Genomic DNA, 47,663 nt, shown 5'->3' on the forward strand with positions numbered 1-47,663 from the left:
AGTCTGCCTGCAGAAATAGGTCAATTGTCTCAACTGCAATGGCTTTACTTAGATCAAAACCATCTCACCGCTCTGCCTATAGAAATTGGGCGGCTGTCTCAGCTGGAATGGCTTCAATTAAACCAAAACCAGCTCACCAGCCTTCCGGCAGAAATAGGCCAGTTATCTCAGCTGACACGGTTTTTTTTAAATCAAAACCAGCTCACCGCTCTGCCTGCAGAAATCGGGCAACTGTCTCAGTTGCGATGGCTTTACTTAAATAATAATCGGCTTAGCTCCCTTCCAGTGGAAATAGCTTATCTGTCGGAATGGTTAGATCTTAATCTAGATGGAAATCCACTGGAGAGTAGTCCTGATGAAATAAAGTAATGTTTTACACGCTTTTAGGTTACTCCTTATGCAATTAGACATAGGAAATAGCACATAAGCTTTTTATCCTTGCTTCATTTAGACAAACCTTTTTCAAGAGTTTATTGCCATCTTTTCTAGCTTTTTGTACCCCCGGTAGATGCGCTTAGACCAAAAATGGCCACGCAAATAATGCCATAGGTTTTCAACAGGATTAAGCTTAAGGGCTATAAGGAGGCAGGAAGAAAAGGTGAATGTTAGGTGGAAGGTTAATGGCTTTGCTAACATGATAGCCGGCTCGGTCTAAAATCAATAAGGCATAGAAAGAAGCTGGCAGTGATTGACTAATTTACTTAAGAAGAATTTCTACTCCTTGGCTATTTAGGAAAGGAAGAATCATTCCCTCTGCTTTTCCAGAAGGTGGGCAAACTGCTGTAGCTACATACAAGTTTTTATATTCTGTCTGTTTAGGGGCTTTTGGCCTGGTTCCTCTTCTTGCCCATACTCTGGTAAAGCTACTTTGTTGTCCACGCCTTGCTTCATCTTCAAACCAGATCTCGATCTTTTGCTTGTGAAAATGTTCACTTAAATCGGTGATGACCTCAAGAATTTTTTTTAAAGGCTTCTTGTTTTTATGGGCTAGCTTTATAATGCTTAAAGATGGGCGACCAAGGGAGTATAGCTAAAGTGCCGTAAGAGTCCCACCCTCCAGCTACCCCCAAGCTTTTATCAAACTCTTCTTTTGGGATAAGTTGTAGACCACGTAAATGAAATACATTGATGTTCTCTTCAGCTTTAGATCCTTTTGCTACTCACTCTAGAAAAGCTTTTTCTTGCTCGAACGTTAAAGCTCTTTTTCTTCCAGCAATTACAGGTCTTCTATCTTTTAGTCCTTCCACCTGGTGCTGATTATAACGGCGTATCCATTTCTGGATGGCACTCATGCAATAGCCCAGTGCTTTCCCTATCTAATAAGCACTCTCTCCTTCCATCGCCATCGCTACTGCTCTTAGTTTAGCGCTATAACTAGCACATTCTTTCTTTTTTGCCAGAGCATTTAATTTCTCTATTGTATGATAACAAGCTACAAACATATCTTTCTCTCCTTAGTTTAAAGAATAAGAAACTAGCAAAAATTTAATTAAGAAAGAAGTCTATTGAGCTATAGCAGGATAAGCAAAGCTTTTCTAAGAACTGATTGTTGAGCATATAGGTATCCAATCCTGAGTAAAGGTTGAAGCAAAGCCTGGCTTTAATTTCCTATTGCCATAACTATCTGAGATGATTTTATCTTATTTCAACATTCTTTTGCCACCCTCATGGCACCAAAAAGCACTAAGAAGAATCTGCAAGTGGAGTATCGTTCTCTAATCCTAGCTTTTGAAGAACTTCCGAACTAGATAGTAGATACCTTAGCAGGAAAGATTGTTAGTTGGTTGTTCTTTAAGAAAAGTCCTTTTATCTTAGGGTCTTAGTACTGTTTTTGCAGGAGATGTAATCATGAATTAAGAGAGCTTTCGCTTCTATAAATCTTTAAAATGTCGTCAACTTGCAAAATATAACTAGCTCCTAACAAGCTAAACAAAAAAATGAAGGCTTGCAGGGCTAGTATGCCAAGTTGCTGGAATAAGCCTCTAGGCCCTAGAGGTGCTATGCCTTCCTTCCATAGCACCCATGAACTTTCAGCTAGCCAATAATAAGAAAAGGCTGCACTTGCCAGCATGGCAAGCAAGCTTACACAGCTGACTTTCCAAATGCTTGTTTTTAGCTTAGGGGATAAAGCATAGCGACTTTTCTCCTCTAACTTGGATAGGAGTAAAAACATATTCATCCATGCACTGATGCTTGTCGCTAAAGCTACGCTAGCAGCACCCTTTTCAAAAACAAAAACTAGCACAAAATTTAGTATCAAATTTAACAAAATAGAAGCAATGGAGATTTGCGTAGGAATTTTATAATTGCCTTGCGCATAGAAAGCAGGGACTAAAATCAGCACGATCGACATAGGAAATAATCCTAACCCATAAGCCCATAAGCATAAAGTGGTGTTAGCAACGGCTTGTTGATCAAAGCCTCCATGTCCATAGATTAGGGTAATGCTGCTAGCCCCTAAAGCAAAAATAGCTGCACTAATGGGTAGCATTAAAGCCACACTTTTACGGAGGGAAAAGTCTAAAAACTTGCTAAACTGCTTGTTATCTCCATTTTTAATGGCCCGAGCAAGAGGAGGGAGTGTAGCTGCTGCGATAGCTAGGCTAAATAGAGCTAAAGGAAGCTGTTGAAGGCGCATAGCATACCATAGATAAGCCGGCCCTGCAGCATCTGCATAGCGCGCAAAGACAGCATCTAAAGCATTGTTGATCTGCGAAGCTCCTACACCAATGATTCCCAGGCTCAAAGGAGCTAATAAGGAGGCTATATCGTGGGAAAAAATATTCTTCAAGGGATTTGCCAAATTTTTTCCTAAAGCTCTTAAGCATTTCTTAGTCTGATGAAGAGTAACAGCCCATTGAGCTATACAGGCTAGATTCACAAAAACTGTTAATCCACGCATAGCTTCTTTAGAAGGTAGATGCTTTAAAGATAAAATTCCTACAATCCATAAAAGATTAAAGGCTACAGGCGCTACGCTTGCTGTAAAAAAGCTTTTCTCACACTGCAGTAAAGAAGCATTAATACCGTACAGGCAGATGAAAATGAGACTTGGCATCATTAATAGGGTAAGCTGAATAATTTCAGCGTTTCCTTCTTCAAGGTTAGCCCACATAAGAACGCCCCATAGCAGGGTCATAGTTATGATACCAATGAAAGAAAGAAGGATACTTAAAGCAGCTGTTAAGCTGCGAAAAAATGCAGCGGCTCTTTGAGGCTCTTGATGACGTAGCTTCTCAAATTGAGGAATAAAAGCACTTTGCAGGGCTCCTTCGCCTAAAAGCCTACGCAGTAGATGAGAGAAGCGGAAAGCGACTAGAAAAGCTGCCACGGATGCTTGCGTGCCAAAAGCAAAAGCCATGCTTATATCTCTTACCATGCCCGTCATACGACTTAACATCGTTCCACTAAAAAAGCGGCTTGCTGAACGGATAATACTATGGGTGGAATCTGTCATGGCAATATTGTGTTGGGTTAAAGAAAAATATCATTGATAAAGAGACAAAAGAAAGCAAGGGTAGATTGAAGCATTAAGAATGCAGAGAAGCGCGCCCTTAATCAGGGCTTTTTTTCATCGCTTAAAAGAGCTTAAGCTCTTTTAGACGATAAGCTAGCTTTTCTTTAAAGTAGAGCCTTATATTTGATGCTACTTTTCTTGTCAACAACCGGCTAGGCTGTTATGATGGCGTGCTTATAAAATTGGAAAGAAGTGGGGATCAGATGACAATAAAAGCCGAAAATCTTCTCATAGGAGCTCATACCTCGGCAGCTGGGGGGCTACATCATGCCTTATATGAAGGGCGAGAGATAGGAGCGACTACTATTCAGCTTTTTACTACTAATCAAAGGCAATGGAGAGCAAAACCTTTAATGCCAGACATTATCGATGCTTGGCATGCGGCACTTAAAGAAACTCATTTGCAAAAAATTATGAGCCATGCTAGCTATATGATTAACTTGGGAGCACCGGATCCAGAAAATTTGAGAAAAAGTCGCGAAGCTTTTGGCCTTGAGATCGAGCGCTGTTTAAAGCTAAACATTTCTTTTTTAAATTTTCATCCAGGTGCAGCTATTGATAAAGACCCTCAAGAATGTTTAGACAGAATTGTGGAAAGCTTGTTAACCTACGAGCCTCTTCTTCAAGGGGATGGTACCCGCTTACTTTTAGAAAATACTGCAGGGCAAGGGTCGGCAGTTGGCTGGCGTTTTGAGGAGCTAGCCTATATCATAGGAAAAGTAGAGAATCGCCTGCCTATAGGGGTTTGCCTAGACACTTGTCACCTTTTTGCTGCCGGTTATGATTTGGGTTCAACTTTAGCTTGTGAGGAAACGTTAAAAAAATTTGATCAATTGGTGGGTTTTAAGCACCTATATGCCTTTCACCTTAACGATTCACTTAAAGGTTTAGGCTCTCGTGTAGATCGGCATCAATATCTGGGTAAAGGACTGATTGGCATAGATTGCTTTAAATTTTTAATGAATCATCCTCAAACTCAAGCGATGCCTAAATACCTTGAGACTCCCAAAGACCCCCTTATATGGAAAGTTGAAATTCAAATGCTACGAGACTTTGTAAAATCATGAGGCTATTATTATGCGCGTAAAAATTAAACAACTCAAATACCCGGCTCCTGGAGTTCCTTCATTATTAGGACAAGAGGTGACGATTAAAGGCTGGGTGCGAACGGTTCGCAATCAAAAAACTTTTTCCTTTGCTGAAGTTAACGATGGATCCACCCTCTCAAACTTTCAAGTTATTCTGAATCCAGATTTACCTGATTATGAGAAAATTCTTAGCCATCTATCTACCGGCGTATCAGTTGCCGTAGTTGGCAAGATTGTAGAAAATCCTGGTAAAGATCAAGCCTGGGAAATGCAAGCTAAATCTTTAACTATCATTGGCACATGCGATCCAGAAGTCTACCCTTTACAGAAAAAACGCCATTCGTTTGAATTTTTGCGATCGATTGCTCATCTTCGTCCCCGCACGAATACTTTAGGGGCTATCACTCGCTTAAGAAATAGCTTAGCCTTTGCTACCCATCTTTTTTATCAGCAAAAAGGCTTCTTATATTTACATACACCCGTTATTACGGCCTCTGATTGTGAAGGGGCAGGAAAAATGTTTCGGGTTACGACGCTGGATCCTAGTGCTACTCCGCATCTTCCTAACGGACAGGTAGACTATTCTCAAGATTTTTTCGGCAAGCCTGCTTATTTAACCGTTTCAGGTCAGCTGAACGGCGAAATTTATGCCAGTGCTTTGTCGGATGTTTATACCTTTGGGCCCACATTTCGCGCTGAAAATTCTAATACCTCCCGCCACTTAGCAGAGTTTTGGATGATTGAGCCAGAAATGGCCTTTGCCGATATTAATGACAACATGGATAATGCAGAAGAGTATCTTAAATTTGTTCTTAAGTATGCTTTAAATAATTGCGCGGAAGATATGGAGTTTTTTGACAAGCATGTTTCCACGGGATTAATTGAGCGTATGCAGCATGTCATTAATACACCTTTTGAACGGGCCACCTATTCCTATGCAGTACGCATCCTTGAGAAATCAGGCAAAAATTTTGAGTACCCTGTGAAATGGGGACTAGATTTGCAATCCGAGCATGAGCGCTATTTAGCGGAAGAATTTTTTGCTAAGCCTGTCATCCTAACGGATTATCCTAAGCAGATTAAAGCTTTCTATATGCGGGATAATAGCGACAACAAGACAGTGGCAGCTATGGATGTTCTTGTGCCTAAAATAGGGGAGATCATAGGTGGTAGCCAAAGAGAAGAACGTTTAGATGTGCTAGAGCACAAGCTCAAAGCAGGTGGCCTGTCGCCAGATGATTATTGGTGGTATCTTGAGCTACGTAAATATGGGACTGTCCCACATGCTGGGTATGGCGTAGGATTTGAACGTCTCATTCAGTTTGTGTCTGGGATGGAGAATATACGCGATGTTATTCCTTTTCCTCGTTATCCTGGTAAAGCTGAATTTTAAAGTTTTCTAAAACTGTTTACAAGGCTTTGAAATAATAAAAAAGTTTTGTAAACAGCTATAACATTAGAATAGAGTGTGTATAAAGTTTTTAGCTTTTTCTTTTTTCAAAAAAATTCTTAGGTTTATCATTAACAATTATGCCATGAAACATAAGGTCTCTGCTTAGTCTGAGCGACGTTGTTGCGTAAATAATAGGAAGCGTAGGCGATAAGAGGACTCTTTCACCCTTAAAAACTATAAAATGAACTTGCAACGACAAAAATATAGGCAGGTGATGGAAAAAAACTTACTTACCCCCTACGTAATTAGTCCGCGTATAACAACGCTTTAGTGCAAAGAGAAAGCATAACTTTATGGTTCTAAAGTTGAAGCCATTAAAGGATAGAGGGAAAATAAAAACATGGGTAAGAAGGGGCGCTCAAGAATCTCCTCCGCTGAATCTATCCTAGGCGTGTTGATGATTAAAGCCGTTTATCATTAGCTTCTAAGGATTTCTTTTGGTGCTGATTGCTTGCTAGCTTTCAAGGCTGCCTGTTCCTTGTTATACCTTTATTTGCAGGGGAGGCTAAAGAGCTTCAATAAGAACTTAAAAAGTTCCTACAAGCATGGATTTGAATTTAATTGCATAGCCCTTACAGGGAGATAGGCGTTTATTAATCTATGCACAAACGCCTTATCAGCTTGGCTAGAATTAGTGGTCCAAGTGATCTTATTGGCTGCTAAAGCATCAAGTCCGTATCCTTTTATTATTATTCCTAAAGACAGTGAAGGATAGGTAGACTATGGCCCCTGGGTAATTATTAAATCATATTAATTTATACAACTATTTGATGATCTCTCTATATAAAAGTTATTATTGTTTTCTTTTTTAAGAAACTTTTTGTATGATAGGGGGATTAAAAACTAACCAACAATAGAGGGTTCATGCTAGTAAATTCTTTATCTAAAGCTTGCTTATCTATTGATCGAGGCGCTGACTATATACCTATCGTCAGCACTGTGACTAATTTAGTCGATATCTTTCAAAAAGTTGTTGTTTTACCCTTTAAGCAAAAAGAGAATATATCCAAAAACGTCTATTACACTCACCTTGATCAAAAAAGCTTTAGGCGGTGCTTAACTTTGTTAATTCCTGTTCTAGGAAATGTATTTGTAGGAATTTATGATGTAGTACGCAATAAGAAAAAGAAAGCTTTGCTAGCTAATGTTCAAAAGAATGGCTTAGCTCTTAAGGATGGGAGTAGCACGCTTAAAAGCGATAGAGATGTCGTTCATGCCGCTGTTCAGGAAAACGGTTTGGCCCTTAAGTATGCTAGCAAACAGCTTCAAAACGATAAGAAAGTCGTGTTTGCCGCTATTCAGGAAAACGGTTCGGCGCTTAAGTATGCTAGCAAACAGCTTCGCAACGACAAGGAAGTCGTGCTTGCCGCTGTCCAGCGTAATCACTTGGCGCTTAAGTATGCTAGCAAACAACTCCGCAACGATAGGGAAGTCGTGCTTGCTGCCGTCCAGCGTAATCACTTGGCGCTTAAGTATGCTAGCGAAGAGCTGCAAAACCATTGGGAAGTTGTGCTTGCCGCTGATGATCGAAGATGGCTTGGTACTTATAGACTTTACCAACAGGCTTAAAAATGCTAGGAAATTGTTCGTGTCACTTTTCAGCAAAAAAGTGGGATGTTTGGTTATATTAGCGCAGCGCTTAACACCGTTCTACGTTTTTCAGCATTTAAGAGGCTTAAAGCTTTTTAGGCAAAAAGATGCAGTAAGAAACAGCTCACAAGTGGAAGTGTTGAAAGATAAAGAAGCTCGTATATTAACTATCGATGAGGCGGGATTTCTAAAGAAAGGATTTATTTAATAAGATATGCTTGGCAGGAATCTAGCCCTCTAGTAACAGAGACACAAATATCCCTATTAAGCCATTTTAGAAATGTTGGCTAAAATGGACTTGACTGGCGGTAAAAGCCTTAAGCGAGTGGGTGTGACTATTATTATCAAAGGCAAACCCTCCTTAAGAATATGCATGCCATCACCCCTGTAGCGTTAAGCTGAATTTAATGCATGTATAGCTAGTATGATAGGTATTTATGCAAGGCGAGGAAGATTCATGCTAAAGTTTATATTCCCCATGGATTTTTGCTCTTGCGATAAAATATTTTACTAACTAAATATTATTTATGAAACGCTTCATTTTTTATGCAGGGAATTGATGTTGCAGGAAAAAAAAGTTTGCACATAATCTAAGATATAAATTTTTTATGAAAAACTTATGAATTATATTTACCATAATGCACCCCTAATCGAGCATATTCTTGAATCTCATGATAGTATATTTTTCTTATCCAAAGGATTATCTTGTTTAAAGAAAAATCCCCCTCTCTTAGAAAAAAAAGCTTGTAGCAAGGAAGTTAGCTCTCAATCTACAAGAAATGTTGAATTAATCGAGCGTTTAAAAGCTCGCATTGCAATTCGTAAGAAAAACCTAGCCCCTACAAACAGCTTATTATCTACAGCGGCTTGTACGATTTGCAAAAAAGCTGTTGATATATTGCAACAGTATCAGGAAGAGCGTTTGTGTCCTTTATGTTTAAATAGAACCATTAAGAAAATGAGAATAAAAGATATCCTTAATTAAGAAACAAAAGGTGCATTTAGTTTTTTTAAGGCAGCAAAATCTTAGTTTATCCAACGCTCCACAATAGGAAAACAGCGGCCTGTTAAGAAGGCCTTCTCAGAGACACGTAAGGCAGGAGGTGCCTGACGACGTTTATATTCGTTTTGGTGAATTTTTCGGATAAGCTCTTCTGTTAATTTCAAAGGATAGCCAAAATTTTTAGCGATCCTTTCAGAGGATTGACCCTCTTCTACGTAAGCTTGTAGGATATGATCGATTGTTTCATAAGGAGGGAGTGAATCTTGATCGGTCTGGTTAGGTCTTAGCTCTGCAGAAGGGGGCTTATCAAGCGTGCTTTGCGGAATGATAACCTGGTGACGATTAATCCAGTGGGCTAGAGCATACACATCCCTTTTTAAGACATCGCCAAGGACTGCTAAAGCTCCGCACATATCCCCATAAAGGGTGGAATAGCCCATTGCCAGCTCACTTTTATTTCCTGTGTTCAAAACCATATGCCCAAATTTATTTGAAAGAGCCATGAGAATCATCCCTCGTACCCGTGCCTGTAAATTTTCTTCCGTATGATCGATCGGTAATGCTCTAAATTGGGGCTCTAGTAATTCCAGGTAGCTTTGAAAAGCTTTTTCAATACAGATTTGTCGATAATCGATGCCCAAGTTTTGTGCTAATATTTGGGCATCCTCTTTGCTGCCAGGAGAGGAATAACGGGAGGGCATGCTGACTCCCATCACATTTTTAGCGCCCAAGGCCTTTACAGCAATACAAGCCACTACGGCTGAGTCAATACCACCGGATAATCCTAAGCATGCTTTCTGAAAGCCTGATTTGTGAAAGTAGTCTTTTACTCCTAGAATAAGAGCTTTATAAAGCTCTTCAGTAGCTATTTTTTGCGGGTAAATAAGGGGAGATGAAGCGTTTAGATCTATTAACAGCCAATCTTCTTCAAACCCCTTGGCTAGGTGCACTAGCTCTCCTTTAGCATTTAGGTGTTGGCTGTAGCCATCAAAAATTAAGCTATCATTGGCTCCCACTTGATTACAGAAGATAAGGGGGCAACGTAATGCTCTAGCCGCTTCAGAACAGACTTTCATGCGAGTGGCAAACTTAGAGAGGCTAAAAGGGGAGGCAGAGAGATTGAGCAAAAGTTCAGGCTTAAAAGGAAGAAGCTCTTCCACAGGATTTTTATGATAGGAAGTTTCTGCAACAAGAGCGCTATGCTGCCAAATATCTTCACACACAGTAATACCAACCCTTTTACCCTTTAGATTCCATGTCTTTATGCTTGTCGCTGGTTCAAAATAGCGTCTTTCATCAAAAACATCATAGGTGGGTAAAAGAAACTTATCTTGAAAGCCTACAATTTTCTGATTTTGAATAATTGCTGCGCTATTAAACAAACCTTTTTCTCTACGATCAGGATTAGGACGAGGAAGGCCTACGATGGCGATAATGTCTATACAAGCTTCTCGGATTTTGTCCAGTTGCAACAAAACTTGTTCCATGAAATGCGGGAGTAAAAGCAAATCTTGAGGTGGATAACCAGTTAGCGCCAATTCAGGGAATAAGATAAGATCTGCCGCTAACTTTTTACCATGGGCTATAGCCTGCAAAATTTTGTCAGTATTTTCTTTTAAAGCACCGATGGTAGGATTAATTTGCGCAGCAAGAATTTTCATTATAATAGAATAGGGTGTTAGCTTCCAAAATCATCAAGAACAATGCTTTCACGAGGAACGCCATAATCCTCTAAAAGCTTAAGCACACTTTTATTATGTAAAGGAGGGCCACAAACGTAGAACAAGCACTCTTCGGGTGCTTCCATAAACTTTAGCTGGCCCATTTCAAAAGCTTTAAAAAGATAATTTGTTTTTGTAGGGTCATTAGCGGGCCAGCCAGCTTCAAGATCACTAGGAAGGGGCTCAGAAAGAACTAAATGATAATGAAAGTTGGAAAATTCTTTTTCTAGCTGTTCATAGTCAGCTTGATAAATGTTTTCTTTTAAAGAACGCGCTCCATACCATAGGGTTACCTTACGGTGCGTCTGTTCTGTCTTGAACAAATGCATGATGTGACTGCGTCCAAACGATGAGCCAGCGCCACCGATAAGAAAGATAAGTTCACGGCTATCTTGGATCATAAAGGATTCGCCATAAGGTCCTGAAAGCTTGATTTTATCACCTGCTTTTAAATTAAACGTATAGCTAGAGCAGATACCCCAAGGAATTTTTTCTGCTAGCTTTCCAGCGATAAAAGGTGGAGTGGCAATGCGAATATTAAATCGTAAAGTTCGGCCTTCTGCTGGGTAGGAGGCCATAGAATAGGCGCGAATAACCTCTTCAGAGCCTGTAGGTAGAGAGCTAAAGTCCAGAGAATGTCCTACTAATCCAAATTTTTCCCAGTCTTCATGGTATTGAGGATGCATGGTGTTTTTCCAGCTCTCCGTATTCGCTTGGAAAGGAGGAACATGAAATTGCAAATATCCTCCTGAGCGATAAGGCACTTCTTCTCCTTGAGGAAGTTCTACGATTAATTCTTTAATAAAGGTGGCCACATTTTGATTGCTTATTACCGTGGCAGACCATTCTTTGACGCCAAGTGCATCAGCCTCAACATGCAGATGCAGATCGTTTTTGACTTTAGCTTGGCATGATAAGCGCCAGCCCTCTTTCAATTGCTTTTTAGTAAAAGTGCCTTTGTCCGTTTCTAAAGGTTGATTAGCGCCCTCTAGAATTTGCACCCGGCATTGCTTGCAGGTTGCTTTGCCTCCGCAAGGAGAGGGAATCGGAATACCATTGGAGCTCAAAGCTAATAAAAGTGTACTTCCTCCGGCTACTGTCTTGGTAAGAGAAGGATCTTCGTTAACTTTAATGGTGCAAGCTTCACTGCTAACAAATTTAGCACGGGTAAATAAAATGATCCCGGCAAGGCCGGTGCCAATCATGACAAAAGCTACAATGGCATAGGCCACAAGAAAAATGTCGATGCCTCCTAGGGAAGCTATCGTAAAGTTAAATAATGAATCCATAAGGCTTACTCGCTTGGCTATTTTTAGGTATAGCTTGCATACTCATTTAACAGCAACTAATAAAACCTCACTCTGCAAGAAGAATAAAGAACTACTCTTCCCCTAAAAAAGGAAATTCTTTATGCTTTTCTTTTTTAAATCATACAATTTCATAGGGATTTAGACATGATCAAAAAGAATCTTGAAATTCATAGCGAAAATATTTTACCTATCATTAAAAAATGGCTCTACTCCGATAAAGATATTTTTGTTCGCGAGCTTGTCTCCAACGCTTGCGATGCTATTCGAAAAGTTAAAGTTTTACGCGACCAAGAACAGATACAAGCTAACGATGAAGACTTTAAAGTAGAAATTCAAATTGATAAGGATAATAAAACTATAAAATTCATGGATAATGGCATTGGAATGGATGCCGAAGAGGTGCAAAAGTATATCGCACAGATTGCTTTTTCGGGAGCAGAAGAATTTGTCCATAAATATAAAACCAATGAAGAAAAAGATCAATTTATCGGTCATTTTGGATTAGGATTCTACTCAGCTTATATGGTAGCAAGTAAAGTAGAGATTAATACTCTCTCTTATAAAGAAGGCGCAGAGCCCGTCTTTTGGTCATGTGATGGCTCTTCTGAGTATACGATAGAAAAAGGCAGCCGCCCCACCCGAGGCACAGAGATTACGCTTTTCGTGGATAAAGATAATGAAGAGTATTTGGACGAATATCGCCTTAAGCAGGTAATGCTTCATTACTGTTCATTTTTACCTTACCCTGTCTATCTAGGCACCACTCATATTAATACCCAAGAACCTTTATGGATCAAGAATCCTGCTGATTGCACGCAGAAAGATTACCTAGATTTTTATCATCATCTCTATCCTATGGAAGAGGATCCTCTTTTTTGGGTGCATCTTAATGCTGATTATCCCTTTCACCTTAAAGGAATCCTTTACTTTCCTAAGGTGCGCAGAGATTACGACAATGAAAAAAATACGGTCAAATTATACTGCAGCCGGGTTTTTGTATCAGACAATTGCAAAGATGTAATCCCTAACTATCTGATGGCCTTGCGAGGAATCATTGACAGTCCTGACATTCCTTTAAACGTTTCCCGTAGCTACTTACAGGTTGATCGTACAGTTCGTCAGCTCTCAGGGCATATTGCTAAAAAAGTATTTGATAGCCTGGCTACGCTTTATCGCAATGAAAGAGAGCGCTTTGTAGCAAGCTGGGAAGATATCTCTATTGTAGTCAAGCTAGGTATATTAGAAGACGATAAGCTATATGAGCGGGTGAAAGATTTTCTTATCTGGAAAACTGTTGAGGGTGAGTGGATTACCGCCCAAGAATATTTAGATCTCTACCGCGAAAAAACAGCAGAAAAGATCTATTATACAAAAGATGAACAGCATATGAGCTCCCTGCAGGCCTTGTATAAAAATCAGGGAATAGGAATTTTATGCGCTAATCATCCTGTGGATGTATATGTAATGCAACATTTAGAAAGGCAGCTAACTCCAGTTGTTTTTCAGCGAGTAGATGCTGCTTTGGCTGAGCATATTGTTGATAAAGAGCGTGAAAAAACCATTCTAGATGCTAGCGGAAAAACTGAGGCCGCCAAGCTTGCCGATTTTATTCGTGCCAAATTGAAGGATGACAAAATCGAGGTAGAAGCTAAAAGCTTAGCTAGCAATGCATTACCAGGTTTTATTCTTCAGGATGAAAATCAACGCCGTATGCGTGATTATATGGTAGCTATGAATCCTAAAGAAGGAGTCTCTCAGTTTGCGCATTTAGGTAAGAAAACCTTCGTAGTAAACACTAACAATGTTTTAATAAATGCCATCTACAAATTAGAGCCTAAAAATTCTGAGCTAGCTTCTGCATTAGTCAAAGAAGCTTATGAGCTGGCGCTTTTATCGCAGCGGGAGATGGATCCTTCTTTGCTAGAAGACTTTATTGCTAGGACCGTACATATTTTAGAAAAATTAGCACAGGAAGTGACTCAAGAAGTGAGCCAAGAATAGTTATATGCAAACCTTCCTATTTATCTTGAGCTGCTGCTTTATTTTTCTGTTTCCGTGTTCAATGTGGGCAGATGAGGAGATTTTGAGTATTTATTTAACTTGGCAACATCATCCTCAGTCGACCATGCATGTTTGCTGGATAACTCCTCAAACACAGACCCAGGATCTCATTGAATACCAGAGGGAAGGAGAAGAGGTGTGGCATAGGGAAGAGAGCCAACATAGACCTATGCCCGCTCAGTTGCCTTATCTGATCCATCGTGTGGAGCTAGTAGGTCTAATGCCATCTACTGGCTATCGTTTTCGCCTAGGTGCAGATAAACACATTTACAAGTTTCGTACGATGCCTGCAGATTCTAATCTTCCCATCCGTTTTGTAGTAGGGGGGGATATGTATAATGGCTCTATGGAAATGATGGAGAAAACCAATCGAGCAGCAGCCGCTACCAATCCACTGTTTGTGGTGATTGGAGGAGATATAGCCTATAGTGCTGTAGGTGATCGTTCGATTCCTGAAAATCCACAAAAATGGATAGATTGGTTACGCATTTGGAAACAAACCATGGTAACTTCTGAAGGCTATCTCATTCCTATTATTCCCTGTATTGGTAACCATGAAGTACGAGGAGGCAACGGCAAGACCCCGCAGGAGGCTGAATTCTTTTTTGCTCTTTTTCCTACTCCCGATCTTAAAAGCTACAAAGTTTTGGATTTCAGCTCTTACATGAGCTTGATCATCCTTGATTCTGGCCATGCTTATCCTGTTCGTGGAGTTCAGACTCTATGGCTCAAGCAAGTTCTAAGGCAACGCCGTCAGGTTCCCCATAAATTTGCAGTTTACCATATTCCTGCCTACCCCTCTTATCGCTCCTACTATAATAAAACTAGCCGAGCAGTCCGCCGGCAGTGGGTCCCTTTATTCGAGCAGTATGGGCTTCATGTAGCTTTTGAAAATAATGATCATGCCTATAAGCGCACCCATCCTATCTGCAAAGGACGACCTCAAAAGCAAGGCGTTCTATATGTAGGAGATGGTGCTTGGTCGGTAGCCAATATAAGAACACCTAAAACACCACGGCAAGCCTGGTATATTGCTAAATCATCGGCTACCCAGTTTTTTATTCTGGTGACAATAGACGGCAGCCATCGTCGCATGCAAGCTTTCACACCGGCTGGCATGATAGTGGATGATGTTGTGCAAGAAGGCTTTAATAAATAGTTTGCTTTGTTTTCTTTTTTTTAATTCGTCGTTTACTAAAATAAAAGCCATTGAAAAAGGAAAAGAACCCAAGGTTTTCAATTGCAAGTGATTTCTGGAGATTTAATGTCGCCTATATCCTTAAACTCAACTTATACGTCACATGAGTATTATATAGATGTAAATTTTCTTATTAGAAAATCGGTTAGAAATATTCGTGAAGGTGTAGGAAAAGGCGAAAATTTAATAGAGCTGTTTCATCAAACTCTTGACCATTTAAGCCTTAAATGTAAGGAGCTTGCTTTAAAATATGGCATCAATAAATTCGATTTACAGGGCGTGCGAAGAGATCAAGAGGAGTGCTTTACAGGCGTAACTTATGTCACTTTAATGAAAAAAGATCTTTCTCATGAGAGATTAGTTACTATGATTGAAGAGCTCTTACAAAAAATACATTATCCTACCCAAAGCTTTAAACGATATAGAGAAGAATTTCCTACAGAGCAAGGCTTAAAAAGGCATTTATCAAGGGAAATAACAATCTACAAAGAAGAAGAGTTAGAAATTTACTCCACGCCTTCTTTTGAGGAGTGTCTACGGCTTTGTCAACTGTGTTCATTTTCTTCACCGGAAAATCCTTCTCAAAGCTTAGACCTTTATCAAAATTTGCTCACAAACAAGCAAGCCATGCTAGCTTTGAAAGAAAAATCTTTTCAGGATTACCAAAAGCTAAAACTTTATTCAGCCATTCTAGAAATAAAACATTTATATCCTCGTCTAGTTAAGGTCGATTGGATTCTAGTTACTCAAAATTTGCAGGTTAAAGGCAAAAGATATGAGTTGTCGGAGTATCTGACCTGGATTTTCCGAGACATTGAAAATCCTATAGAGAAGATGAAGAAAGAGGCAATGGTAACAATTATCCATCAAGATCCCTTTTTAATCTCTCCTATGCTAGAAAATATAGCCAGAATTTTTAAAAAAGCTATTAGATACAATAGGTATCATTTATCATTAATCAAAAAGCAGGTGGCTCTCTTAAGATATGAATTAGCACACGCCACTCCTTATAAGCGGGGAGGGAATAGTATTTCTTGGTGGTTAGAAAGAATCATTTTTAATTATCATCAATATGAGCCTATCTACCTAAACGATCCATCCATAAATATAGAAGCTTTAACTTTTCCCTTAAAAGAATTTGTCGAAAAGTATGAGGAGTATATGAGGGTAGAAACAATGGAGGCCAATGAAGAAGCCAAGAATAGACTTAATCAAGAATAAAACCTGCTTTGACCTGACGGATGTCATCATGAAAGCACAATTAACAGATAGGGTAAGGGCGTGAAAAATCTTTTCTTTCTAGGATGGAGTAAGGCTTTAAAAAACATTAATAAAAGCTGTAAGAGCCTCGATTTTAAAATAAATAAAACCTTCTTCATTAAAAAAAAAATTTACCGAAAAAAAACAAGTACTGTAAGACTAGCAATATTATTATTTTTTTTGGGGTGGGCAAGCTTACTTAATTTGCAAGGGACAGAGCAGATAGCAGTTAAAAAAGGAACATTAATTGTTGATTATAAAACCGATCTGGAAGGGGATAGACTCGACCGCATTCGGTTTTGGTTAAAAGATGGCAACCATTCACAAAAAATGTATCCTAAAGGCCATGCTTTTGTAGAAGATCGTAAGAATAGATCGAGGATAGTGGTCTTAGAAGACGTTACTCCAGGAGAGTATACTTTAGAATTTTTGATTCCCAATAAAGATGCTTTTTTTGAAGAGTCTTCTTTAAGGCATATTCATCTACAAGCTGGTGAGGTGGTAAAAGTGGATAAAACCTTTAAAAGGCGGCAAGTCAATTACTACAGTGCTAAGCAGCTGCATGAGTGGAAGATCTGGTGGTCATTTCTCTCCAATTTAAGCCTTAAATCTATAACCCCTATGTATCCTGCTTACAATCCAAGCCAGGAAGTAGGAGGGAGAGGAAGCTTATTGGATGCGAATGCTACTTTAAATAGGAGAAATAGCTTCTATGCAAAGAAGGCAAGAGCATTGCTTAACCCTAGTTCCATTTCACTTCCTGTGCTTCCCGGCAAAGCTAAATCAGCAGCAGGGCTAACACATTAGCACTTCAGTAGGGCTTAGATTATAGGTGATTTACTACCGCGAAATAGGCGCTAAGATTCCCTCTAATCCCAAGAATTTATCATTTAGAGGGAATGTTGTAAATTTCGCAACAGGTCTAATACGCTTTAAAAAAACTAATCTGCATACCTAGCCCTCTGAAAGTTGCCTCTCTACTTAATGAGAGGAATTTTATAAAGTATGGGAGTAGATAAGAATTAGCTTGAAAGCGTATTAGCACTACAGTGGCACTTATACAGCTTGCAAGTATCTTTCGCTCATAGCTAAATCAGACAAGATTTAAAGAATGCTAAAAAGTCGGATAGGAAAATCTCCAAATGCTCTTAAGTTCATTTTGAAGAAGAGTGTATTGTTTGTCGCATACTTAAGCTATATCTCTCCAGTAAGAAAACGAGGCTGGCAAATCCTACGCGCCTCGTTAAAGGCCATTCCGAGGCTTGCCGCTTGTGTTATCTTCTTCTCCTCCACATCATCCACTTTTTAGCAGATCTATAGTTTGCTCACAGCTTCATTTGCCTACCAAGTGAAGATCTGAATACTTACGAATATTTTATTTCTCAGAGATGAGCAAAAAAAACCTATTGCTTATATATAGGTAAATATTAATGAGTAGATAATGTTTAGTTATTTAATTAATATTAAAGTTAATTGAGTTTAATAATTATTATTTGTTATAATAAAGTTTAAATTAATAACCTTTTTATTAAAGGAAGCGTATGGAGTTAGAAGATCTACTGCTTGAATACGGAAGATCTAAACAATTAGGTAGACTTCAGCTTGATAGCTCAGGAGTTTGTACGCTTTTAATGAATGGTCATTATCTTCTTACCTTTGAAAAATCTCTCGATCAGGAGGGTTTCTATCTCTATTCTAGTGTGGGCGATCTTCCCCTAGAAAAAGAAGGGGAGGCAAGCTTAATGGCTTTAAAAGGGAATCTTTTTGGTAGGGAAACAGGACGAGCAAGCTTAGGGTATGTAGAACAAACGCGCTCTCTAGTTCTATTTGAATATTTTGATAAAAATGAGTTGAATTATCTTCAATTCATTCAAAGGTTTAATCAATTTGTGAAATATTTATTTTATTGGATAACTAAGCTAAAAGCTTCTGCTTCACAAGATAGTGATAAAAAAGCAGCGGTAGAGCCTCGGCCTACTTTCCATCATAGTAAGAAAATCTTTTATGCATAAGGATTAACCATGCAGCCTCCTCTTGTACGTTCCCAACAAGCTTTAAAATCTTTCTCTTTGTCAGCTCCTGCCCCTGTGGCAGATGAGCATCAAGTTTCTAGAACAGATAAGCACAATTCTGCCATTCCTTCTAGCTCTATTGAGAAAATAGAACTCTCTGACTCTGCCCTAGTGATCAATCGAGTAGAGGTTTTAAATGAAGAGGAGCCTTATAGGGCAGAATCCGAAGTAATAATAGCGGAAGTGGAACAACAATTAGAGAATGCAGAAACACTCCTATTGCTTGAATCAGAGCCTATAACAACGCTTGCCGAGCAGAAAAACGTGTATGCTTTAGAGAGCTTTATTAAGAAAACTGAGAAGCGAAAAAAGATTGAAGGGCATTTAGGAAATGCTTATAAAGCAACTCAATGGGCACCTGATAAGCTGCATAAATTAGCTCTTGAACCCTATGGCCATATAGCACCCGTTATAGGCATTCCTCCAAAATTAGGGGAAATAGTAGGAAACGTTATCTTGCCCGTGTCAATTATACGAACGGTTTTGCGGGGCGTGGAAATTATCGGGAAAGGCGCTGTTTTGATTGTGCAGGGGCTTCAGTATCAGCAGGCAAAAAAAACTCTTAAAGCAGAAAGTAGAAGAAGTTAAACATCATCCGCAAGATGAAAAGCTTAAAGACTCCATTAGTATTCTCCGCAAGTTTATTAGTGCCCAAAAACGGGAATTAAAAAATAAAGTTATTAACTTTACTCTCTCAGCGAGTTTTATAGCCGCCAAAAGTACTAGCTTGGTTTTAAGTGCCTTAAAGCTGGCGGTTCCTGCCGGAAAAACAGCCCTGGGTTGGACCCTATCTTTCTTAGATATAATGATGAAAACGATTGGTGTATGGCAAGCTCAAAAAGCTAGAGCCACTCATGAGATTTGGATGCTTGAGCTTACCAAAGATCCTAGGACTTTCCAGCAAGCGCAAGATCTTTTAGCCAAACGTGAAGAGCGTCTACTTTTGCGTAAATTTCAGACTTTTTCTTTTGAAGAAATTAAAGATAATTTAGACGAGAAGGGCATGGAGTGCGAAACGGAAGGGATTATAGATAAAGAAACTTTTGAAAAAAAAATTACCGATCCTGAGTTTAGAGCTTTCTTACTCCAAAACTTTATAGAAGATATTGATCAAACTGAAGATACCATCAATGTCATGACGAGAAATAGTTTGCAAACGCTAGCAGAATTAAAAGTCAGAAGCGAAAAGAAGTTTTTTAATTTTAAGCTTATATCCTCAAATATAGAACTTATACTTGCTTGTCTTTCCACCACTCTAGCGATTACCTTACAAGTTCTAGCTCTTACTGGCGTGATTGCTTTAGCTTCCTCAAGTATGGCTCTACCTGGCTTAGGCTTTTTTGTTTTAGGAATAGCAATAATGGGCATAGGGCTTTATTTCTTTTATAGATATAAACCTCATCTTTTCAAATGTGTGATACAGGGAGTGGGGGTGCGTCTTGAAGTATTTCAGCTTCCTGCTAAAATCCGTTCTTGGCAATTAAATAAGCAAGAAGGGCGAATACACACGCTAAAAATTACAAGTGCCAGATATGAGCAATTGGCAGGCTTATTAGAGCAGCAAAAGACATTGGAGGCTACTGCTTATCCTAGTGAATTAAGGAAAACTCTTGAAAAATTACACAAAGAAACGAAAAAGAAAATCGATGAGCTAGAAAGCTATGGGGAGCAAACGCAACTGGAAAAAATGATGGAGGAATTGGATAGAAAGCATGAAAGGCAGCTTAAAATGCTAGAAAAAGAAAGCCAAAAACAAGAGCGATTAAAGCGGAAGGTGGAATCCTGGATAGGAAAAGAAGGAAAAATTACGCGATTGCAGAATCGTTTGAAGGAAGCTGGCAGTACAGATTTTGCTATAGCCAATGGCTTAATTACCCAAGCTGAAAAGAAAGCGATGAATGTGCCTTTAATTATTATGGAGAAAATTTTAGAGCCTAATTCTTCTTTCGAGTTTGACGAAGAAACTCAAAAGATATTAAAAGAAAAAATGGGAATAGATTATCAAGCCCTTAAAAAGACGGCAGATCAAGTGGATAAGAATGCGTTGATGGATAAGCTAAAAGACTTTTTTAAAATGGATGATACAGAACTGCTAGCGTTAATGAAACAACAGCTTAACAATTTAAAAGCTAAAAAATACATTAACTATTTAAAAGAGCAAACACCATGACAGAAGAAAAATTTCTAAAGCAATTCCAACAAGCGCTGAGGGACGAAAAATTTGACTGCTCTTACATAGAAGCTACCGATCAAACTTTCTATTCACGTCTTCTCCTCTTTCTAGGAGTAGATGATAAAGAACGGGAAAAGATTTTAGAGGTAACTGCTATAAAACAAGAGTTGATGCAAGGGCTTGACTCTTCAGACAATCCCTTTTACCGCATTCAATTTCAAGCTGTTTTTCCTTTCACCGTCCATCCCCAAGCTTCTACTCAAGTAAGTAGCCTAATCTGTTATTTAAATCGTTTAATTGAACTTCCGGGATTTGAGATGGATGAGATAAATCTAACACTTAATTATCGTTATATCCTGCTCTACGGAGAAAGAGATTTCAATAAAAACCTTTACTTTTCTATTGTTGGCTTAATCATGCTCACGCTAGAGCTTTTTAGTTCTACTTTAGAAAGAATTGCTAGAGGAGAAACTACTTTTAATCAAATATTAGAAGAAATCATTAAGATTGCCCAGCAATTTAAGCCTTAAATTTTTCGTAGTAAGTCCTTCGTAAAAAATAAATTGAGCCTACCCTAACTTTTTATCCAATCGAAAAAGACGCAAGCCCCGTCTAAAAAGGCCCTTAATTTTCTTTTTTTCTCCTCTTGGTAAGGAAAAGTGTTTAAAATATATGATTACATAGAAAAGTTGCTTATAAAGGGTAGGCTCTGTTTTTTTCTTAAAGTAATCTTAGCGAAGAGGTTTTTTGGAAATCCTACTGTTTAAAGAAACTCTGCCTGCATTATCTAAAAAATAAATGAACTTTAAGAAGGCGGACTCTCTCCTTAAAAGATTTTTATTAAGTATATGTATGCCTAAAGAGCTGCTCAAAAGCATGTAACCACAGCTTGAGTGTCTTCAAAAAGCCTGTTTGTCAGCATGCTTTTTATCGGAAGATTGAAGTTAGCAGAAAGGAAATTAAGCTAAGATAAATGGCCTTATTTTAAGAGCTCTTTATAAGCGTGGGGAAGGTAAGCAATCATATCAGAGGCTGTCATACAATAAGAGGTTTTCTCTTTAGCTGCTTGTTCACCTGCTACAGCATGCAACCAAGCTCCTAAGATTGCGGCTTGAGGAGGCGGTAAACCTTGCGCTAGCAAAGCTGCAATTATCCCTGTTAATACATCCCCGCTCCCTGCAGTAGCCATTCCTGCATCACCTCTTGGACTAACATATATAGGCAAGTTTGGCTGCAAAATAAAGGTAGGAGCTCCTTTAAGTACCAAGGTAACATTTTTATCATTAGTAAATGATTGAGCTAATTCTAGCAGTTTTCCTGAGGCGAGAGGCCCTTGCTTTATTCTTAAAAGCTTCAACATCTCTCCATGATGAGGAGTTAACACTAGCTCTTTAGGTAAAGGTACTTGACTCTCAGATAGCAAAGTTAGCGCATCTGCATCTAGGACACAAGGTTTTTTAATATGCTTGAGGATATATTTAAGAAGGTAAGAGGTTTCTTCTGTTTTCCCTATGCCAGGCCCTATATAAGAAGCGGACGCTTTATTTATAGGCTCAAGGATAGCCTCCAGATTTTGCAAGCAATAGCTTTGCCGTACTAATTCTACAGGGGCAGCTGCAAGTGCAACTTCCATTTCTTTAGGATGAATTAAACGTACAATGCCTGCTCCTGCCGTTAAGGCTGCCCTTGCAGAGAGAATGGCAGCCCCCGGCATGTGAGGAGAGCCTGCTAGAGCTGTCACATAACCACGTTCATATTTATGCCAACATCTTTTAATAGGAGGAAGTAGCGGCTGCACAATGTTTTTAGTTAGCATAATCATACCAGTAGGAGCCTGATCGATAAATTCTTTAGGCATCCCGAAGTCAATAGGATGTAAGCTACCTACATAGTTCCAGCCATCGTTTATAAAGAAGCCCTTTTTAGGTGCGCCTAAAAAAAGAGTTTGAGTGGCTTGAATGACTTCACCTTCCGCAATCCCAGTATCACCATTTAATCCTGAGGGAATATCGATGGCTAAGATAGGTAATTTAGAGGTATTGGCACGCCCTACTATACTAGCAAAAGGCTCTTGTAGGCTGCCTTTAAATCCTGTGCCAAAGAAGCCATCTAGGATAACTCCTTCTTCAGGAAAAGAAAAAGAGGAGTCTTTTGCCTCTCCACCTGCTTGCTTAAAACGATGATAATTCTTGATACATAAAGGGGAACCTGCTTCTAAAGAAACAGCTTGCAAAGCACATACTTTATATCCTTTCTTCAAAAGATAGCGCCCTGCTACGTAAGCATCTCCCGAATTGTTACCTTTAGCACACAATAAGATAATATACTTAGCAAGCTGATGGATGTTAAGATACTCTTCTACCATTTGAGCAATGCTAGCGCCTGCCTGTTCCATAAAAAATTCCTCAGAAGCGTTATCTTGGTAGACTTGCGCTTCTAAATTCCTCATCTGCTGTGCTGTAAAGACTTTCATGCTTGATCTCACTTAAGTTTTTGGTCACACATTATCATGGAGAAAATTTTTAAAGATGTTCTTCCTTAATGGTTCTTTGCATTAGAGCTTTAACAGCTTCCTGAGGGGCAAGGTTTTCGTAAATGATCTTATAAACAATCTCGGTGATAGGCATGCTTACATTCAGCTGATGGCTAAGCTGTAAGGTGGAAACGCAGGTATAGGCTCCTTCCACAACCATTTCGATTTTAACAGCAGCTTCTTGGGGAGATAACCCTTGTGCTAAAAGGTATCCGAAACGAAAATTCCGACTCATCAAAGAGCCGCAGGTTAGGCATAAGTCACCCATTCCTGATAAGCCATTTAATGTTTCAGCTTTACAGCCTCTAGCAACAGCGAGCTTGCGAATTTCATGTAAACCACGTGTCATTAATGCTGCTTTAGCACTGTGACCTAATTCTAATCCTTCAGCCATACCGCAGGCAATAGCGATGATATTTTTTAAGGCCCCGCCATAGGCTACTCCGTGGATATCAGGATTAGGATAAACACGAAAAGTCTGAGTGGTAAAAGTATCGGTAACAATGCGCATCACTTCAGGAGCATAGGCAGAGCCAACGACAGAGGTGGGCAGTTTTCGTATAACGTCTTGAGCAAAACTAGGTCCACTTAAAAAAGCTACTTGCTGGCGAGTATTTCCTCCTAATACTTCTACGACAACATCAGGAAGAATAAGCCCTGTATTTTGCTCAATTCCTTTAGAGGTAATAACGATAGGGCATTTAGGAAGTCCTAGCGTTTTAACTTGTTCAAAGACAGGGCGAATGCCTGCTGAAGTGACAGCCTCAACAAGCATATCAACTCCTTGCAAAGCTTCTTTTATATCTGTTGTGAATTTCATGCTACCATTGAATGTATGGCCTGGCAAGTAAGGATGTTCACGCTTTTCCGTTAAATGTTTAACGAGCTCGGGTCGTGCGGTCCAAGAGATTAACTGATATCCTTTGGAAGCTAATAGTGATGCCAGGCTATATCCCCAGCTTCCGGCTCCTAGGAATCCTACTTTCATAATTTTTTACCTAAATTATATCTTTCATAAAAATTATCAATTTTTTCTTTTACTCTAGATTTATCGGTTTGCAGATAAAAACCTACTTATCATCAGCGCTAATCCCTACGCTAGCGAAAAATTTAAAAAAGCCTGTCTCTTCTAACTGAGACTGATTGTAAAAGCCGGCTGAAACCAGACGTTTGAAGGGATGGGTAAAGTGGAATGAGGGCATCAAATATCCAAGCATCCGATATCTCCAAAGTAGCCTTCAGGGGGCAAAGCATGCTTTTTCCATTGGTCCACGTAAGAAGGAACGGGGTAGTAAAAATCTTGCGCTAGCTCAAAGGGAACCAAAGGAGCTTTTTTGCTAAAAAGCTCCTCATATAATTGTCGATCTCTAGCTTGCAAGGCATCCTGGACACTCGCAGGGCTATCTTGACCACTCAAGTTTTTTAGAGGAGCAAAGCATCTTTCTCGTGGGCAAAGTAGCGCTTGAACTTTATCGGCAAGAGGAAAAATGTCAAAAATAAAATGCTCAAATTTCCATCCTTTTTGGGAAGAATCGATTAAGCTAGGTGTCTTTTTGTAAAGAGCATGGAGAGGCATCTTTATTTTTTTATCACAAATTTTTTCAATAAATGATAGGCTGATGCAGAATAAGCTGATATTAGCACAAGGGTGCTTAAGAGAGCCGTCGGATAGCCTTGCATAGCGTTCACTTTCAGGGAATTCAGTATATTCAATGACCTGAACTTTTTGCTGCTGCTTAACGATAACCCCTACCTTTTCCTCCGGATCTGCTCGCAGCGTACACTTGATAGTAATATCATTCTGATTACGAATATGCATGCCCAATAGCTCAGCATCAAAAGGATCGGCTAAGGGATTATCAATCATAACAAAATTTAAATGCTCAATGCCCATTTTTTTCCATTTGGCTAAGAGACCTTCCTCCCAAAATTGATGCAGGCAGGCTCCATTGCCGTTGGGCCCTTCAGCTAACAACCCTTTTTTTTCTAAGAAAAGGTTGCCAGCTTCATCTAGAAAGGGGAGCATGGGTTGAGCAAAGAAATCCAGCTGTTCTTTTCTTAATTGAAAATAAGCATGGGTTTTAAAATAGGCTAAGGTCCTCTCATGATTAAGAGGGGATGTCATGATAGCTGCCTGGAGAGGATGAAGTGCTAGCTTACTTGCTGCTACAATCTTCTCAGAAAATAACTGAAAAAGGCTTTTATGGCGTATAAGGCTAATAGGATATAACCCTTTAGGTCCCTCTAAATGTAAGCGTGTCCCTTGCCCTCCAGCTACAATTAAGCAACCCAAGCGTCCTTGCTCGATCGCTTCTTTGCCAAGTAATGCATCTTCTAAAGAGCCCACTTTTTGATAATCTAGAAAAGGATCTACAGAAATGTCGCAAAGAAAGCGTGCGTTAATTACAGCTTGCTGCTCATGAAAAGCATCGATATCTAAATTTTCAATCTGTTGTAATAAAAGGTTTTTTTCTGCTTCATTAAGTTCATGCCAATAGTTAAGGAGGTGAAGCTGTTGAATGCTATTGAGCTTGGCTATTGCCCTATCATAGTTCATGCATATATTCCTTAAAAATAAAATTATTACTCATGATCGCTCTCTTTTATCATGTAGTCTCAAAAATTTGAAGGCATACAGGGAGCAAGCAGCTTGACGGATTATTATCTTTACACGGTTTAACCCTATGAGCGGATAAGAAAAATAGTTTATTCTTTGGCAACAGATTTTTCAAGAGCCATTTTTTTAGAAGGCAAATTAATTAAATTTTTTAAATTATTGCCAAAATCTTAAAAGTTTTTTTGCGTTTATGCCTAGCTTAAAGCCCAGTTTTAGAAATATCTCAAAAAAAGTAGAGGGAAAAAATTTTAAAAAATTGTTATAGAGCCCTTAGGAAATAAGTTTATCTGATTATCTTCTAGCGATCTTTACCGCTTATCTTGCGCCTTTTTCTTCTTAAAAATCGTTTAAAGCCTTCTGGTTTCTTTCTTAAGAAAACGCAAAACATCAAGAAAGCCTTGCTGAAGATTTAACAAATCCTCTTAAAAATTTAAAAGTTAAGGGAGAGGAAGCATTTTGGCAGCTTATTATTTTAGGCGACGCTAATTTCTCAAGCAAACTGCATGCTTGATAATTGATCGATAAATTGTTAACAATCTTTTCTAGACTTATGCTCTAAGGAAAGGCTCAGGAAGAGGTTAATAAAGGCTATTTTTTTATCAACAGCTATTTTCTTTTAACAATCTTTCAAGTTGTTCATAGACTTCCTCCACCTTGATCTTGGTCATGCAGCGAAAATCAATAGGGCATACACGCTTGTAGCAAGGAGAGCATTCGACATGTTTATGAATCACCACCCCTTGAGGATAAGGACCTGTTTTTATCTCATTAGTAGAGCCAAATAGGGCTAGCAAACGTACACCCAAAGCAGCAGCTATGTGCATAGGTCCGCTATCATTTGTAAGAAAGATAGAGCAACATTTTAGCAGGGCTATCAACTCGCGAATAGATGTGCGTCCTGCTAGATTAATTGCACGGTTAGGCAAGTCTTGGCATATTTGGTTGACCACCGAAACTCCGTTACTATCGCCAAAATAAATAACAAAAACATTCGGGTTTTCTAATAACTTTTTCGTTAATTTATTAAAGCGCTCAGGCGGCCAGCATTTAGCCGAGCCATAAGCTGCTCCAGGATTGATACCTACCAAAATATTTTTTTGAAGGTCAATCCCGCAACGATGGAGAAAATGATGAGCCTCTTGGAGTTCTTGAGTACTTACGTAAAGTTGGGGAGGCGTAGAGGAAACGGGAATGGCTAAAGGGCCGAGTAGCGTTTTATACGTAATAACTTGATGCTGGAATTCCTTGTTTTTCGGAAAAGGTATAGCTTTGTTTAGCAAAAGACTTCTAAACCCATCAGCAAATCCGAGGCGATGTTGAACTTTTCCTTTTAAAAACCACCAAGCTGAGGAGAAAGAATTTGTTAAAAGAAGACCTAAATCATATTGGCCTTTTTGCAAAAAATCGATAACCTCAAAATGATGAAACTTGTTTAACCAGCTCTTAGGACGTCTAAATGCGTAAATGGAGTTAATATCAGGGTGATGCTGAAGTACACTATCGATAGGCGTTTGGCATATAACTGTAATTTTAGCCTCTTTCCATTGCCTTCTTAAATCGGTTAATAGGGGAGTGGCCATGACAGCGTCACCTATCCAATTCGGCATTCTTACGATAATATTCTTTGGAGGCTTAGAGGGCCAGGGGAAATAAGGGGTTTTCATGCTTTTTAACCTTAGTTGGTTAGGCATCTCTTGAGTTATAAAGCGAAACTTAAGTATAAAAGGAATATACTATAGAACAAAAATAGGTGTCTGTCCAAATATTTCTTAATAGGTAAGTTTTGAGCAACCGTCACATTTACTCAGATGAAGAGCCCCAGCGGCTCTTTCAAAATCTTGCTTTTGAAAAGGATAAAGGTAATGAACTGGAAAAGGAGCTTCAAAACGTGAAGTTAGAACAAGCTATGCTTTTATCAACAAATGATCCCATCAAATCTTCTCGTAATCCTTCCTATAAAAGAAAGGAAAGCATGGAAAATTTGAAGAATATGTTAGCTAGGTACAAAAAGAAAAATGTGTTAAGCAGCTCAGTTGTAGATGAAAGCGCTCATCAGAAAAATAAGCAGGAAAGTAGCTCAGCTTATCAATTACATTTACATAATAAAAAGCTTACCCAAGAAAACATAACTCTTCTCGAGCAACAAAAAAGCCTTAAAGCTCTTTATGATCAATTGGTAGACGATTTAAAAGAAGCTCAGCATAAAGGGGAGAATGATCAAGCTGTTTTGCATAGATCTTCTGAGCTAGCAGACTCCTATCAAGAAGCCTTATTGCAAAATCAACAGCAGAAAGAACAGCTAGAAAGATTGACATTAGTGGTACAAGAACAAGAAAAAAAGATTTATGAGCTAATTCATGAAGAACATACTCAAGATAGAGGGCAAGAACATCTACCAGGCACGGAAGCAAAGCTAGAGCAAGAGCCAAAAAATATCCATGCTTTAAAGATGGAAAATCATGTTTTAGCTAAAAAGCTTGCTGAGATCCAAAAGCATTCCACTCAACTCGAGCGCGTGCTTAAACATCTGCACGAGAGATCCAAAGAAGCCTATTTAGAGCTCAATCAGCTAAGAGAAGATTTTCAACGTTCCGAAGAAGCTGTTTTCAACCTTACAGGACAATTGGAGGTAGCACAGAAGCGCATCCACCAGCAGATAGAGGCTTTAAACACTGAAAAGGCTGAGAAACAGGAATTAGTGGAAGAGATTCATGCCTTGCAAATACAATTTAGCTCTCTTAAAGCAAAATTAGCTGAAGAAAAAGAAGCTTTTAATAAAATCAAAGAGGAGAAAATACAGTTAGAAACCTCTATGACTGAGAAAGACCAGTTCTTTAATCAGTTAGAAAAAGAGATCACCATAATTAAGGAAGATTTAGCTAAAGGAATGCGTGAAGCTAAAGAAATCGAAAGCTGCTACATGAATTCCGTAAGTGAAAAAATAGCTCTTTATAATAAAGTGTTGCAGTGTGAAGAGACCATTGTATCCCAGCAAAATGAGAATAAAGCCCTTCAATGCACACTTGAGCAAATCTCAAAAAAAGAAAACGATCTCAAAGAGCAGCTGTTACGATTAGAGAATTTGTTGCAAGAGCAGCAGTTGGAGGCAGTGAAGCAAAAACAACAGCATTCTCAAGAGCTTGAAAGCAGTTTACAGCAGCAGCAAGATTTATTTAAGCTGAAAGAACAGCAAGTAGAAGCCGATCAAAAGGAAATTACCTATCTTTCTCAAGAAAAATTTAGACTTGAAGACACTTTATCTATAATGACTCGTTATCAAGAGGAGCAAGATGCGCGCATTAAAGTAGCGCAACAACATTTGGGTAAAAAAGTTAAAGAGGTTGCCCTTCTTAATGAAAAAATTGAAGAGCAAAAATCCCTGATTGCTGATCTGGAGGAAAATTTAAATCAGCTTAAAATTAAAATGAATGAAAGGCAAAACTCTTTTGAACAGCAGTTAATGCAAGAAAGTAAAACTCAACAGCTGTTGCAGGAAACTATTCGCGTGACAGAGAGCCAGGTAGCCCATTGGGAAGCCAAATATCAACAGGCGGAGGAAAACCTTAAAACTTTAGAAGAAAAGCAGCAGCAGATGCATAGCTTATTGGCTAGCTTAAGTCATGTGATAGGGGCCCAGGATATTACATCGCAAGGTGAGGTTCCAATGTCTGCTGAGGTTGTTACGTCCAAAAAACCTCCTGAATGGGAAGAGATGCCTGCACAGGTTTCTTTAGATAATGAGCTTTCTTCTCTTCCCGATGAGCCACAGGGGCAACCTTCTTTGTTTGATGCAAGGCCTGCCTCTTCTCCCTTACGCCAGAATTTATTTGATTAAAGGATATGTGTGATAATTATTGGAATTGATCCTGGCACGCGCATTACAGGATATGGAATTATTAGAGTTGTAGGAAATGTTTATCAAGTTCTAGATTATGGTTGCATACGCCCGCCCGCTAATTACAAATTAACGGAGCGCTATCTGGTTATTTTTAATGCACTAGAGGCTCTTATTCATCAATATTCCCCTGAGGCCCTTGCCGTGGAAACGCAGTATGTCAGTAAAAATGTGCAAAGTGCGATCAAGCTTGGAATGGCACGAGGAATTGCAATTTTAGCAGCCAAGAAAAAGGGGATTGCTATTTTTGAATATTCACCTTCTAAAGCTAAGCTAGCTGTGGTAGGCAACGGAAGCGCTAGCAAAGGACAAGTGCAAAAGATGGTGCAACTTCTTTTAAAGCTCGCCCAGCCTCCTAAGCCGGAGGATGCTGCTGATGCTTTAGCGTTGGCGATCTGCCATGCTCATGCAGCCCAATGTAAGAGTCTCTATGAAGCGGAAATTTAATATTAAATAACAGGTGAGAAGTGATAGCTTACATAAAAGGAGCTTTAACGCAATTGACCTCCTTATTTGCTGTAATTGAAAGTGGGGGTATAGGCTACAAAATCTTAATTCCTGCAAATCTTTTTGCAAAACTCCCCTCCCTACAGGAAGAGGTTTTGCTCTATACTGCTTTTGTCATTAGAGAAAATTCCCAAACGTTATATGGATTTTTGAATAGCGAGGACCGCGAGCTTTTTGAAGCTTTAATGAATGTAACAGGCGTAGGGCCAAAGATGGCTCTAAGCATTATAGGCCATCTATCAGGGCGTGAGCTGCAGCGGGCTATTCATAATCATGAGATAGCTACCATCAGCAAGGTTCCAGGCATTGGCAAGAAAACTGCAGAACGTTTGATGATAGAAATGCGCGATAAAATTCCAGCTATACTGCTTCTTGATCCTGAAGAACATGCTGTCTACCCCTCTACTGACCCACATGCTCAGAAAATTAAAGATGCGATGAGCGCTTTGATCAATCTAGGCTATAATCAAATGATTGCCCAACAAGCCATTAAAAAATGCTTGAAAGAATTTCCTGAAACTATTGAGCTGAGTGAATTGATTACTGCTGCCCTTAAGAACATATAAGAAAACAGCCTTTTAAGCTTATAATTTCTTCACCCTTAATGTTTGTAAGTGTGCAGAGCTTATAAAAAAATAGGAGAATAAGGTCCCTTATTAAGATCCAGCTTTTAATGGATTTCTTTAGATTGTTTTCTACATCTCTTGCATAGCTTGAATAACCTTGCTCTCCAGCTGCTTACCATTTTTAAAGGAACCTATTAGCGTTCGCTTATTTTTTGTTTGCTTACCTTTTTGCTGCTCTAAGCTTAAACAAAACTTATCTAGCTTTAAAAGGGTAAAGCCATTCGTAGAAGCATATACACGTATTTTTGTAAGATGATATAGCCAACTAGCAGCTTCAGGAGGTGTTCCGAAACGGTCTTTAATCTCTTCCCAGATAGCCTCTACCTCTTCATGGGTGATGGCTTCTCCTAATCTTTGATAAATTTCCATGCGTAAGCTAACTTCATTAATAAATTCTTCTGGCAATCGTGCGTCCAGCAGGGGAAAATCCATTTTAGTATCCACAAGTAAACTGGATATTTTACCTTGCAAAGTCTGTATAGTTCTTTTTAGTAGCTTGCAATATAAATGAAAGCCAATAGCAGCTACCTGCCCGGATTGTTCATGGCCCAAAATATTTCCTGCTCCTCGGATTTCGAGATCGCGCATAGCAATTTTCATACCGCCACCATATCCTTGCGCTTCCATCAACGCATGCAGCCTTTTGCGCGAAAGTTCTGGTAACGAACGTAGGCGGGGAACCATAAAATAGGCATAAGCTTTTCTATTCCATCGGCCTACTCGGCCACGCAATTGGTATAGATCCGCGAGTCCAAAAGTATCGGCACGATCGATTAAAATGGTGTTGGCATTAGGAATATCAATGCCGTTTTCTACAATTGTCGTAGCTACCAAGATATCTGCTTGGCCGCTTTTAAAAGCATGGAAAACAGTATCTATTTCTTGGCTGCTCATTTGTCCATGTCCTACGACAATGCGAGCTTGGGGTAAAAGTTTTTTGAGGCGGGCGGCATAATCATAGATGGATTCTACGCGATTATGGATGAGATAGGCTTGACCATTACGAGATAGTTCACGTAGTAAAGCATTCTTAAGTGTTTCGTCATTAGATTCCGTGATGAGAGTGGTAATGGGCAGGCGATCTTGAGGGGGAGTATTAATGACAGACATGTCGCGTGCTCCGATGAGTGACATGTAGAGGGTACGCGGAATTGGCGTAGCAGAAAGCGTTAAACATTCAATAGAATTTTTAATCTTTTTCAGCTGTTCTTTAGCTTTAACGCCAAAACGTTGCTCTTCGTCAATGATAACCAGCCCCAAATCTTTAAAAATTACATCTTTGCCTATCAAACGATGGGTACCAATAATAATATCGACAGAGCCTTTAGCAATGCCCTCCAAGGTCTCTTTCATTTGTTTGGCCGAACGAAAGCGAGACATGACGGCGATATTGATAGGAAAGTTGCTCATTCTTTCAACAAAATTTTCATAATGCTGCATGGCTAGCACGGTGGTGGGAACTAAAACTGCAACCTGTTTCCTACCGTCAACCACTGCTTTAAAAGCAGCCCGCATAGCGACTTCCGTTTTCCCATACCCCACATCGCCACAAATTAGGCGATCCATGCATTTTTTTTCCTGCATGTCAGCTTTAATGGCAGCAATAGCAGCTAGTTGATCTTCAGTTTCCACAAAAGGAAAGTCTTCTTCAAAAGCTTGCATATCTGAGCTGTCTTCCGAATAGGCATAGCCTTCTTTCACGGAGCGCTTAGCGTATAACTCTAAAAGGTCGGCCGCATAGCTCATAATAGCCCGCTCAGTATTTTCTTTAGTCTTCTTCCAGCGGCTGCTGCCTAGATGATGCAGTTTAGGAATTTCTTCATTAGCTCCTACATATTTGCTAATTAAATAGGCTTGATTAAGAGGGACAAATAATTTAGCGTTGTCGGCATATTCAATGGCAAAAAATTCACTAAGACTCCCTTGAAGATTAGGGCGTTTTTCTAATCCAATAAATTTACCGATACCATTATTAAGGTGCACTACAAGCTCTCCCGCAGATAAATCATAGCTTTCTAGCGGGGTGGTATGATAAGTGCTGCGCTGTTTCTGTCGGCGGATTTTATATCGATGCGTAATCTCGGTGGCAGGTAAGATGATCAGCTTTTGATCTTCTAAGACAAAACCGCTGGATAAATAGTGCAGGTGGAAGAAAGTATTTTCCGGCAGGGTAATATGAGCCTCTTGAAGGCGTTTTTTTAGATTACTCTCTTCTAAGGGCGTGGCGCAAAGAAAGTGAAGATGATGATCTGATTGCCCAAGCTTAGAAAGAGATAAGAGAATTTCTTGGCCGTTAATTTCTGCGTTCTCTGCCTGCTCAGGCAACAGGAAATGACTGAGAGGAATGAAAGGATGAGACCAACGTCGAGCATGAAATTCGCTTGTGAATAGAGAGAAAGAGAGCTTGTAGAGGGGAGCTTGTTTAGAATAATAATTTGTTGAAGTTTTATCAAGGATGCGAACTTCGCTCAATTCTTCTATAGGATTCTGACTAAGAAAGATTTTCTGTAGGGGGGCCATAGCTTCCATGAACTGTCCGATGCTGCAAAATGTAGGCGTTGAGCTACCACAAATATTGACAAGGGAAGCATAACGGTCTTCTAAAGCGAGTATGTCATCAAAAACCACGATAGTCTCAGGACCTAAATAATCCAATAGTGTGCATAGATGAGGCTCAGGTTTTAATAATTCCAACTCTTTAGCAGGCGGAATCTCTACTTTTTCTACACTTCGGATAGACTTTTGCCCAATAGGATCATAGATGCGGATGGATTCAATTTCATCTCCCCAAAAGTCAAGCCGAAAAGGATCAGGAGAAGAAACAGGAAAAATGTCAATAATTCCGCCGCGAATAGCAAATTCTCCTTTATCCGCAGCCACCGCTCTTCTTTGATATCCCATGCTCACAAGGCGCTCTGTAAAAATTTCAAAAGGAATAGATGTTTGAAGGGTCAGGTGCATGTAGAGCTGTTTAAATTTCTGAGGAGGGATCAGGCGTTGCAAGCAAGCTTGCAGGCCAGAAAGAATAATGTGAGGGCCTTCTTGTTGCATTAGCTGTTCTAAAACTTTGTACCGCTCGCCCACTACATCAGGGCTAGGTGCGATGTTTTCAGAGGGCAACGTCTCCCAAGCGGGAAATTCAATAGCGGAGTGCCCAGCAAAAAATGGAAAATCGTGAAATAAGCGGGTCTCTTCTAAGCTAGCCCCTGTCAAAATAAGAATGTTTTTGCCAGTGGCTTGCTTGGCTAAAGAAGTTATAAAAGCTTTGGCTGCATTCCATGTTTCTTCAATAAGAATGGAATCATGATTTTTTAAAGCTTCTTCAAGCTTTTGAATTTTTTCACTTTTGATTATTTCTTTAAACACTGTTTTGCCTCAAGAAGAAGGTAAAGAAAGTAGATAAGATACACTTTAAATAGGCTTTTTTGCACCACTATTAATTCCTAATTAGCCTTAAGTTTAATGAATAGCCGAAAGCACTCAAACTGGCTGGGAAAATTGTGTAAAAGAAGAGTTTTCAAGAAATAAAAAGCCGCAGGGTAGAAAAGAAATATCTCGATGATAAAGGCCATAAATTTAAAACCTTAAAGTCCTTGTTAAGAAGAAATTATTATAATCAACTGATTATTAAAAAGTTAATTCTTAATTGAATGTCGAAAATATATTTTTGAGAGGGAGTCTATTGAAAATAGATGGGAGCAGGTAAGGGGTAACTAAACACAAGTTAAATAGGGCAGGATGAAGTAAAGGGGCTAAAAAAACTACAAAGGTAATCAAAGAGTGTGCGTAAGGCATCTACACAAAAAGGACAGCGAAGAAAAAAAAATGGGGTGACCTTCGAAGCTAAACCTATGAGCAGCTTGCGGAAAGTAAAAGGAGTGAGAGAAAATATTTTCCTCTCAATCCATTTTTTTATCGAAAAGTTTATCTCCAAGCATTTCACGTACTTGTGCTAAAGCCTGTCCAACCTTATGAGGAGCTTTCCCTCCTGCTTGAGCATTGCCAGGCTTACCTCCGCCGCTACCTTCAATGGTGGGCGCAATCTTCTTGACTATATCAGAAGCTTGGATGCCTTGGGCCACTAAATCTTCAGTTACACGAATGATCAATTGGCAGCGCTCTTCATAAGAAGCTGCAAGGATTAATACGCCTGATTTAAAGCGTGCCATAATGTCTTCAGCACATAAGCGCAATTCTTCAGGGGAGAGATCGACTTGAGATGCAATGAGGCTAGCTTTAGGGAGTTTTTCCACTTTTTCTAAAAGAGAATCCACAAGATTTTCTCTCTGGGTTTTTTGAAGGTTTTTTAGCTGCTGAGATAATTGCTTATTTTCTTCTAATAGCTTTTCTATTTTTTCTTTTAGCTTAGCAGGTGATGCTTTTAGTAAAGCCGCACTTTCTAGGATGATTTTTTCTGTTTCACGATTGAGAGCTTCAGCTTCTGCCCCTGTGACTGCTTCAATACGTCGCACGCCTGCAGCAATGCTGCTTTCTTTGGCGATACGAAAATAACCAATAGTGCCTAAAAAATTAGTATGCGTGCCTCCACATAACTCTTTAGAATAGTCTATATCCACAACGCGGACGAGAGAACTATATTTTTCCCCAAAAAATTGCTTAATATCTTCTCTTTTTTGTGCTTCTTCATAGGGAATCTCATACCCTTTGACCGCTTGATTGGTGCGAATTTTAGCATTAATCAGATCCTCAAGAGCTAGAATTTCTTCGTAGGTCAAGGCTTTATGATGATTGAAGTCAAAGCGGAGGCGTTCAGCATCTACTACTGAGCCAGCCTGCTTGATGTGCTCTCCTAATACTTGGGAAAGAGCCCAATGCAAAAGATGGGTAGCTGTGTGGTTGTTAGCAATCTTTTGACGCCGTTTTAAGTCGATTATAGCTGTCAATGTATCCGCTGTGGTCAAGCAACCTTTTTCTACCCTGCCTATGTGGGCGATAATACCTTTATAGGGAGATTTACAATCAGTCACTTGAAAGAGCTTGTGATCTCCTTTAATAACTCCTAAATCTCCTATTTGCCCACCCATTTCTGCGTAAAAGGGTGTTTGGTCAAGAAGAATAATGCCTTCTTGGCCTTCTTCTAAGGAGGTGACAAATTGCCCATTATAAAGAATACCTTGAATTTTACTCACTGCCTGTTGCTGCTGATAGCCTACAAATTTTGTAGGTCCATGCTTTTCAGTAAAACTTGCGTATAGATTTTCTGAAGCTACTTGTTGGATAGTTTTTTGTGAGTTACGGGAGCGTTCTTTAGCCTCTTGTTCTAAAATTTGATAGCGTTCTACATCAACAGTAAGAGCTGAATCTTTAGCAATCAATAGGATTTCTTCCATAGGCAGGCCATAAGTATCTTTAAGTTTAAAAGCTTCATCACCTGTAATTTGTTTGCTGCTGGCTTGAGCCTTATCAATGATCTGAGTAAGAATATTGCCACCTCGGCGTAAAGTACGGAAAAAAGCTTCTTCTTCTATCGTTAAAATTTCCGCAATAAGACTTTGCCCTTTTTGCAATTCTTTATAGTCGCTGCCCATTATTTCAACTAACCTAGGAAGTACTTTAGCTAGGAAAGGATCTTCTATTCCTAACATGCGGCCATAGCGTACAGCACGTCTTAAAACTTTCCTTAAAACATATCCTCGATCGATATTACTGGGTTGGACTCCATCGGCTATAGCAAAAGCTAAGCAGCGCAAATGGTCGACAATCACACGAAAAGCAGGGGCTAGATGAGGATTAGCAGGGTCATAAGGAATGCCTGAAACCTGCTCAACCTGAGCAATTAGGCTACGCAACACATCTGTTTCAAAGACAGAATCTACATCCATTTTTAGGCTAATCACGCGTTCTAAGCCTGCTCCTGTATCTATCGATGGCTTAGGTAGAGGAGTAAGCTGCGTAGGCGATGAGCGATTATATTGCATGAAGACTAAGTTCCAAAATTCGAGAAAGCGACTTCCTTCGCTATCTTCACTAAGCTTAGAGGCCTTGCCATATTTAGGTCCGCGATCATAGTATAGCTCAGAACATGGTCCGCAAGGCCCTACCTCTCCCATCGCCCAAAAGTTGTCCTTTTCATCTAGACGAGTAATTTTATGGGTAGGGACATACTGGGTCCAAAGCTCGAAAGCTTCCTCATCTTCTCGGAAAACACTAGGCCAGATACGTGCTGCTTCAAATCCAAAAACTTGAGTAGAAACTTCCCAGGCAAATTGAATAGCTTCTGCTTTAAAATAATCGCCAAAGGAAAAATTGCCGAGCATCTCAAAAAATGTTAAATGCCGTGCGGTATGCCCCACATTTTCAAGATCATTGTGTTTTCCTCCCACTCGGATGCATTTCTGGGATGTAGTCGCTCGATTATAATCTCGTATAGTATCGCCTAGAAAAACGTCTTTAAATTGGTTCATGCCTGCATTGGTAAAAAGAAGAGTAGGATCATCATGAGGCACTACAGGGGAGGAGGTAATTATAGAGTGCTGCTTATTTTTAAAATAATGGAGAAATTGGCGACGAATTTCTTGAGTAAGCATTGAAAATTCCTGATGGATGAAAAAGTAAAAGATTATATCTTAAGAAAGCTTTTTCCTTCTAGCGGATTAGTTTTCGAAAAAATTGTAAGATAAAACCTAAAGGCTTCGCATTTCTTCCGTTTTTTGCTATCAAGAATGTGTTTGGCTTGTAGCCTTTAAACTGCGTAGGAAATGGAATAGACTTGCATAATGGACAAGGCTTGCTTGGATTGATTATTACCCCACAGCAAGTCTGGCTTCCTTTAGCAAAAGTTTGCCATGATGGGAGAGATGCTTAGTTTCTCAATAGTTTAAAGCTGAAATTTTGCGATTCGAAATTCGTTCACAAGATGCCTTTATATATTGAGACTAGCCTAAGGTATTGCCATCAATATGCATGCCACTTGCCCTATACAATTTCCCAGTAAATTCTTTGGTAAGGCCCAATAAAATTCCCTCCATAGTGGCAAAAATTACTTGAGGAAGGAAAGCAACGGGATTGCAGCAGAAAATACCATTAAAAAAATGAGCCAGGCCAAAAACAATCGAGGCAAAAAATACGGACTTTCAAAGAAAAAATATACCCTTAGAATAATTTTTCAACTCCTTTGTACGCAAGGTGAGTTGGTCATGCGGATAATAAAAATGTAGTGATAGTAAACTTAAGAAAGCGCTTATATCTGGCATGAAGCCCAATCATCTAATGGCTTCTCTCTTACTGAAAAAAAATGCATTGCAACAATTTTGCATGAATGGATTATCCTTAAAAAAGCTGCGAGGATTAACCCAGCAGCTTTCCTAACAAGAAATTAAATATTCCTTTATTTGGATTTTTATTTAATTATGCCATCATAGCACCTATAGCAAAGAAACTAGCTATGCCTGCTGAAGCTATAGTAGCCAAGCATGCTAGCTTTATAAAAAAGCTCTGAGCATATTCTTTAGCTGCCCATACTTTTTTTAGAACACTAGCTTTAACGGTTTGCACTGAACGGCTTTTGTTTGAGTCTAGTTCGGTTTCTTGTTCCTCCGCTTGGGGTAAAATTCCCTCACTTTCTTTCATTTCCAGTTCGATAAAAGAATTTTCTTTTTCGTGGTCCATCACCTCTTCTTGAATAGCTAGTGAATTTAATGTTTTTTCCTTTCTATTCTCACAATTTATTCTCTCCTGCCAATCATGCATATAATGTTGGGTAAGTAATTTCGCCTCTTTTTCTTCTTTTTCTGCTAGTTCTTCAGCAGTTAGAGTTTCTTGAGTATCGGAAGGAATAAATTTTTTTATCAGCTCTTCAACTATTAACCTCATTTCTTTAAAATTGTTTTTCAAGCTTCCAAATTCTATGGCCAGTTGCTCCTGATCTTGTCCTATTTTCCGGAAGCCTCGTTTTATCTCAGTCTGCTCACTGCGTAGAAAATGGAATTGCTGCTCTATTTCTCGGAACGATTCTCGAAAGCCTGCAAGATCCCTATGTACGCGTTCTTGGGCCTGCCTTATTTCCTGAAACGATTTTCGTAAGTCTGCAAAATCTCTACGTATAACGTCTCGTTCTTGTTCTGCCTCCTGAAAGACTTGTTTTATCTTTGCCTGTTCATTCCGCCTTAACTGATGTTGTTGCTCTAATTCCTGGAAGGATTCTCGCAAGCTTGCAAAACCTTTATGTAAGCGTTCTTGGTCTTGCCGTATCTCCTGAAAAGCTTGTTTTATCTCTGCCTGTTCATTCCGCCTTAACTGCTGTTGTTGCTTTAATTCCTGAAAAGCTTGTTTTATCTCTGCCTGTTCATTCCGCCTTAGCTGCTGTTGTTGCTTTAATTCCTGAAAAGCTTGTTTTATCTCTGCCTGTTCATTCCGTCTTAGCTGCTGTTGTTGCTTTAATTCCTGAAAAGCTTGTTTTATCTCTGCCTGTTCATTCCGCCTTAACTGTTGTTGTTGGTTTAATTCCTGAAAAGCTTGTTTTATCTCTACCTGTTCATTTCGCCTTAACTGCTGTTGTTGCCGTATTTCCATGAAAGACCCTTCCAAATCTCCAAAGTCTCTGCTAATGACTTCTAGTTCTTGTCCTATTTCTTGAAAGGACTCTCTTATATCTTGAAAATCTCTACGGATAAGGTATTGTTCTTGCCCTATTCTTTGAAAAGATTGTCTTAGCTCTGCCTGATCGTTAATTATTAATTCTTGACCTTCTTGGATTTTAATTTGTCCTTGTTCAATTCTTGACAGTCCTTCGTTTATAAGGCAAAAGTCTTCTAAAAGTTTATCAGCCCGGCTACTAAGTTCTTGTTCCTCTTCTTGTCTTTGTTCAACCTCTATTTCTAATTCCTCGGTCGGTAAATGTACAACACTAGTTCGAGATAAACGTTCTCTTTCACTTTGCTCACGTTCCATGCTATTTAGCTGATGCATTACCGTTGCAATCATCAAATCCTGCTCAGATTGTAATAATTTTGCATTACCACGCATGAGCCGAGCATCCTGATATCTTTGACGAGCGTTAAATTCCTCTAAAAAATCATCCGAATCAGAATCGGAATCAGACGAAAGAATTTTTCTTACTCCCATAATCTACCTCAATTTTTAAAACTTTTATATAATTTGTCAAAAGAAGCAAGCTCATTTGATAACTTTTTTGTTGGGTAAGAAAGTTTACAAATAAACTTAGCTTCTTAATCCGTGATAAAAATATTACTTTCTTACTAACATTTATACAATGTTTGCAAATCCTAAAGAAAAAAGACAAAGAGTAGATCTGGCTAATCTACTAAAATATGCGCTTATACCGCTTTTCTTAGACATCTTTTTTTCCTGCATTTTGTCTAATACTGTTTTTAAACTAGCATTGCTTTGTAGACCTAATTCTTTACATAAAGCAGATCGGTGCCTAATAAAGGCTTGGTAATCTTCAAAAAGACTATTTAGCTTTTCAAGAACTTCTTCCGTTGTATAATCGGCTTTTACCATGTTAAGGGTAGCAAGTTTATCTCCTATTTCTTTAATCTTATGTTGCGCCAACGTTGTTTTTTCAGCAATTAATGATAACTCCTTATTCGCACCTAAAAGATGCTTGACGGCAACAGATAATGTGGTAGTTGGCTGAAGCGGTAAGCCCCCTTCTTTCATCATTTTTAATACTTCTTGCTCCTTATCAGTTTGCTTTTGTAATTGCCAATCTAATACTTGTAATTTTACTTCTAATATATTTTTGTCACTTTGTAGAGCCGCTTTCTCTTCTATAAAATGATGAGTGTCTGCTTCCAACTTAACCTGGTGGGCTAAAAGACGTTTATTTTCTCTTGCCAGTACTTCCTTTTCTGCCGCCACTCTAATTTTACCATTCACTAAAGCTTCTTTTTCATTTTCACTTTCAATATTAGCTACCAACAGGTTATTTCTATTGTTCTGAATAGTTTCTTTTTCTTCGCTAATTCGATGGATATCAACTAATAGTTCATTTATATCCTTTATAAGGTTATCATTTTCTTCTTTAAGTTGATGATTAGCTGCGGCTAAATTGTTTCTATCATTTTGGACAGCTTCTTTTTCTTCTTTAAGCTGATGATTAGTGGCAGCTAAATTGTTTCTATCATTTAGAAGGTTATCATTTTCTTCTTTAAGTTGATGATTAGCTGCAGCTAAATTGTTTTTATCGTTTAGATGACGCTCATTTTCTTCTCTAAGTTGATGACTAGTTGCTGCTAAGCTGTCTTTATCATTTAGAAGGTTATCATTTTCTTCTTTAAGTTGATGATTAGCTTCAGCTAAATTGTTTTTATCGTTTAGATGACGCTCATTTTCTTCTTTAAGCTGATGATTAGTGGCAGCTAAGCTGTCTTTATCATTTAGATGACGCTCATTTTCTTCTTTAAGTTGATGATTGGTTGCTGCTAAGCTGTCTTTATCGTTTAGATGACGCTCATTTTCTTCTTTAAGTTGATGATTAGCTGTAGCTAAATTGTTTTTATCGTTTAGATGGCTCTCGTTTTCTTCTTTAAGCTGATGATTAGCGAGTGTTAAAAGAGCATTATCATTTAAAAGAGAACAGCGGTTTTCTTTAAGTTTTGCTTTAGCCGCTCTTAAGGCATCTCTGTCTTCTAAAAGACTTTCTCTTTCTTTTTCAAGTTTAGCTTTGTCTGCTTCTAAGCTATCTTTATCTATTCTAAGGCTGAGATTTTCTCTAGCCAGGCTTTCTTCTCGTGTTGTTAGCAAGGCAATAGTTTCTTCTAATTCTCTATTTCTACTTAACGCTTTATCTTTTTCTGCTTCAATTCTTGTAATCGTTGATTGTGCTTCCCTATCTTTATCTTTCCATTCATCATTTTCAGCCGCCAAAATCTTAACATTGTTTTTAAGCATCTCGTTTTTTTCATCCAGTGCCATTACGCGTTGATTTGCCTTCAGAAGTTGTTCATCTCTTACTATAAGGATAGCACGAAGGTCATCAATCTTTTTGTTACATTCTCTTACTTGTGTTTTGTATTTATAAAGCTTTTTTTCTTGTGTATCTACTCTATTAACTAGAGCTTTAAAATCAGTTTCTGAAACTATCATACTGAAATCCGCATCTACATGATCTTTAGAGTCTAAGTTATTCATAAAAAAACCTTTTATTAATCATTTGTTAAATAAGGAAAGTGCCTTACTTTGAATTGAAAGTAGGGGTTAGCTTTTTTTTATATTTCATTCTTAGATTTTAAACAAATAAAAAAGGTAAAAGTTAATCTAGGATTATAAACGTTAACTAGTAATAGAAAGAGTGTTTTTTTTCTTAAGCATTTAATTGTCAATTACTAGTAAATTCTAATTTTTATCGTTTAGGAGAGAAAAAATTTTGATAAAAAGCTAATAAAGTGACTTTTTATATCTAGAGGAATTACAAAATTAAAGACAAATATGAGTATTTTCGCTAGTTGCTTAATAATTAAGAGACTTTTATTAGTAGTTGCTTGGATAGATAACCAAAAGATACACTTTTCTACATCTTTCGTTTTAGAAGCATCTTATCTGGCCAAAAGAGCCGCGGGCGTTTATTAAGGATAAAAGGCGTATGGATAGAAGGTTTTACTAAGCCTTGGCATAGTAGTTTACTTTTAATTTCAATCACTGTGTTTGCTGTTTTCTTTGAAGCTGTAACAATAGCTTCTCCTACTAAAGTGGCGGTTTGATCTAGTTTATCCACTGTATCTATGACTTTAACTCCTATGTTTTTGGTGGATTTTATAAGATCTTCAGCTGTGATATCAGCCTTTACTAAATCAAAAATCTTTTGTATGACAGGTTGATACTGCTCTAATTTCGCACATAGATAGGTCTTGTTTTTTCTTAGCTTTTTAAACCAGGCTATCCCATTTACATACATTTCAGGAACATCATCATGGGAATAAATAAAAGCGTGGTAAGTGTCCCATAATTGCATGCTTAAATTAAAAGTTTTAGCCAATACATTGAGAGTACAATAATAAAGGCGGCGCCAATAGGCTTCTAAGTTTTTTATCCTGGATTTAGCTTGATTTCTTGCCTTAAGGGAGAAAAACATAGAGTCGGGATTTTTAGCCCATTGAGGCTCTATCAAAGGAGAATAATTGCCTTTAATAGCTTCTTTTAACTCGGTAAAAGCATTCGATAAAGCGCGAATTCTTTGAAAGCATTCATCAATGCGGGTGGCAAGAAGGATAAGTTTGGCTATCCCGCGGATCGTATTTTCAATAAATGTAGGTGTAAACTTAAGAGCAAAATCAGTTAAAGTTCCTAAAGCGGCAGGAACAATTGTTTGCTGAGTGCACAGTTTTTTCTTGCGGTGTAGCCACCAAACCCAATGCACTGTTGTACAGATTTTTAAGGTAGCTCTTACCGGCAACGAAAGATTAAATTGCCCCAAAACTTTATCATGCATTAAATCATCTTGTAAACTTTGATAGGCAGCGATAGGATTCATATTTTTTCTTGCCTGTTTACTAAATTGTGGCTAGAGTCTAGAACATTACCCAACAATCTTTAATAGGCATCTCTATGGTTGAAGTCAATAGTTCTTTAAAAAATAATAAACAAAATATTTCAAAAATTTTAAATCCCGAGCTTAAAGCTATTTTAGCTAAAACCGCTCATACCATTAGAGGGCTTTCTATAGATGCTGTGCAAAAAGCAGACTCAGGGCACCCCGGTCTACCGATGGGATGTGCAGAAATTGGGGCTTACTTATGGGGATATTTACTTCGCTATAATCCTAAAAATCCTAAATGGCCCAATCGCGATCGCTTTATTCTTTCGGCAGGGCATGGCTCTATGCTTCTTTATTCTGCCCTACATTTAGCGGGCTATCCTCTTTCTTTAGAAGATCTTAAAAACTTTAGGCAGCTTCACTCTAAAACACCAGGGCATCCTGAATCCTTAGATACCGAGGGGGTAGAGACGACTACAGGTCCTTTAGGGCAGGGGATAGGCAATGCCGTAGGTCAAGCTTTAGGCTTAAAATTGCTAGGAGCTAAATTTAATACAGAGACCAACCAGATTTTTAATAGCAAGGTTTACTGCTTATGTGGCGATGGGGATTTAATGGAAGGTGTTTCTGCAGAAGCATCTTGCTTAGCAGCTCATTTGCAACTTGATAACCTTATTTTAATCTACGATTCTAATCACATATGCTTAGATGGTCCCACAAGTGAGTGCTTTACTGAGAACACCCGAATGCGCTACGAGGCGTATGGTTGGGAAGTCTTCGAGATGGATGGTAACAATTTAGATGATATCCATCAGGTGTTTTTAAAGGCTGGAGAGAGGCAAACGCGCCCTCGGCTAATCATCGCCCACACGATTATTGGAAAAGGCTCACCTAATAAAGAAGGAACAAATAAGGCTCATGGTGCCCCGCTGGGAGTAGAGGAGGTTAAAGCGACTAAAAATTTACTAGGCATCCCCCAAGAGCCTTTATTTTATGTTCCCTCAGAAGTTAAAGAGTTCTTTAGCAAAAAAATAGCAGAGCATATGGCTATAGAAAGAGAATGGCAGACAACCTTTAATGCGTGGGCTCAAGCAAATCCTAAGTTGTCAGAGGCTTATGAAGTCATGTCTCACAATTCTTTACCGGTGGATTTAGAAGAGCGCTTGAGGACCCTAGAGATTAAATCTCCCATTGCAGGTCGAAAAGCATCTCAGGAGGCATTAAATGCCTTAGCGCCGTTTTTACCGCAACTTTATGGAGGCTCTGCAGATTTGTCGGGTTCAGATTTAACTATGTTAAAAAACTATCCGTTAGTTAAGCCAGGTGACTTTTCAGGCCGTAATATCAAGTATGGGGTGCGTGAATTTGGTATGGCTACGATTGCTAATGGTCTTTACCAAACCCATATGATCATACCTTTTATTGGTACTTTTTTGACTTTTTCCGATTATATGCGCAATGCTATTCGCTTGGCAGCCTTGCAAAAAGCTCATGTGATCTATCAGTTTACGCATGATTCAATTTTCTTAGGAGAAGATGGCCCCACCCATCAACCAGTTGAGCATTATGCCTCTTTAAGAGCTATTCCTTATTTACACGTCATTCGGCCAGCAGATGCCCATGAAGTGAAAATGGCATGGGTGGCAGCATTGCGCTATCCTGGGCCTACAGCCATTATTTTAACTCGCCAGAATCTTCCGGAAATACAAGCAACAAAAAGCTTTTCTTATGCAGATAGCATGGGACGAGGCGCTTACATCCTTAAAAAAGAAAACTCTAAACCAGATTATACCTTGCTAGCCACCGGCTCAGAAGTGCATTTAGCTCTTGATGTTGCGGCAGCCTTGGAAAAAAGAGGGAAAAGCGTACGCGTGATCTCGATGCCTTGCTGGGAATTGTATGAAGAACAAGCTCCAGCTTATAAAGAAAGCCTTTTAGGTGGCGACCTTGGCATTCGTGTTAGCATTGAAGCTGGCGTGGAGCAGGGCTGGCATAAATATATTGGTTTAAGCGGCATAGCAATTAGTATGCAAAGCTTTGGAGCCTCCGCTCCGGCTGCTGCTTTGGCGCAAGAGTTTGGGTTCACAGTGGACGCTATCTTGAAAAAGCTTCTTCCATGATGAGAACTGTTGACCCAGCTATCATTAACAGCAAATTTTTGCTCGCCTTACAGGGACATAACCAGGGGCGTCCTCCCATTTGGTTGATGCGCCAAGCTGGACGCTATATGCCTGAATATCGAGCTCTTCGCCAGAAATATTCTTTTTTGGAGATGTGTCATCATCCTGAATTGATTGTAAAGGTGACTAACTTGCCATTGCAAGCTTTTGGTATGGATGCAGCGATTCTCTTTTCGGATATCTTAGTCGTAGCTGAGGCTTTTGAAATAGGACTGTCGTTTGAGGAAGGTAAGGGACCTGTGATAGCAAGACCTTTGCAAACAGAAAAGGATGTCGCAGATTTATCAGCGGGCGCCGTGGCAGAAAAGCTTGCGTACGTAGCAGAAGGAATTAAGCTGCTGTTAAAAGAATTAAAAGTTCCCCTGATCGGATTTTGTGGCGCGCCTTTTACTCTAGCAAGTTACATGATTGAAGGTGGCAGTAGCCGTGATCTGCTCAAAACAAAAAAATGGATGCTTAACCATCCAACTAGTTTTCATCTACTCCTGGATAAAATTTTGCAAGCTACCATCCAATATATTGAAATGCAGGTGCAGGCAGGCGTGCATGCTTTTCAAATTTTTGATTCTTGGGCCAACCATTTAAGCTGGGGACAATTTCAAGAATTTTCCTATGAATATATGAAGAAATTGGTAAAGGTTTTACAGAAATATTCTGTCCCTGCAATTCTTTATTGCCGCGGTTCATCCGTCTTTGCTCCTAAGCTAGCAGAAGCCTCCCCTCAGGGTATCGGCTTAGATTGGAATTGTAATTTAGCTTATATGCGTAAATATGTGCCTTTTCATATCGCTCTGCAAGGGAATTTAGATCCGGATATTCTGTATGCTCCTCCTGCAAAAATAGAGCAGGAGGCTCGGCAATTAGTCGATACTATGCATGGGGATCGAGCCTTTATTTTTAACTTAGGCCATGGTGTTAAGCCTGATACTCCATATGATTCCGTTAGACTTCTTGTAGAGACTGTCCAATCTTTATGAAAAAAATTATTGTAATAGGGGGAGGTATCTCAGGGCTTAGCCTTCTTTGGTATCTAAGGAAACGTCACGGCTCCGCTGCTTCTTTGACTCTGCTAGAAAAAAGTGATCGCTTAGGAGGATGGATTAACTCCTATAAAAAGGAAGGTTTTCTCTTTGAAAGAGGGCCTCGTAGCTGCCGCACGCGTGGCAGCGGAAAAGCAACCCTTCGTCTTATTGAAGAGCTTGGCTTGCAAAAGCAGGTCATTGTAGCCGATCGAGCCGCTCAACAGCGTTTTTTGTACCTAGACAAGCATTTGCAAAAAATTCCCTGTCATCTATTTTCTTTGCTATTTTCTCGTTTAACAAGGCAAGTAGTCTTTAATTTATTTAAAGAATGGCAAATTTCTCCTGGAGAAAACGAGGATGAAACTATTCATGCATTTTTTACAAGGCGCCTAGGCCATGAGGTGGCAGAGCATTTTTTAGATCCTTTCGTCTCTGGCATCTATGGAGGAGATATTCATGAACTGTCGATGAAGTCTTGCTTTCCTGACTTATTTCACTGGGAACGACAACATGGCTCTCTTACAAAAGGAGCTTTTCTACATTTTTTTTAAAAATCGAGCTCCTCTCCCTTCTCCTTATATTAAAAAAATGTGCCAAGAAAGTTTATTTTCCTTTAGAGAAGGCATGCAAACTCTCTCGAATGCGCTAGTGCAAAACCTGCATGAATCTATTTTGTGTGAGCAAGAAGTAACTGACTTAAATTTTCAAGAAAAGGGAATAGAATTGGGACTTGCGCAAGGTAAAACCTTGTGGGCGGACCAGGTTTACTCGACTTTGCCACCCGCTTCCTTAGCTGCTCTTATACGCCCACATCATCTTCCTTTGGCTAATCTATTGAGCTCAATTGCTAATGCCTCGATTGCAGTGGTAGGCTTGGGTTATAAACAAAAATTATTAACACCTAAAGGATTTGGATATTTAATACCCTCTAAAGAAAAAGAAGAAATGCTGGGGATGGTTTGGGACTCCTGTGTATTTCCCCAGCAAAGCTTACATCCTTCAGAAACTCGTTTGACTGTAATGCTAGGCGGCACCCGAATGAGTGATTTTTCGCAAAAAAAAGAATCAGATTTTTTAAATAGTGCTTTAAAAGCGATTTCTAATCACTTACAGATTCATGCAGCCCCCGATGTTGTAGATATTCATCTTGCCCAGAATGCTATCCCTCAATATCTTGTAGGGCATGAACAAAAAAAAGTGCTGATAGGAAAATATTTGCAAGAATTGTCCCCTCATCTGCAACTATTAGGGAGTGCGTTTAATGGCGTCTCAGTGAATGATTGTATAGCTCATGCTTATTCGATGGCCTATTCTTGATTGGCTCCTGACAGCATGTAATGCGCCTTTTATAGTTATTTGAATTCTATTTTTCTAAGGATG

General features: G+C 39.1%; 35 protein-coding genes and 1 pseudogene. 20 read left to right on the top strand and 16 right to left on the bottom strand.

What is annotated here, in order from left to right; all coding sequences use genetic code 11:
* A partial coding sequence (locus DB41_RS00185) for a leucine-rich repeat domain-containing protein (RefSeq protein WP_368730538.1) occupies window positions 1-369 on the top strand: 369 nt, incomplete at its 5' end.
* A 791-nt stretch (window positions 370-1,160) separates the two neighbouring features.
* Here DB41_RS00185 and DB41_RS11510 read toward each other — a convergent pair.
* From DB41_RS11510 to murJ, 3 genes are all read right to left on the bottom strand, one after another.
* On the bottom strand, window positions 1,161-1,316 hold the full coding sequence (locus DB41_RS11510; protein WP_306459955.1) for a helix-turn-helix domain-containing protein: 156 nt from the start codon (window positions 1,314-1,316) through the stop codon (window positions 1,161-1,163).
* On the bottom strand, window positions 1,317-1,442 hold the full coding sequence (locus DB41_RS12440; RefSeq protein ID WP_255350884.1) for a hypothetical protein: 126 nt from the start codon (window positions 1,440-1,442) through the stop codon (window positions 1,317-1,319).
* Window positions 1,443-1,846: 404 nt separating this feature from the next.
* Window positions 1,847-3,457 (bottom strand): murein biosynthesis integral membrane protein MurJ, encoded by a 1,611-nt coding sequence (gene murJ, locus DB41_RS00190; RefSeq protein WP_080502323.1) that lies wholly within the window; start codon window positions 3,455-3,457, stop codon window positions 1,847-1,849.
* Window positions 3,458-3,720: 263 nt separating this feature from the next.
* On the opposite strand from murJ, the gene DB41_RS00195 reads away from it, so the two are divergent.
* From DB41_RS00195 to DB41_RS00215, 4 genes are all read left to right on the top strand, one after another.
* Window positions 3,721-4,584, top strand: a complete 864-nt coding sequence (locus DB41_RS00195) for a deoxyribonuclease IV (protein WP_039383093.1) — start codon at window positions 3,721-3,723, stop codon at window positions 4,582-4,584.
* A 10-nt stretch (window positions 4,585-4,594) separates the two neighbouring features.
* A complete protein-coding gene (gene asnS, locus DB41_RS00200) occupies window positions 4,595-5,998 on the top strand; it encodes an asparagine--tRNA ligase (protein WP_039383095.1) in 1,404 nt (467 codons plus the stop codon).
* A 924-nt stretch (window positions 5,999-6,922) separates the two neighbouring features.
* Window positions 6,923-7,627 (top strand): DUF4116 domain-containing protein, encoded by a 705-nt coding sequence (locus DB41_RS00205; protein WP_039383096.1) that lies wholly within the window; start codon window positions 6,923-6,925, stop codon window positions 7,625-7,627.
* Between the two features lie 640 nt (window positions 7,628-8,267).
* Window positions 8,268-8,633, top strand: a complete 366-nt coding sequence (locus DB41_RS00215) for a hypothetical protein (protein ID WP_039383100.1) — start codon at window positions 8,268-8,270, stop codon at window positions 8,631-8,633.
* Window positions 8,634-8,674: 41 nt separating this feature from the next.
* Here DB41_RS00215 and DB41_RS00220 read toward each other — a convergent pair whose 3' ends face one another.
* The gene (locus DB41_RS00220; protein WP_039383101.1) at window positions 8,675-10,312 is read right to left on the bottom strand and encodes an NAD+ synthase; all 1,638 of its coding nucleotides are present in this window, start codon (window positions 10,310-10,312) and stop codon (window positions 8,675-8,677) included.
* A gap of 17 nt (window positions 10,313-10,329) precedes the next feature.
* On the bottom strand, window positions 10,330-11,661 hold the full coding sequence (gene nqrF / locus DB41_RS00225; protein ID WP_039383103.1) for an NADH:ubiquinone reductase (Na(+)-transporting) subunit F: 1,332 nt from the start codon (window positions 11,659-11,661) through the stop codon (window positions 10,330-10,332).
* Between the two features lie 165 nt (window positions 11,662-11,826).
* Between nqrF and htpG the strand changes: the two genes are divergently transcribed.
* The 8 genes from htpG (at window position 11,827) to DB41_RS00265 (ending at window position 20,976) form a co-directional block, all read left to right on the top strand.
* The gene (gene htpG, locus DB41_RS00230) at window positions 11,827-13,683 is read left to right on the top strand and encodes a molecular chaperone HtpG (protein WP_039383105.1); all 1,857 of its coding nucleotides are present in this window, start codon (window positions 11,827-11,829) and stop codon (window positions 13,681-13,683) included.
* Between the two features lie 82 nt (window positions 13,684-13,765).
* On the top strand, window positions 13,766-14,902 hold the full coding sequence (locus tag DB41_RS00235; protein ID WP_162180885.1) for a metallophosphoesterase family protein: 1,137 nt from the start codon (window positions 13,766-13,768) through the stop codon (window positions 14,900-14,902).
* A 105-nt stretch (window positions 14,903-15,007) separates the two neighbouring features.
* Complete coding sequence (locus DB41_RS00240; RefSeq protein WP_155117510.1) at window positions 15,008-16,162, top strand: hypothetical protein; 1,155 nt, start codon at window positions 15,008-15,010, stop codon at window positions 16,160-16,162.
* Window positions 16,163-16,405: 243 nt separating this feature from the next.
* A complete protein-coding gene (locus DB41_RS00245) occupies window positions 16,406-17,008 on the top strand; it encodes a hypothetical protein (protein WP_155117511.1) in 603 nt (200 codons plus the stop codon).
* Window positions 17,009-17,742: 734 nt separating this feature from the next.
* Complete coding sequence (locus tag DB41_RS00250; protein WP_052243736.1) at window positions 17,743-18,213, top strand: type III secretion system chaperone; 471 nt, start codon at window positions 17,743-17,745, stop codon at window positions 18,211-18,213.
* Between the two features lie 9 nt (window positions 18,214-18,222).
* Window positions 18,223-18,861 (top strand): hypothetical protein, encoded by a 639-nt coding sequence (locus DB41_RS00255; RefSeq protein ID WP_039383111.1) that lies wholly within the window; start codon window positions 18,223-18,225, stop codon window positions 18,859-18,861.
* Window positions 18,862-19,078: 217 nt separating this feature from the next.
* Window positions 19,079-20,443: a hypothetical protein gene (locus DB41_RS00260; protein WP_155117512.1), complete on the top strand. Its 1,365-nt coding sequence runs from the start codon at window positions 19,079-19,081 to the stop codon at window positions 20,441-20,443.
* A complete protein-coding gene (locus tag DB41_RS00265) occupies window positions 20,440-20,976 on the top strand; it encodes a hypothetical protein (RefSeq protein ID WP_039383114.1) in 537 nt (178 codons plus the stop codon). Before DB41_RS00260 ends, DB41_RS00265 begins: the two co-directional genes overlap by 4 nt.
* 449 nt (window positions 20,977-21,425) lie before the next feature.
* Here DB41_RS00265 and DB41_RS00270 read toward each other — a convergent pair whose 3' ends face one another.
* The 5 genes from DB41_RS00270 to waaF form a co-directional block, all read right to left on the bottom strand.
* On the bottom strand, window positions 21,426-22,919 hold the full coding sequence (locus DB41_RS00270; protein WP_039383116.1) for a bifunctional ADP-dependent NAD(P)H-hydrate dehydratase/NAD(P)H-hydrate epimerase: 1,494 nt from the start codon (window positions 22,917-22,919) through the stop codon (window positions 21,426-21,428).
* Window positions 22,920-22,968: 49 nt separating this feature from the next.
* Window positions 22,969-23,967, bottom strand: coding sequence for an NAD(P)H-dependent glycerol-3-phosphate dehydrogenase (locus DB41_RS00275; RefSeq protein WP_039383118.1), 999 nt, complete (start codon window positions 23,965-23,967; stop codon window positions 22,969-22,971).
* Between the two features lie 82 nt (window positions 23,968-24,049).
* A complete protein-coding gene (locus tag DB41_RS12445) occupies window positions 24,050-24,181 on the bottom strand; it encodes a hypothetical protein (protein ID WP_255350885.1) in 132 nt (43 codons plus the stop codon).
* Entirely contained in the window at window positions 24,181-25,536 is a 1,356-nt protein-coding gene (locus DB41_RS00280) for a UTP--glucose-1-phosphate uridylyltransferase (RefSeq protein WP_052243737.1), read from the bottom strand. Before DB41_RS00280 ends, DB41_RS12445 begins: the two co-directional genes overlap by 1 nt.
* Before the next feature lie 659 nt (window positions 25,537-26,195).
* Window positions 26,196-27,260, bottom strand: coding sequence for a lipopolysaccharide heptosyltransferase II (gene waaF / locus DB41_RS00285; RefSeq protein WP_039383120.1), 1,065 nt, complete (start codon window positions 27,258-27,260; stop codon window positions 26,196-26,198).
* 224 nt (window positions 27,261-27,484) lie between these two features.
* On the opposite strand from waaF, the gene DB41_RS00290 reads away from it, so the two are divergent.
* Genes DB41_RS00290 through ruvA form a run of 3 tightly spaced genes read left to right on the top strand, consistent with a single transcriptional unit; the run spans window position 27,485 to window position 30,564 of the window.
* Window positions 27,485-29,431, top strand: coding sequence for a hypothetical protein (locus DB41_RS00290; protein WP_155117514.1), 1,947 nt, complete (start codon window positions 27,485-27,487; stop codon window positions 29,429-29,431).
* 9 nt (window positions 29,432-29,440) lie between these two features.
* Window positions 29,441-29,938 (top strand): crossover junction endodeoxyribonuclease RuvC, encoded by a 498-nt coding sequence (gene ruvC, locus DB41_RS00295; protein ID WP_039383124.1) that lies wholly within the window; start codon window positions 29,441-29,443, stop codon window positions 29,936-29,938.
* 20 nt (window positions 29,939-29,958) lie between these two features.
* A complete protein-coding gene (ruvA, locus tag DB41_RS00300; protein WP_039383126.1) occupies window positions 29,959-30,564 on the top strand; it encodes a Holliday junction branch migration protein RuvA in 606 nt (201 codons plus the stop codon).
* A gap of 129 nt (window positions 30,565-30,693) precedes the next feature.
* On the opposite strand, the gene mfd is transcribed toward ruvA, so the two are convergent.
* The 6 genes and pseudogenes from mfd to DB41_RS00325 form a co-directional block, all read right to left on the bottom strand.
* Window positions 30,694-33,990: a transcription-repair coupling factor gene (mfd, locus tag DB41_RS00305; RefSeq protein WP_039383128.1), complete on the bottom strand. Its 3,297-nt coding sequence runs from the start codon at window positions 33,988-33,990 to the stop codon at window positions 30,694-30,696.
* A 533-nt stretch (window positions 33,991-34,523) separates the two neighbouring features.
* Window positions 34,524-37,172, bottom strand: coding sequence for an alanine--tRNA ligase (gene alaS, locus DB41_RS00310; protein WP_039383130.1), 2,649 nt, complete (start codon window positions 37,170-37,172; stop codon window positions 34,524-34,526).
* A 348-nt stretch (window positions 37,173-37,520) separates the two neighbouring features.
* A pseudogene (locus tag DB41_RS12655) lies at window positions 37,521-37,703 on the bottom strand (CPBP family glutamic-type intramembrane protease); the annotation flags it as partial.
* A 289-nt stretch (window positions 37,704-37,992) separates the two neighbouring features.
* Entirely contained in the window at window positions 37,993-39,708 is a 1,716-nt protein-coding gene (locus DB41_RS00315; RefSeq protein ID WP_039383132.1) for a hypothetical protein, read from the bottom strand.
* A 141-nt stretch (window positions 39,709-39,849) separates the two neighbouring features.
* Window positions 39,850-41,739, bottom strand: coding sequence for a hypothetical protein (locus DB41_RS00320; protein ID WP_039383134.1), 1,890 nt, complete (start codon window positions 41,737-41,739; stop codon window positions 39,850-39,852).
* A gap of 379 nt (window positions 41,740-42,118) precedes the next feature.
* Entirely contained in the window at window positions 42,119-43,078 is a 960-nt protein-coding gene (locus DB41_RS00325) for a hypothetical protein (protein ID WP_039383136.1), read from the bottom strand.
* A 74-nt stretch (window positions 43,079-43,152) separates the two neighbouring features.
* On the opposite strand from DB41_RS00325, the gene tkt reads away from it, so the two are divergent.
* The 4 genes from tkt to hemG (DB41_RS12455) are packed head-to-tail and all read left to right on the top strand — an operon-like array spanning window position 43,153 to window position 47,600.
* Complete coding sequence (tkt, locus tag DB41_RS00330) at window positions 43,153-45,201, top strand: transketolase (RefSeq protein WP_052243738.1); 2,049 nt, start codon at window positions 43,153-43,155, stop codon at window positions 45,199-45,201.
* A complete protein-coding gene (gene hemE / locus DB41_RS00335) occupies window positions 45,198-46,238 on the top strand; it encodes a uroporphyrinogen decarboxylase (RefSeq protein WP_238578385.1) in 1,041 nt (346 codons plus the stop codon). The genes tkt and hemE overlap by 4 nt, the downstream gene beginning before the upstream one ends.
* Window positions 46,235-46,834 (top strand): protoporphyrinogen oxidase, encoded by a 600-nt coding sequence (gene hemG, locus DB41_RS12450; RefSeq protein ID WP_052243739.1) that lies wholly within the window; start codon window positions 46,235-46,237, stop codon window positions 46,832-46,834. Before hemE ends, hemG (DB41_RS12450) begins: the two co-directional genes overlap by 4 nt.
* Window positions 46,794-47,600, top strand: coding sequence for a protoporphyrinogen oxidase (hemG, locus tag DB41_RS12455; RefSeq protein ID WP_052243740.1), 807 nt, complete (start codon window positions 46,794-46,796; stop codon window positions 47,598-47,600). The genes hemG (DB41_RS12450) and hemG (DB41_RS12455) overlap by 41 nt, the downstream gene beginning before the upstream one ends.
* The last annotated feature ends 63 nt before the right edge of the window (window positions 47,601-47,663 follow it).

It is taken from the genome of Neochlamydia sp. TUME1 (assembly GCF_000813645.1).
Lineage (GTDB): Bacteria > Chlamydiota > Chlamydiia > Chlamydiales > Parachlamydiaceae > Neochlamydia.

Coding starts and splice junctions, on each gene's coding strand:
- DB41_RS00320 (WP_039383134.1), bottom strand. CDS start 41,739: ATGAATAACTTAGACTCTAAAGATCATGTAGATGCGGATTTCAGTATG.
- DB41_RS00260 (WP_155117512.1), top strand. CDS start 19,079: ATGATGAAAACGATTGGTGTATGGCAAGCTCAAAAAGCTAGAGCCACT.
- tkt (WP_052243738.1), top strand. CDS start 43,153: ATGGTTGAAGTCAATAGTTCTTTAAAAAATAATAAACAAAATATTTCA.
- hemE (WP_238578385.1), top strand. CDS start 45,198: ATGATGAGAACTGTTGACCCAGCTATCATTAACAGCAAATTTTTGCTC.
- waaF (WP_039383120.1), bottom strand. CDS start 27,260: ATGAAAACCCCTTATTTCCCCTGGCCCTCTAAGCCTCCAAAGAATATT.
- DB41_RS00195 (WP_039383093.1), top strand. CDS start 3,721: ATGACAATAAAAGCCGAAAATCTTCTCATAGGAGCTCATACCTCGGCA.
- DB41_RS00270 (WP_039383116.1), bottom strand. CDS start 22,919: ATGAAAGTCTTTACAGCACAGCAGATGAGGAATTTAGAAGCGCAAGTC.
- DB41_RS12445 (WP_255350885.1), bottom strand. CDS start 24,181: ATGCCCTCATTCCACTTTACCCATCCCTTCAAACGTCTGGTTTCAGCC.
- alaS (WP_039383130.1), bottom strand. CDS start 37,172: ATGCTTACTCAAGAAATTCGTCGCCAATTTCTCCATTATTTTAAAAAT.
- nqrF (WP_039383103.1), bottom strand. CDS start 11,661: ATGGATTCATTATTTAACTTTACGATAGCTTCCCTAGGAGGCATCGAC.
- hemG (WP_052243739.1), top strand. CDS start 46,235: ATGAAAAAAATTATTGTAATAGGGGGAGGTATCTCAGGGCTTAGCCTT.
- DB41_RS00255 (WP_039383111.1), top strand. CDS start 18,223: ATGCAGCCTCCTCTTGTACGTTCCCAACAAGCTTTAAAATCTTTCTCT.
- DB41_RS12440 (WP_255350884.1), bottom strand. CDS start 1,442: ATGTTTGTAGCTTGTTATCATACAATAGAGAAATTAAATGCTCTGGCA.
- DB41_RS00250 (WP_052243736.1), top strand. CDS start 17,743: ATGGAGTTAGAAGATCTACTGCTTGAATACGGAAGATCTAAACAATTA.
- DB41_RS00220 (WP_039383101.1), bottom strand. CDS start 10,312: ATGAAAATTCTTGCTGCGCAAATTAATCCTACCATCGGTGCTTTAAAA.
- murJ (WP_080502323.1), bottom strand. CDS start 3,457: ATGACAGATTCCACCCATAGTATTATCCGTTCAGCAAGCCGCTTTTTT.
- DB41_RS00280 (WP_052243737.1), bottom strand. CDS start 25,536: ATGAACTATGATAGGGCAATAGCCAAGCTCAATAGCATTCAACAGCTT.
- DB41_RS00325 (WP_039383136.1), bottom strand. CDS start 43,078: ATGAATCCTATCGCTGCCTATCAAAGTTTACAAGATGATTTAATGCAT.
- DB41_RS00275 (WP_039383118.1), bottom strand. CDS start 23,967: ATGAAAGTAGGATTCCTAGGAGCCGGAAGCTGGGGATATAGCCTGGCA.
- DB41_RS00265 (WP_039383114.1), top strand. CDS start 20,440: ATGACAGAAGAAAAATTTCTAAAGCAATTCCAACAAGCGCTGAGGGAC.
- DB41_RS00205 (WP_039383096.1), top strand. CDS start 6,923: ATGCTAGTAAATTCTTTATCTAAAGCTTGCTTATCTATTGATCGAGGC.
- htpG (WP_039383105.1), top strand. CDS start 11,827: ATGATCAAAAAGAATCTTGAAATTCATAGCGAAAATATTTTACCTATC.
- DB41_RS00240 (WP_155117510.1), top strand. CDS start 15,008: ATGTCGCCTATATCCTTAAACTCAACTTATACGTCACATGAGTATTAT.
- DB41_RS00215 (WP_039383100.1), top strand. CDS start 8,268: ATGAATTATATTTACCATAATGCACCCCTAATCGAGCATATTCTTGAA.
- hemG (WP_052243740.1), top strand. CDS start 46,794: ATGGCTCTCTTACAAAAGGAGCTTTTCTACATTTTTTTTAAAAATCGA.
- DB41_RS00315 (WP_039383132.1), bottom strand. CDS start 39,708: ATGGGAGTAAGAAAAATTCTTTCGTCTGATTCCGATTCTGATTCGGAT.
- asnS (WP_039383095.1), top strand. CDS start 4,595: ATGCGCGTAAAAATTAAACAACTCAAATACCCGGCTCCTGGAGTTCCT.